Annotated in this window: 53 protein-coding genes and 3 pseudogenes (2 of these 56 only partly in view); 36 read left to right on the top strand and 20 right to left on the bottom strand. The window is 69.7% G+C overall.

The window, feature by feature from the left end; translation table 11 throughout:
- From ACFV2X_RS02370 to ACFV2X_RS02330, 9 genes are all read left to right on the top strand, one after another.
- Positions 1-1,209, top strand: the 3' portion of a protein-coding gene (locus ACFV2X_RS02370) for an ABC transporter substrate-binding protein (protein ID WP_385610242.1). The gene continues 309 nt to the left of window position 1, outside the view; the window shows 1,209 of its 1,518 coding nt (coding positions 310-1,518); its start codon lies off the left edge, out of view; it ends in the stop codon at positions 1,207-1,209.
- Between the two features lie 91 nt (positions 1,210-1,300).
- The gene (locus ACFV2X_RS02365; protein WP_385610239.1) at positions 1,301-1,969 is read left to right on the top strand and encodes a haloacid dehalogenase type II; all 669 of its coding nucleotides are present in this window, start codon (positions 1,301-1,303) and stop codon (positions 1,967-1,969) included.
- A complete protein-coding gene (locus tag ACFV2X_RS02360; RefSeq protein WP_385610236.1) occupies positions 1,966-3,252 on the top strand; it encodes an NAD(P)/FAD-dependent oxidoreductase in 1,287 nt (428 codons plus the stop codon). Before ACFV2X_RS02365 ends, ACFV2X_RS02360 begins: the two co-directional genes overlap by 4 nt.
- Before the next feature lie 45 nt (positions 3,253-3,297).
- The gene (locus tag ACFV2X_RS02355; protein WP_385610233.1) at positions 3,298-4,245 is read left to right on the top strand and encodes an ABC transporter permease; all 948 of its coding nucleotides are present in this window, start codon (positions 3,298-3,300) and stop codon (positions 4,243-4,245) included.
- A 19-nt stretch (positions 4,246-4,264) separates the two neighbouring features.
- Positions 4,265-5,137 carry an ABC transporter permease gene (locus ACFV2X_RS02350; RefSeq protein WP_385610230.1) on the top strand — a complete coding sequence of 291 codons (873 nt, stop codon included), beginning with the start codon at positions 4,265-4,267 and terminating at the stop codon, positions 5,135-5,137.
- Positions 5,127-5,840, top strand: a complete 714-nt coding sequence (locus tag ACFV2X_RS02345; protein ID WP_385610227.1) for a GntR family transcriptional regulator — start codon at positions 5,127-5,129, stop codon at positions 5,838-5,840. The genes ACFV2X_RS02350 and ACFV2X_RS02345 overlap by 11 nt, the downstream gene beginning before the upstream one ends.
- Positions 5,841-5,852: 12 nt before the next feature.
- Complete coding sequence (locus tag ACFV2X_RS02340; RefSeq protein ID WP_385610225.1) at positions 5,853-6,911, top strand: ABC transporter ATP-binding protein; 1,059 nt, start codon at positions 5,853-5,855, stop codon at positions 6,909-6,911.
- A complete protein-coding gene (locus ACFV2X_RS02335; RefSeq protein WP_385610222.1) occupies positions 6,908-7,918 on the top strand; it encodes an ABC transporter ATP-binding protein in 1,011 nt (336 codons plus the stop codon). Before ACFV2X_RS02340 ends, ACFV2X_RS02335 begins: the two co-directional genes overlap by 4 nt.
- Before the next feature lie 29 nt (positions 7,919-7,947).
- A complete protein-coding gene (locus ACFV2X_RS02330; RefSeq protein ID WP_385610219.1) occupies positions 7,948-9,417 on the top strand; it encodes an aldehyde dehydrogenase family protein in 1,470 nt (489 codons plus the stop codon).
- A 16-nt stretch (positions 9,418-9,433) separates the two neighbouring features.
- Here ACFV2X_RS02330 and ACFV2X_RS02325 read toward each other — a convergent pair whose 3' ends face one another.
- Together ACFV2X_RS02325 and ACFV2X_RS02320 are read right to left on the bottom strand one after the other, a co-directional pair.
- Positions 9,434-9,793: an ArsR/SmtB family transcription factor gene (locus ACFV2X_RS02325; protein WP_385610216.1), complete on the bottom strand. Its 360-nt coding sequence runs from the start codon at positions 9,791-9,793 to the stop codon at positions 9,434-9,436.
- A 98-nt stretch (positions 9,794-9,891) separates the two neighbouring features.
- Entirely contained in the window at positions 9,892-10,518 is a 627-nt protein-coding gene (locus ACFV2X_RS02320) for a hypothetical protein (protein ID WP_385610422.1), read from the bottom strand.
- A gap of 194 nt (positions 10,519-10,712) precedes the next feature.
- On the opposite strand from ACFV2X_RS02320, the gene ACFV2X_RS02315 reads away from it, so the two are divergent.
- From ACFV2X_RS02315 to ACFV2X_RS02305, 3 genes are read left to right on the top strand one after another with little or no spacing between them, the layout of a single operon-like run.
- Positions 10,713-11,885 carry an NAD(P)/FAD-dependent oxidoreductase gene (locus ACFV2X_RS02315; protein WP_385610213.1) on the top strand — a complete coding sequence of 391 codons (1,173 nt, stop codon included), beginning with the start codon at positions 10,713-10,715 and terminating at the stop codon, positions 11,883-11,885.
- 21 nt (positions 11,886-11,906) lie between these two features.
- Positions 11,907-13,304, top strand: coding sequence for a 2-oxoadipate dioxygenase/decarboxylase family protein (locus ACFV2X_RS02310; protein WP_385610210.1), 1,398 nt, complete (start codon positions 11,907-11,909; stop codon positions 13,302-13,304).
- A gap of 31 nt (positions 13,305-13,335) precedes the next feature.
- Complete coding sequence (locus ACFV2X_RS02305) at positions 13,336-14,865, top strand: aldehyde dehydrogenase family protein (protein ID WP_385610207.1); 1,530 nt, start codon at positions 13,336-13,338, stop codon at positions 14,863-14,865.
- Positions 14,866-14,921: 56 nt separating this feature from the next.
- Here ACFV2X_RS02305 and ACFV2X_RS02300 read toward each other — a convergent pair whose 3' ends face one another.
- From ACFV2X_RS02300 to ACFV2X_RS02290, 3 genes are all read right to left on the bottom strand, one after another.
- Positions 14,922-15,593, bottom strand: a complete 672-nt coding sequence (locus ACFV2X_RS02300; RefSeq protein ID WP_385610205.1) for a class I SAM-dependent methyltransferase — start codon at positions 15,591-15,593, stop codon at positions 14,922-14,924.
- Positions 15,594-15,605: 12 nt separating this feature from the next.
- A complete protein-coding gene (locus ACFV2X_RS02295; protein ID WP_385610203.1) occupies positions 15,606-17,108 on the bottom strand; it encodes an MFS transporter in 1,503 nt (500 codons plus the stop codon).
- Positions 17,109-17,274: 166 nt separating this feature from the next.
- Complete coding sequence (locus ACFV2X_RS02290) at positions 17,275-17,808, bottom strand: hypothetical protein (RefSeq protein WP_385610201.1); 534 nt, start codon at positions 17,806-17,808, stop codon at positions 17,275-17,277.
- Positions 17,809-18,081: 273 nt separating this feature from the next.
- Here ACFV2X_RS02290 and ACFV2X_RS02285 point away from each other — a divergent pair, with 273 nt between their 5' ends.
- Complete coding sequence (locus ACFV2X_RS02285; RefSeq protein ID WP_385610198.1) at positions 18,082-19,605, top strand: methionine--tRNA ligase; 1,524 nt, start codon at positions 18,082-18,084, stop codon at positions 19,603-19,605.
- A gap of 50 nt (positions 19,606-19,655) precedes the next feature.
- Here the strand turns inward: ACFV2X_RS02285 and ACFV2X_RS02280 are convergent, their stop codons facing one another.
- Positions 19,656-20,264, bottom strand: a complete 609-nt coding sequence (locus tag ACFV2X_RS02280; protein WP_385610196.1) for a TetR/AcrR family transcriptional regulator — start codon at positions 20,262-20,264, stop codon at positions 19,656-19,658.
- A gap of 45 nt (positions 20,265-20,309) precedes the next feature.
- Between ACFV2X_RS02280 and ACFV2X_RS02275 the strand changes: the two genes are divergently transcribed.
- Entirely contained in the window at positions 20,310-20,759 is a 450-nt protein-coding gene (locus ACFV2X_RS02275; protein ID WP_385610194.1) for an SRPBCC family protein, read from the top strand.
- A 164-nt stretch (positions 20,760-20,923) separates the two neighbouring features.
- Here the strand turns inward: ACFV2X_RS02275 and ACFV2X_RS02270 are convergent, their stop codons facing one another.
- On the bottom strand, positions 20,924-22,225 hold the full coding sequence (locus ACFV2X_RS02270; protein ID WP_385610191.1) for an MFS transporter: 1,302 nt from the start codon (positions 22,223-22,225) through the stop codon (positions 20,924-20,926).
- 152 nt (positions 22,226-22,377) lie between these two features.
- Here ACFV2X_RS02270 and ACFV2X_RS02265 point away from each other — a divergent pair, with 152 nt between their 5' ends.
- From ACFV2X_RS02265 to ACFV2X_RS02250, 4 genes are read left to right on the top strand one after another with little or no spacing between them, the layout of a single operon-like run.
- The gene (locus ACFV2X_RS02265; protein ID WP_385610188.1) at positions 22,378-24,162 is read left to right on the top strand and encodes an IlvD/Edd family dehydratase; all 1,785 of its coding nucleotides are present in this window, start codon (positions 22,378-22,380) and stop codon (positions 24,160-24,162) included.
- Between the two features lie 43 nt (positions 24,163-24,205).
- On the top strand, positions 24,206-25,231 hold the full coding sequence (locus tag ACFV2X_RS02260) for a sugar kinase (protein WP_385610185.1): 1,026 nt from the start codon (positions 24,206-24,208) through the stop codon (positions 25,229-25,231).
- Positions 25,232-25,275: 44 nt separating this feature from the next.
- Positions 25,276-25,896, top strand: a complete 621-nt coding sequence (locus tag ACFV2X_RS02255) for a bifunctional 4-hydroxy-2-oxoglutarate aldolase/2-dehydro-3-deoxy-phosphogluconate aldolase (protein WP_385610182.1) — start codon at positions 25,276-25,278, stop codon at positions 25,894-25,896.
- Between the two features lie 49 nt (positions 25,897-25,945).
- Positions 25,946-26,680: a FadR/GntR family transcriptional regulator gene (locus ACFV2X_RS02250; protein WP_385610179.1), complete on the top strand. Its 735-nt coding sequence runs from the start codon at positions 25,946-25,948 to the stop codon at positions 26,678-26,680.
- A 40-nt stretch (positions 26,681-26,720) separates the two neighbouring features.
- Here ACFV2X_RS02250 and ACFV2X_RS02245 read toward each other — a convergent pair whose 3' ends face one another.
- Positions 26,721-26,942: a hypothetical protein gene (locus ACFV2X_RS02245; protein ID WP_385610177.1), complete on the bottom strand. Its 222-nt coding sequence runs from the start codon at positions 26,940-26,942 to the stop codon at positions 26,721-26,723.
- A 25-nt stretch (positions 26,943-26,967) separates the two neighbouring features.
- On the opposite strand from ACFV2X_RS02245, the pseudogene ACFV2X_RS02240 reads away from it, so the two are divergent.
- A pseudogene (locus tag ACFV2X_RS02240) lies at positions 26,968-27,240 on the top strand (XRE family transcriptional regulator); the annotation flags it as partial.
- Between the two features lie 17 nt (positions 27,241-27,257).
- Here ACFV2X_RS02240 and ACFV2X_RS02235 read toward each other — a convergent pair.
- Positions 27,258-27,872 carry a TetR/AcrR family transcriptional regulator gene (locus tag ACFV2X_RS02235; protein ID WP_385610174.1) on the bottom strand — a complete coding sequence of 205 codons (615 nt, stop codon included), beginning with the start codon at positions 27,870-27,872 and terminating at the stop codon, positions 27,258-27,260.
- Between the two features lie 71 nt (positions 27,873-27,943).
- Between ACFV2X_RS02235 and ACFV2X_RS02230 the strand changes: the two genes are divergently transcribed.
- Together ACFV2X_RS02230 and ACFV2X_RS02225 are read left to right on the top strand one after the other, a co-directional pair.
- Positions 27,944-28,537 carry a peroxiredoxin-like family protein gene (locus tag ACFV2X_RS02230; protein ID WP_385610420.1) on the top strand — a complete coding sequence of 198 codons (594 nt, stop codon included), beginning with the start codon at positions 27,944-27,946 and terminating at the stop codon, positions 28,535-28,537.
- Between the two features lie 229 nt (positions 28,538-28,766).
- Positions 28,767-29,378, top strand: a complete 612-nt coding sequence (locus ACFV2X_RS02225) for an exonuclease domain-containing protein (protein ID WP_385610172.1) — start codon at positions 28,767-28,769, stop codon at positions 29,376-29,378.
- A gap of 9 nt (positions 29,379-29,387) precedes the next feature.
- Here the strand turns inward: ACFV2X_RS02225 and ACFV2X_RS02220 are convergent, their stop codons facing one another.
- The 3 genes from ACFV2X_RS02220 to ACFV2X_RS02210 form a co-directional block, all read right to left on the bottom strand.
- Positions 29,388-30,560: a MalY/PatB family protein gene (locus ACFV2X_RS02220; RefSeq protein WP_385610417.1), complete on the bottom strand. Its 1,173-nt coding sequence runs from the start codon at positions 30,558-30,560 to the stop codon at positions 29,388-29,390.
- A 272-nt stretch (positions 30,561-30,832) separates the two neighbouring features.
- Entirely contained in the window at positions 30,833-31,564 is a 732-nt protein-coding gene (locus ACFV2X_RS02215; RefSeq protein WP_385610169.1) for a 2OG-Fe(II) oxygenase, read from the bottom strand.
- Between the two features lie 56 nt (positions 31,565-31,620).
- Positions 31,621-32,412 (bottom strand): 2OG-Fe(II) oxygenase, encoded by a 792-nt coding sequence (locus ACFV2X_RS02210; protein WP_385610166.1) that lies wholly within the window; start codon positions 32,410-32,412, stop codon positions 31,621-31,623.
- A 211-nt stretch (positions 32,413-32,623) separates the two neighbouring features.
- Here ACFV2X_RS02210 and ACFV2X_RS02205 point away from each other — a divergent pair, with 211 nt between their 5' ends.
- Positions 32,624-33,559, top strand: coding sequence for a phosphotransferase family protein (locus ACFV2X_RS02205; protein WP_385610164.1), 936 nt, complete (start codon positions 32,624-32,626; stop codon positions 33,557-33,559).
- 3 nt (positions 33,560-33,562) lie between these two features.
- On the opposite strand, the gene ACFV2X_RS02200 is transcribed toward ACFV2X_RS02205, so the two are convergent.
- Positions 33,563-34,255: an SDR family NAD(P)-dependent oxidoreductase gene (locus ACFV2X_RS02200; protein ID WP_385610162.1), complete on the bottom strand. Its 693-nt coding sequence runs from the start codon at positions 34,253-34,255 to the stop codon at positions 33,563-33,565.
- A 132-nt stretch (positions 34,256-34,387) separates the two neighbouring features.
- Positions 34,388-35,404, bottom strand: a complete 1,017-nt coding sequence (locus ACFV2X_RS02195) for a zinc-dependent alcohol dehydrogenase family protein (protein WP_385610160.1) — start codon at positions 35,402-35,404, stop codon at positions 34,388-34,390.
- Positions 35,405-35,924: 520 nt separating this feature from the next.
- On the opposite strand from ACFV2X_RS02195, the gene ACFV2X_RS02190 reads away from it, so the two are divergent.
- On the top strand, positions 35,925-36,470 hold the full coding sequence (locus ACFV2X_RS02190) for an FAD-dependent oxidoreductase (RefSeq protein ID WP_385610415.1): 546 nt from the start codon (positions 35,925-35,927) through the stop codon (positions 36,468-36,470).
- Here the strand turns inward: ACFV2X_RS02190 and ACFV2X_RS02185 are convergent.
- The 4 genes and pseudogenes from ACFV2X_RS02185 to ACFV2X_RS02170 all read right to left on the bottom strand — a co-directional run bounded on the left by ACFV2X_RS02185 (position 36,406) and on the right by ACFV2X_RS02170 (position 39,782).
- Positions 36,406-37,376: pseudogene (locus ACFV2X_RS02185) on the bottom strand (aldo/keto reductase). The gene ACFV2X_RS02190 and the pseudogene ACFV2X_RS02185 sit on opposite strands and share 65 nt — an antisense overlap.
- Before the next feature lie 194 nt (positions 37,377-37,570).
- Positions 37,571-37,942, bottom strand: a complete 372-nt coding sequence (locus tag ACFV2X_RS02180) for a YybH family protein (protein ID WP_385610157.1) — start codon at positions 37,940-37,942, stop codon at positions 37,571-37,573.
- A 12-nt stretch (positions 37,943-37,954) separates the two neighbouring features.
- A complete protein-coding gene (locus tag ACFV2X_RS02175) occupies positions 37,955-38,662 on the bottom strand; it encodes an SDR family NAD(P)-dependent oxidoreductase (protein WP_385610154.1) in 708 nt (235 codons plus the stop codon).
- A gap of 193 nt (positions 38,663-38,855) precedes the next feature.
- Complete coding sequence (locus tag ACFV2X_RS02170) at positions 38,856-39,782, bottom strand: LysR family transcriptional regulator (protein ID WP_385610413.1); 927 nt, start codon at positions 39,780-39,782, stop codon at positions 38,856-38,858.
- A 285-nt stretch (positions 39,783-40,067) separates the two neighbouring features.
- Here ACFV2X_RS02170 and ACFV2X_RS02165 point away from each other — a divergent pair, with 285 nt between their 5' ends.
- A complete protein-coding gene (locus ACFV2X_RS02165; RefSeq protein ID WP_385610410.1) occupies positions 40,068-41,003 on the top strand; it encodes a YbfB/YjiJ family MFS transporter in 936 nt (311 codons plus the stop codon).
- Here ACFV2X_RS02165 and ACFV2X_RS02160 read toward each other — a convergent pair.
- On the bottom strand, positions 41,000-41,635 hold the full coding sequence (locus ACFV2X_RS02160) for a TetR/AcrR family transcriptional regulator (RefSeq protein WP_385610152.1): 636 nt from the start codon (positions 41,633-41,635) through the stop codon (positions 41,000-41,002). The two genes, ACFV2X_RS02165 and ACFV2X_RS02160, sit on opposite strands and share 4 nt — an antisense overlap.
- A 146-nt stretch (positions 41,636-41,781) precedes the next feature.
- On the opposite strand from ACFV2X_RS02160, the gene ACFV2X_RS02155 reads away from it, so the two are divergent.
- The 10 genes from ACFV2X_RS02155 to ACFV2X_RS02110 all read left to right on the top strand — a co-directional run bounded on the left by ACFV2X_RS02155 (position 41,782) and on the right by ACFV2X_RS02110 (position 53,982).
- Positions 41,782-43,047: an aspartate aminotransferase family protein gene (locus ACFV2X_RS02155; protein ID WP_385610149.1), complete on the top strand. Its 1,266-nt coding sequence runs from the start codon at positions 41,782-41,784 to the stop codon at positions 43,045-43,047.
- Positions 43,044-45,917 (top strand): FAD-binding and (Fe-S)-binding domain-containing protein, encoded by a 2,874-nt coding sequence (locus ACFV2X_RS02150; RefSeq protein ID WP_385610147.1) that lies wholly within the window; start codon positions 43,044-43,046, stop codon positions 45,915-45,917. The genes ACFV2X_RS02155 and ACFV2X_RS02150 overlap by 4 nt, the downstream gene beginning before the upstream one ends.
- A gap of 16 nt (positions 45,918-45,933) precedes the next feature.
- Positions 45,934-47,412, top strand: coding sequence for an NAD-dependent succinate-semialdehyde dehydrogenase (locus ACFV2X_RS02145; protein ID WP_385610144.1), 1,479 nt, complete (start codon positions 45,934-45,936; stop codon positions 47,410-47,412).
- 68 nt (positions 47,413-47,480) lie between these two features.
- Complete coding sequence (locus tag ACFV2X_RS02140) at positions 47,481-48,155, top strand: GntR family transcriptional regulator (protein ID WP_385610141.1); 675 nt, start codon at positions 47,481-47,483, stop codon at positions 48,153-48,155.
- A gap of 64 nt (positions 48,156-48,219) precedes the next feature.
- Positions 48,220-49,617 (top strand): aspartate aminotransferase family protein, encoded by a 1,398-nt coding sequence (locus tag ACFV2X_RS02135; RefSeq protein ID WP_385610138.1) that lies wholly within the window; start codon positions 48,220-48,222, stop codon positions 49,615-49,617.
- 109 nt (positions 49,618-49,726) lie between these two features.
- On the top strand, positions 49,727-50,338 hold the full coding sequence (locus ACFV2X_RS02130) for a hypothetical protein (protein WP_385610136.1): 612 nt from the start codon (positions 49,727-49,729) through the stop codon (positions 50,336-50,338).
- Between the two features lie 145 nt (positions 50,339-50,483).
- Entirely contained in the window at positions 50,484-52,064 is a 1,581-nt protein-coding gene (locus tag ACFV2X_RS02125; protein ID WP_385610133.1) for an FAD-dependent oxidoreductase, read from the top strand.
- A gap of 633 nt (positions 52,065-52,697) precedes the next feature.
- A complete protein-coding gene (locus tag ACFV2X_RS02120; RefSeq protein ID WP_385610131.1) occupies positions 52,698-53,024 on the top strand; it encodes a plasmid stabilization protein in 327 nt (108 codons plus the stop codon).
- A gap of 44 nt (positions 53,025-53,068) precedes the next feature.
- Positions 53,069-53,296 (top strand): DUF5133 domain-containing protein, encoded by a 228-nt coding sequence (locus ACFV2X_RS02115; protein ID WP_385610128.1) that lies wholly within the window; start codon positions 53,069-53,071, stop codon positions 53,294-53,296.
- 101 nt (positions 53,297-53,397) lie between these two features.
- A complete protein-coding gene (locus tag ACFV2X_RS02110; RefSeq protein ID WP_385610126.1) occupies positions 53,398-53,982 on the top strand; it encodes a hemerythrin domain-containing protein in 585 nt (194 codons plus the stop codon).
- A gap of 28 nt (positions 53,983-54,010) precedes the next feature.
- Here the strand turns inward: ACFV2X_RS02110 and ligD are convergent.
- A pseudogene (gene ligD / locus ACFV2X_RS02105) lies at positions 54,011-54,957 on the bottom strand (non-homologous end-joining DNA ligase).
- Positions 54,958-55,201: 244 nt separating this feature from the next.
- On the opposite strand from ligD, the gene ACFV2X_RS02100 reads away from it, so the two are divergent.
- The gene (locus ACFV2X_RS02100; RefSeq protein ID WP_385610124.1) at positions 55,202-55,645 is read left to right on the top strand and encodes a CBS domain-containing protein; all 444 of its coding nucleotides are present in this window, start codon (positions 55,202-55,204) and stop codon (positions 55,643-55,645) included.
- Between the two features lie 126 nt (positions 55,646-55,771).
- Positions 55,772-55,908, top strand: the start of a protein-coding gene (locus tag ACFV2X_RS02095; RefSeq protein WP_385610122.1) for a DUF6479 family protein. The gene runs 259 nt beyond the window's last position; 137 of the gene's 396 nt are visible here — the first part of the coding sequence; it begins with the start codon at positions 55,772-55,774; the stop codon falls past the right edge of the window.

Here is a 55,908-nt window from a genome sequence, read left to right as displayed (position 1 = left end):
CCGCTCGACGCCAAAGCGGTGACCGGAGCCCTGAAACACGCGCTCGCCGCGAAGACACCGGCCCCCGGCTTCTCGCCCGAGACGATCGCCGGAGTCACGGCGGTGGACGGTTCGACCGTACGGATCACCACCCCCGCCCCTGACGCCCTGCTGCCCTACCGCCTCGCGGCCCCCAACACCGGAATCCTCGCCCCGAAGGCGTACACCGGATCGTCGACCGATCCGCAAGGAACGTGCACCGGCCCATTCCGTATCACCAAGGAAATCCCCCAACAGGCAATCCAGCTCAAGCGCAACCCGAAGTACTGGAACGGCCCGGTGAAACTGGCCTCCGCCGAGGTGCGGTTCATCGCGGACGGCGCCAAGCGCGCCACCCAGATACAGACCGGGGAAGCCCAGATCGCCAGAAAGCTCTCCGTCCCGAGCGTCCAGGACCTCAAGGGGAACAACTCCGTCGAGGTGCTGACCGAACAGCTTCCGCGAACCACGGAACTCGTTCTCAACAACAAAAAAGCACCCTTCGACAATGAGAAGGTGCGGCAGGCGTTCCAGGCGGCGATCGACACCAAGGCGATCACCAACGCCGTCTACCAGGGAGCGGGGCAACAGGCCGTCGGCCCGTTCGGTCCCAAAGAACCCTGGACACCCGGCGGAGCAGCCCCCGTGCAGGCCGATCCCGCCAAGGCCAAGGCCCTGCTCTCCGCGGCCGGGGTGGAACCCGAGTCGATCAAGGTGTCCCTGATCGCCTACAACGAGGGATCGGGCTTCTCCGACCTCGCCGCCATCATCCAGCAGGAGCTCAAGGCCATCGGCGTGAAGGCGAGCATCCGCACCGGCGACTACGCCTCGGTGGAACCCGACCTGCTCTCCGGCGACTTCGATGCGGCCCTGCTCTCCCGCAACCACCTCGGCGACATGCCCGACCCGCTGGGCTATCTGACCGCGGACTACACCTGCAAGGGCAGCTACAACCTCTCCCACTACTGCGATCCGAGGACCGACGCCCTCATCAAGAAGGCCGCTTCCGCGAAGGACCCCGAAGCCCGCTACGCCGACTACGCCAAGGTCGCCGCGGAGCTCCAGTCCCGCGCCGTGGATGTCTTCCTCGTCCACGAGACCGAGTCCGTCGCCGTCGCCTCCGGCCTCAAGGGCTTCGCCGTCCACCCGTACTACACCCTCACCGCGAACCTCTCCCTCGGCACGAAGTGACTCGACGCCAAGTACTCGGCCCGAAGTGACTCGGCCCGAAGTGACCCCGCCACGCCTCGAAGTGACCCCGCCTCACCCCAAGGAGCTCGTTGTGATCGACTTCCGGCCCAAGTACATCACCTTCGACTGCTACGGCACCCTCACCGCCTTCGGGATGTCCGCCCTCACCCGTGAGCTGTTCGCCGACCGCGTCGCGGCCGACCGGATGGAGGACTTCCTCGACGACTTCGAGGCGTACCGGATCGACGAGGTGCTGGGCGCCTACCAGCTCTACCCCGACGTCATCAGGCACGCGCTTCAGCGAGCCTGCGCCCTGTGGAACATCGAATACCGCGACACGGACGGCGCGGCCATCGTCGCCGCCGTGCCCACCTGGGGTCCGCACCCCGATGTGCCGGACGCGCTGCGCACCCTCGCCGAGAGCTATCCGCTGGTCATCCTCTCCAACGCCGCGAACGACCAGATCGGCGGCAACGTCGAGAAGCTGGGCGCCCCGTTCCACGCCGTGTACACGGCCGAGCAGGCCCGTGCGTACAAGCCGCGCTTCCAGGCGTTCGAGTACATGCTGGAGGAGCTGGGCTGCGCCCCCGGTGAGATCCTGCACGTCTCCTCGAGCCTGCGCTACGACCTCATCCCGGCCCACGATCTGCGGATCGCCAACAAGGTGTACGTCAACCGGCGCTATGAGCCCAGCGTGCCGTACTACGGCTACCACGAGGTGTCGGCCCTGTCCGAACTGCCCGCGCTGCTCGGGCTGTGAGCGCCGTGAAAACCGTCCCGTACTGGCTGGACACGTCCCCGGCCGGCCCCGACCGCAGCGCGGTGGAGATCGGTGGCCGCACCGATGTGGCGATCGTGGGCGCCGGGCTGACCGGTCTGTCCGCCGCGCTGCACCTGGCCCGCAAGGGCGCCCAGGTCACCGTACTGGAGCAGGAGACCGTGGGCTGGGGAGCGTCGGGACGCAATGGCGGCATGTGCACCACGGGGCTGGCCATCGGCTTCCTCACCGCCGTGGAGCGCTATGGCATCCCGACCGCCAAGGCGGCCTACCTGGCCTACAACGAGGCCATCGACACGGTCGAGAAGCTGGTGGTGGAGGAGGAGATCGACTGCGACTTCTCCCGCACCGGAAAGCTCAACCTGGCCGCCAAGCCTGCGCACTACGAGCGGCTGGCCCGCACCCATGACGCACTCGCCGACCTGATCGGCTACCACACACAGCTGATCCCCAAGAAGGACATCAGGTCCGAGGTCGGATCGGACCACTACCACGGCGCGATGGCGGACCCGCAGGGTGCCGGTCTGCACGTGGGCAAGTTCGTCCGCGGTCTGGCCGAGGCTGCCGCCGCCCAGGGGGTGCGGATCCTGGAGAAGGCCCCGGTCACCAGGGCCCGCCGAGTCAGCGGTACGGCACACGATCTGACCACCCCGGTCGGCACCCTCCGCGCCGATCAGGTGCTGGTCGCCACGAGTGGCTACACCGGGTCCCCGTTCCGCTGGCTGCGCAACCGGATCATCCCCGTCGGCAGTTTCATCATCGTCACCGAACCGCTTCGGCAGGAGGTGGTCGACGAGCTGATGCCCACCCGCCGGATGGCCTCCGACTCCAAGAACATCCTCTACTACTTCCGCATCACCCCCGACAACCGCCTGCTCTTCGGCGGCCGGGCGCGGTTCGCCATGTCCAATCCCCAGTCCGACCGGAAGAGCGGACAGATTCTGCGCAAGGGGATGCTCTCGGTGTTCCCGCAGCTCGACGGCGTGCGCATCGACTATCTGTGGGGTGGTCTCGTCGACATCAGCCTCGACCAGATGGTGCACTCCGGGGAGCGGGACGGCCTGTTCTACTCCGTCGGCTACTCGGGCCACGGGGTCCAGATGGCCACCCACATGGGCCGGCAGATGGCCGATGTCATGGACGGCAGGCCCGAGGCGAACATCTGGCGCGGCATGAAGTTCCCGCGCGTCCCCGGACACTTCGGTCCGCCCTGGTTCCTGCCGTTCGCCGGGGCCTACTACCGGGCCCTCGACATCATCAAGTAGCCCGCCACCCACCTGCCGGAAGAGCCCGGAAAGGAGGAGTGAACGATGGTCAGATTCGTCGTGCGGCGGCTTATGGTGCTGCTGATCACCCTGCTCGCCGTATCAGCCGCCACCTTTGCCATCCCGTACGCCTCGGGCGGCGACCCCGTCCGAACGATCCTGCGGTCCAGAGTCTCCGATCAGGCCCTCGACCCCTCGGCGATCGCGGCCCTGCGCTCCGAGCTCGGGCTCGACCGGCCGATCCTCGTGCAGTATCTGAGCTGGCTCGGCCGTGCGGCGCGTGGGGACTTCGGGATGTCCTTCACCAGCCGCACCCCGGTCGACCAACTGCTGGGCACCGCCATCGGCGTGTCCGGCACCCTGGCCGTCATCGCCATCGGGCTGGCCTTCCTCGCGGCCCTGCCCCTGGGCACGCTCGCCGCGATGCGGCCGGGGAAACGGGTCGACAACGGAGTGACCCTGCTGACGCAGAGCTTCGTCGCCGTCCCCGAATACTGGCTGGCCCCCATCCTGGTGCTGGTCTTCTCCCGCTACCTCGGCTGGCTGCCGTCGGCCGGATGGCGGGATCCGACCTCCATCATCCTGCCCGCCCTCACTCTCGCGCTGCGGCCCATGGCCTACTTCACCCAGGTCACCAGAGCGGCGATGAGCGATGTCCTGGCATCGCCATATATGACCGCCGCCCGCAGCCGGGGACTGAGCGGAGGCCAGGCCCTGCTGCGGCACGGGCTGCGCAATGCCCTGCTGCCGGTGATGACGCTGTTCTCCCTGTGGTTCGCCGGGCTGCTGGGCGGATCGGTGGTCGTGGAGGTCATCTTCGCCATCCCCGGCATGGGCCGGCTCGTCTACAGCGCCGTGGTCAACCACGATGTCCCGCTGATCCAGGGCGGAATCCTGTGCACCGTGGCGCTGGCGGTCCTGATCACCACCGTGACCGACCTGCTGTACGCACTGATCAACCCGGCAGTGAGGGTACGCGATGGCGCTGTCTAGCTCTCTTTCCCATGACCCTGTGCCCTCCACCGCACCCCGGCGTCTCGCACACCTGACCGCCACCGGTCTGCGCGCGGTCACCGGCCGGCACTGGACGCTGCGCGTCGGCGCCGTCGTCCTGGCCCTGGTGCTGACCGTCCTGCTGCTCACCCCGTGGATCGCGCCGTACGACCCGGCCCACCAGGACCTCGGACAGCGGCTGGCCGGGCCCGGCGCCCACCATCTGCTCGGCACCGACCAGTTGGGCCGGGACATCCTCAGCAGGCTGATGTACGGCGGGCGCTTCTCGGTGTCCATCGCGGCGGTCACCCTGCTGCTCTCCGCCGTGATCGGCACGGTGATCGGAGCCTTCAGCGCGCGGCGCGGCGGGATCGTGGACGAGGTGGTCATGCGCACCACCGACCTGCTGATCTCCATCCCCGACGTGATCGTCGCCCTGTTCCTGATCGCCGCCTTCGGCACCGGATACGGCATGCTGATCGCGGCCCTGACCATCGTCGGGTGGACCCCCTTCGCCCGGCTGATGCGCGGCCTCGCCCTGGAGATCAACAGCCGGGAGTACATCGAGGCCGCCGAGGCGCTGGGCTGCTCCAAGGTGTTCATCGTCTTCCGCCATGTCATCCCCAACGCGCTGCGGCCCGTGCTCGCCCTGGGCTTTCTGCGGTTCGGCCACAAGCTGATCACCGTCGGCGGACTGTCGTACCTGGGTCTTGGCGTGCAGCCTCCCGACTCCGACTGGGGCGCCATGCTGCTGGACGCCCAGCCGTATATGCAACGCCTTCCCCTGCTGGTGATCGCCCCCGGCGCCGCGATCTTCGTGACGGCGCTGAGCGTCACCCTGATCGGCCATGGCATGGAACTGAAGCGCAAGAGGAGGACGGATGCCACATGACACCACGCCGTCGGCAGCCTCGGCTCCCTCGGTTCGCCGCGCGACCTCGGTCCACCGTACGACGCTCGCCTCACAGGTCGTGGAGCAGATCCGGTCCCGGCTGCTCACCGGCACCTTCCCGCCCGGCTCCCAGCTGGGCGAGGCCGAACTCGCCGAATCCCTGGGAGTCAGCCGCGGCCCGGTACGCGAAGCCCTCGCCCGCCTCGTCCACGAGGGACTGCTGCTGAGCGAGCCCCATCGCGGTGTTTTCGTACCGCTGCTCGGCGAGGCCGACGTCCTCGACATCTATTTCGCCAGGGAGGCCCTCGAGGCCGCCGCCTTCCGCCGGGTCATCACCTCGCCCAGACCGCCCGGCCTGCTCGCCGCCCTCGACGAGACGGTGGACGAACTCGCCCGCGCCACACGGAAGGGCGACTGGTCGAAGGTGGCCGACTTCGACGCGCGGTTCCACTCCCTGGTCATCGAGGCGGCCGGCAGCCCCCGACTGACGCGCATGTTCGACACCGTGATCGCCGAGACCCGGCTGTGCCTCAACCTCCAGGCCGACGCCGACCCCGCACGGCTCGACCTCCTCGACGAACACCGGGAACTGGCACGGCTCATCGCGGGCGACGACGTCGACGCCGCACTGGCCGCCCTCGCCCAGCACTTCGAAGAAGCCATCGTGACCGTGCGCAACCGCCTTCGCGCGGTACGACGCTGAAAGGACCCGGACATGCGCCTGCCGTACCGTCCCCCGCCGACCCCCGTGGCCACCGGCGACACCGCGCTGGAGATCCGGGGCCTGCGGGTGGAGTTCTCAGAGCCCGGTCACGCTTCCGCCACTCCCGCGGTCGACGGCCTCGACCTCACCGTCCGGCGCGGCGAGATCGTCGCGCTGGTCGGCGAGTCGGGCTCCGGCAAGACCATGACGGCGCTGAGCGCCATCGGACTGCTGCCGCCCGGCGCCCGGGTCACCGGCGGCCGGATCACCCTCGGCGAGGAGGACCTGGCCACCCTGCCGCCGAAGCGGATGAACCGCGTCCGCGGCCACCGGCTGGCCATGCTCTTCCAGCAGCCCAAGGCCATGCTCGACCCCACCTGCACGGTGGGGAGCCAGGTCGCCGAGCCGCTGCGACTGCACCGAGGGCTCAGCCGCCGCCAGGCCAAGGCACGGGTCGTGGAACTCCTGCGCGACGTCGGCATCCCGGAACCCGAGCGCAGAGCCTCGGCGTACGCACACCAGCTCTCCGGCGGCATGGCCCAGCGTGTGATGATCGCGGCGGCCCTCGCCGCCGACCCCGCCATGATGATCGCCGACGAGCCGACCACCGCCCTCGACGCCACCGTCCAGGCCCAGATCCTGCGGCTGCTCCGCCGTAAGCAGCGCGAGTCCGGTATGGCCGTGCTGCTCATCACGCACGACCTGACCATCGTCACCTCGATCGCCGACCGGGTGGCCGTCATGTACGCGGGGCGCGTGGTGGAGGAGGGATCGGTACGGGAAGTCTTCGACGCACCCGAACACCCCTACACCCGCGCCCTGTTGAAGGCATCACTGCTCCAGTCCGAGGAGGGAAAACTCTTCGCCATCCCGGGCAGCGCGACCCAGTCCCGGGCTCTGGACCACGGATGCCGGTTCCAGCCCCGATGTCCACTCTCCCAGGACCTGGGCATCGCCGGCCGGTGTTCGGGCGCGGAGCCGCCACTGCACACCTGCGGTGGGGAACACCGCTGCCGCTGCTGGGCCTCCCAGCCCGGCACCGAGCTCCGCGGCGAGGCGGTGGGCGTATGACCACGCCGGCGAAAGCGGACCGCGCCCCCGACTCCAGGGCGCGACAGCCGCTCGTCACCGTGGAGGACCTGGTCAAACACTTCCCGGTGCGGGGCGGGGTGTTCAGCGGCAAGAGCTCCGTCCACTCGGTCGACCATGTGTCGTTCACCATCGCCCCCGGAGAGGTCCTGGGCCTCGTGGGTGAGTCGGGCTGCGGCAAGAGCACTCTGGCCAGGGCCATGCTCGGGCTGACCCCGGTCGACTCCGGGCGCGTGCTCTTCGACGGTGTCCATGTCGCCAGGACCAGGGGCCGCGACCGCAAGGCGCTGCGCCGCTCGATACAACTGGTCTTCCAGGACCCGTTCGCCGCACTGGACCCGCGGATGCGACTGGGCACCAGCCTCGGCGCACCGCTCGCCCAGCACGGTCTGGGCACCAGAGAAGAGCGCCATCAGCGCATTCTCCAGGTCCTCGACCAGGTGGGGCTCGACGCCTCGTTCCTCGGACGGCGCCCCGGCGAATGCTCCGGCGGCCAGCTCCAGCGGCTCGTGGTGGCCCGCGCCCTGCTGCTCCGCCCGCGCCTGCTGATCTGTGACGAGCCGACCTCCGCGCTCGACGCCTCGGTCCGCGCCCAGATCCTCAACCTCCTCGTCGAGCTCAAGGACGAACTGGATCTGACCCTGCTGATGATCTCCCACGATCTGCGCGTCGTACGGCACATCTGCGACCGGGTGGCGGTCATGTACCTCGGCGAGATCGTCGAAGTGGCCTCCCGGGAGGAGCTGTTCGAACGTCCCGCCCACCCCTACACCCGGGCGCTGCTGACCGCCTCGCTGCCGGAGGCCGCCGACGGGGAGGGCGAGTTCGGCGCCCTGCGCGGTGAGCCGCCCAGCCCGCTCAGCCCGCCCTCCGGGTGCCGCTTCCACCCCCGCTGCCCGCTGGCCGACGAGCGATGTGGCACCCAGGCACCCACGCCGAACACGGGCCCCACCGGCCGCTCCGTCTCCTGCCACCACCCGAGCGCGTGACGCGCCGCCCGAACGAAGAGAGCGAGCCGATGACGACAGTCGAGACCGCGCCCGCCACCCCGCTGACCTGGCGGCCGCCCGCCGGGGCGCTGTGGTCCGGGAGATGGGTGGACGGCGCGTCCACCATGCCCGTACACGATCCGGAAGACGGCCGCCTCCTCGGCCATGTCACGGACACCAGCCCCACCGAGGTCGACCAGGCCGTCACCGACGTGGCCACTGCCGTCGCCTCCGGGGCGAGCTGGCCCGCCTGGAAACGGCGCGAGGCGCTGGAGGAGGCCGCCGCACTGGTCCTGCGCCACCGGGAGCGGCTGGCCGAAGTGATCTCCCGGGAGGGCTGCAAAACACTACGGGAGGCCAACGGCGAGGTGTCCCGCGCCGCCGAGACCCTGAGGCTCTCGGCCCGGCAGACCGACCGCCTCACCGGTGAGACCCTGCCGTTCTCCGACACCTCCCGTGGCGAGGGCCGACTGGGCTGGTACACCCGGGAACCGGTCGGGGTGGTCGCCGCCATCACCCCCTTCAACGACCCGCTCAACCTGGTCGCGCACAAGGTGGGCCCGGCCCTGGCCGGCGGGAACGGCGTCGTCCTCAAACCGGCCGAGGCCACACCGCTCACCGCGCTCGCGTTCGCCGAGATCCTGCTGGGTGCCGGGGTGCCCGCCGGACGACTCGCGGTCGTTCCCGGCACGGGCAGCGGCGCGGGCCACGCCCTGGTCAGCCACCCACTGGTGGACCTGGTGTCCTTCACCGGCGGCCACCGGACCGGAAACGCGGTGGCGAGCGCCGCCGGAGCCAAGAAAACCCTCATGGAGCTGGGCGGAAACAACGCCGTCCTCGTCCTCAACGACGCGGACACCCGGGCGGCCGCACAGGCGGTGGTGGCGGGCGCCTTCGGCGTGGCTGGGCAGAACTGCCTCTCGGTGCAGCGCGTCTTCGTCGCCGCGCGCATCGCCGCCCCGTTCCTCCGCTACGTGATCGCAGCCACCGAGAAGTTGCGGGTGGGCCGCAAGGCCGATCCCGGTACGGACATCGGCCCGCTCATCAGCGAAAGCGAGGCGCGGCGCGTGGAGGAGTGGGTACGGGAGGCGCGCGAGAGCGGCGCCGTGGTGCATACCGGAGGCCGCCGGGACGGTGCTTTCCACTGGCCGACCGTGCTCACGGACGTCCCGGCGGACGCGAAGGTGATGACCGAGGAGATCTTCGGTCCGGTGCTGGTGGTCGAGGTGATCGACACGGTGGACGAGGCCGTCGCCCGCGCCAACGACACCCGCTACGGCCTCCAGGCCGGTGTCTTCACCACCGCGCTGGACACCGCCCTGGACATCGCGGAACGGCTCCGGGTGGGCGCGGTGATGATCAACGACAGCAGCGACTTCCGGATCGACGCCATGCCCTTCGGCGGGCCCAAGCGGTCGGGCGTCGGCCGCGAGGGTGTGCGGTACGCCGTGGAGGCCATGACCGAGCCCAAGGTCGTCGCCGTACGCCGTAGCGCCTGAAGGACCCTCCCGGGGCTCAGTCGTGCGGCGGGGCCCCGGTGACCATGTGATCGGCGTGGTTGACGGCCTCGATGACCAGCCGGCGCAGATGGCCGTCGTGCAGCGAGTACACCGAGCGACGCCCCTCCTTGCGCACCTGGACCAGCCCGGCGAGCCGCAGCTTGGCCAGGTGCTGGCTCACCGCGGGGCGGGCCGCCCCGCTGGCCTCGGTGAGGGTGTTGACATCGGCCTCGCCCCGGGCGAGGGACCACACCAGATGCAGCCGGGTCGGATCGGAGAGCAGCGAGAAGACATGGGCGGCCGTGGAGAACTGCGCCGCGCCGCTGGGATGCGTATGCGACCTGGTCGGGGTCGCCTGCTCGTCATTCACCGGCATCCGCCGATTGATGCATGCGTGCGCTCATATGCACATAATGGTGCAGAGGCACGCGGCGTGTCCAATGTGGCACCCACCCGGAAGGGGGCCTCAGCTCCTCAGCCGCTGATGGTACGAAGGAAGTGGTCGGCGTCCTCAGGCTCGCCCAGCCGCCCCACCTCCAGCCAGGACCCGTCGGCGAAGCGGAGCCGGAAAGTGGCGAATCCGCGCGGCTGGCCCGCCTCGCCTTCGACACGGACCTGATCGAGGGGAAACTCCGCGACGGTCCGGAAGTCATCGGCCTTGGTGGGCGACAGCCGACGGCGAGGGGACGTGGCGATGCAGACACGCTCGTGGGCCAGCATGACCAGGCGTTTCGGGTTGGGGGAGTACCCGTACCAGCGCAACAGCAACTGGCCCGCGGTCAGGTTCCAGTCGCCGTCGAAGATGCCGTTGGTCGGATCCTGTTGACGATCGCGGGTACGGTCGCGGCGGGAGGCAGTGGGGCGGCCGAGTCCGTCACCCAGCTTGTCGATCAGCATCAGCGGGATGACGACGAAGAAGAACACCACGCCCCCGACGTACAGCAGCCAGTGATGGCCCGGCTTGAGCCGCTTCCTGCCTGCGGCGCGGTGCACGTCTTTCGGCGGTGTGGGGATGGGCTTGTGGATCTCGCACCAGACCACAGCCACGGGGTCCTCGCCCAGAATCTTCCGGGCCCGCCGATGTACCGCGCGCTTCGCCATGCCGAAGATCCTAGAACGAGCCTCGAACCGCCTGGCGGCGGCGTCGTCCAACCCTTGATGGACGTCAACGGTCGGGTTGCTGCACGATGACGCGGAGGTCGTGCTCGGCATCGCTCTGTACTGACAGCCCCGCCGCCCCCTGGAAGCGGACCCGTCTCCGTCCGACGGGGTGGCCTCTGGAAGGGAGTGGCCCGTTGTCCTTCTCCGCCTTCCGCACCGTTCCGACCTCCGCCGATGTTGTGATCATCGGTGCCGGCGTCATAGGTGCGAGCACCGCGTTTCACCTCGCCGAGGCCGGGGTGCGGAACATCGTCGTCGTCGAGCGCGGCGACCTCTGCTGCGGCAGTTCGGGCAAGCCGATCGGAGGCGTACGCGCCCAGTTCTCCGATCCGCTCAATATCGAGCTCGGCAGCCGCAGCCTACGTGCCTACCAGGCGTTTCCCCACCGCCCCGGCGCCGACATCGGGCTCGACACCGTCGGCTACCTCTTCCTGCTCGACAGCGAACAGCAGGTGAGCGACTTCGAGACCGGCGTCGAGCTCCAGAACAGCCTCGATGTGCCGAGCCGTATGATCAGCCCCTCCGAGGCCCGGCGCCTGTGTCCTTACATCCGTACCGACGGCCTCCTGGCCGCCGCGTACTCCCCGGCCGACGGGCACGCCCGCCCCGGACTGGTCGTCCAGGGGTATGCGCGGGCCGCGGCCCGGGCCGGCGTCGTCTTCGCCACCCACACCGCCGTCTCCGGTATCCACACGGCGGGGGACCGCGTCACCGGGGTGCACACCGGCCACGGCAGCATCGCCTGCGCCACCGTCATCTGCACGGCAGGAGCCTGGTCGGCGCAGATCGGTGAGATGGTCGGGATCAACCTCCCGATCCGGCCCGTGAGGCGGCAGTTGGCGTTCACCGCGCCACTCGAGCCGCCCGCCCCGCGGATCCCGTTCACCATCGACTTCGCCTCGTCCGGCTACTTCCACAACAGCGACGACGGGCTGCTGTTCGGGCTGGCCGACCCCGACCAGGAAGACGGCTTCGACACCACCTGGACCCCGGAGTGGCTGGAGCTGTTCCGCACCGTCGCCCGCCGCCGCGCCCCGGCCCTGGCCGATATGGAGACCGTCAGCGGATGGGCCGGCCTGTACGAGAACACGCCGGACCACAACGCGCTGATCGGCCGCTCCGCCGAACTGCCCAACTTCCTCTACGCCGCCGGGTTCTCCGGCCACGGCTTCCTTCAGGCGCCCGCGATCGGCGAGGTCATGCGCGACCTGTACCTGGAGCGCGAGCCGTTCACCGACATCTCCCCGCTCAGCGCCGACCGGTTCCGCGACGGTGCCGATATCCGCCCCGAAGCCCACGTGGTGTGAACCCGACCGAAAGGCCGAACCATGTCAACGATCACTCAGTGGCAGCTGCGGGCCGCATTCGCGGCGCGGCTGTCGGAGATGTACGGGCAGGAGGTTCCCGCCTACACCACGCTCGTGGACGTCTCGCGCGAGGTCAACGAGGACGTCCTGCGCGCGCAGGGAGCCGATGCCGAACGCCTGGGGTCCATCAGCCGGGTGACCGCCGAGCGGCACGGAGCCATCCGCGTCGGCACGCCGAAGGAACTGGGGCAGGTCGCCCGCGTATTCTCCGCCCTGGGCATGCACCCGGTCGGCTTCTACGATCTGCGGGAGGCCGCCGCCAGCGCCGTCCCCGTCATCTCCACCGCCTTCCGGCCGGTCGACGGCGAGGAGCTGGCCCGCAACCCCTTCCGGGTGTTCACCTCCATGCTCACCCCGGCCGACCCCCGCTTCTTCGACGCCGACCTGCGCTCACGCCTGGAAGCCTTCCTCGCGGACCGCGAACTCTTCCCCGCCGAACTGCTCGCGCTGGCCGACCGCGCCACGGCGGAACGGGAGCTGCCCGAGGCGGAGGCCGAGCGCTTTCTGCGACTCGCCGTGCACGCCTTCGAGCTGTCGCCCGACCCCGTCGACCAGGCATGGTACGAGACCCTGGAGCGGATCTCCGCCGTCGCCGCGGACATCGGCGGCGTCCGCAGCACCCACATCAACCACCTCACCCCGCGAGTCCTGGACATCGACGAGTTGTACCGGCGGATGACCGAGCGCGGCATCGAGATGATCGACACCATCCAGGGCCCGCCGAGGTGGCAGGGCCCCGACGTCCTGCTGCGGCAGACCTCCTTCCGGGCGCTGGCCGAACCCCGCGCGATGCGCACCCCGGACGGCAGCGTCGTCAGCGGCGCAATGCGAGTCCGCTTCGGTGAGGTCGAGGCCCGCGGCATCGCCCTCACCCGCAAGGGCCGCGCCCTCTACGACGAACTCCTGGGCCACATCGACGAGCGGGTGTCCCAGAACCCCTCGGCGGCGCGCGGCGATATCGCGCGCGCCGCATGGGAGCGGCACCTGCCCGGCAGTGAACGGGAGCTCGCCGCAGCGGGACTGGCCTACTTCACCTACCGGCTCGACCCGGACCGGCCACGCGACGGCAGCCGGCCCCCCACCAGCGTCAGCGAACTGGTGCAGCAGGGCTGGGTACGCGCCGAGCCCATCGTCTACGAGGACTTCCTGCCCCGCTCCGCCGCCGGCATCTTCCAGTCCAACCTCAGCGGCGAGGGCACCCGCGACAACGAGCACGAAGGCACCGCCTACGACGACGCCTGGCTCTCCGGCGCGATCGGCCACGACGTGCTGGACCCGTTCGCCCTCTACGAGCAGCAGCGGAACCGCTCCCTCGCACAGGTCGCCCGCGAGCTGGATCTGACGGGCGCCCTCGACTGACCCCCGATCCCTCCCACCCCCAAGGACCACCATGACCAGCTCAGCCCTGCCCACCACGGACGACCTGCGCGCCCGCGCCCGTACCAGCCTCCAGAACATCGGCGTCGACGTGCCCGAGGGCAACGACTTCCACGCCCGCACCCCCATCACCGGCGAGAACCTTCTCCGGCTGACGGCCGCCACCGACGCCGACACCGAAGAGGTCATCGCCGCCGCCCGTACGGCCTTCCTCACCTGGCGCACCACGCCCGCTCCGCGCCGCGGTGAACTCGTCCGCCGACTCGGTGAGTTGCTGCGCGAGCACAAGAGCGACCTGGCCGACCTCGTCACAATCGAGGCAGGCAAGATCCGCTCCGAGGCGCTCGGAGAGATCCAGGAAATGATCGACATCTGCGACTTCGCCGTCGGCCTGTCCCGCCAGCTCTACGGCCGTACGATCGCCTCCGAACGCCCCGGCCACCGCCTGGCGGAGACCTGGCACCCGCTCGGCGTGGTCGGTGTCATCTCCGCCTTCAACTTCCCCGCCGCCGTGTGGTCCTGGAACACCGCCATCGCCCTCGTCTGCGGCGACACCGTGATCTGGAAGCCCTCGGAACTCACCCCACTGATCTCCCTGGCCTGCGACCACCTGCTCGCCCGGGCCGCCGACGAGGTCGGCGCGCCCCGCGACGTACACCGCCTCGTGCTCGGCGACCGCGCCATCGGCGAGAAGCTGGTCGACGACCCGCGCGTGGCGCTCGTCAGCGCCACCGGCTCCACCCGCATGGGCCGCGAGGTCGGCCCCCGCGTCGCGGCCCGCTTCGGGCGCAGCCTGCTGGAACTCGGCGGCAACAACGCGGCGATCGTCGCCCCCTCCGCCGACCTGGACCTCGCCGTCCAGGGCATCGTCTTCGCCGCGGCCGGCACCGCGGGCCAGCGCTGTACGACGCTGCGCCGCCTCATCGTCCACCGCGATATCGCCGGCACCCTCATCGAGCGGCTGACCGCGGCCTACCACAAGCTCCCCATCGGCGATCCGTTCGACGACACCACGCTCGTCGGCCCGCTCATCTCCACCACGGCCCTCGATGCCATGCTGGGCGCCCTCACCCGCGTCCAGGCCCAGGGCGGCAAGATCCTGGCCGGCGGAAACCGGCGCCTGGCGGAGGCCGCGCCCTCGGCGGCCTACACCGAGCCGGTCCTCGTCCGCGTCGACGAACAGACCGATGTCGTACGGGAGGAGACCTTCGCACCGATCCTGTACGTACTCACCTACGACACCCTCGACGAGGCGATCGCGCTGCACAACGACGTCCCCCAGGGCCTGTCGTCCAGCATCTTCACCCGCGACCAGCAGGAAGCCGAGATCTTCCTGTCGGCCGCCGGCTCCGACTGTGGCATCGCCAACGTCAACATCGGCACCTCAGGAGCCGAAATCGGCGGCGCCTTCGGCGGCGAAAAGGACACCGGCGGCGGCCGGGAGTCCGGCTCCGACGCCTGGAAGTCCTATATGCGCGCGGCCACCAACACCATCAACTACTCCAGCGAACTCGCCCTCGCCCAGGGCGTCAGCTTCCTCTGACCGGGCTGGGGCGGGATACCGATCGCCGGTATTCCGCCCTGCCGGGACCGGGCACTTCAGTGCCGCGTGAGAACAGCCGTCCCCTTTTCATGATCGATGAATTCGGAGGACCAATCCGGGAACTCGCGGCACCAGCGCTCGACTATCTCCCGCTCGTCGGGACGACTCGCGTCGTCCATGATTATCCTTGCCTCGCGGCTCACCTTCGATTCCAGCAGGGGAAGTGCCGGGTACCTGGAAAGTGGATACATGAACCCCGGAGGTCCGTCGACCACCACCATGTCGCAGTTCCCGACATCGTCCAGCCGCTTCGGGTCGTACCAGTGCAGGCGCTCTCCCCTGATGTCCACCTCGACCAGTGGGGCGATACGCACCTGTGCGTACGCGTCCAGCCCCTGCTGCTGCAACGTGGCGGCTGTCCCGGCGCCGAAGTTTTCGTCGTGGTCGATCGAGACGATCTTCCCGGGGATTTCGAAATGGCGAAGCGCGTTTGCCATCCAGACCGTTGTGGCGCCGCTTCCTATATCCAGGATGGAGACCGGACGCCGCTTCTGAATCTGCGAGATCAGGAACAGCAGGAGGTCGGGCGAGGCCGTCCACTTTGTGGGCTGTGGCATCGCGTGCTTGACGGGAACGATCGCGTAGAGATTCGTCAGCGCCTCAACCTGCCTGAAACGGTTCGTCATAACCTCCCGAAGGTCGATGATTTCCCTCAGGATGTCGTCCATCGACGTCATTGTTCAACTCTCGTTCATGGCCGTAATTGCGTGAATCTTATCTTCTGCCGCGCCGCGGCGGGTTCGCAGCAGGATGACGGCCACCACACCGGCGGCCACGAACGCGCCGGTCGCCATCGCGATGTAACCGTGAACCCCCGCGGCCGAGTTCACCGTTTCGCCGTCGACGACCATGTTGGTGGACTTGAGCACGGCCGAACCCACGAACTTCAGAATCACCGCCCCGGTCGCGACCATGACCATCACCATGCTGGACACGACGCCCTGCCGCTCCGGGGGCGCGAGCGTCGCCGCCATGTTGAAGCCGGACGTCACGAGCGTTCCCGCGGTGAGGCTCAGCAGGAAGGAGCACACGACCGCGAGAGGCAGCAGGGAGTCCCCGAGGAACATCCCGACGGTGCCCACCGTCCCGAGCGCTACGCCGCCGGCGAGGGTCACGGCCGGCCCGAAGCGTGTTCCCAGCGCCCCGGCCAGGGTGCCGCCGAGCACGATTCCGATCGCCGGTACGCCGTACAGCAGACCCAGCGCTCCCGGGGCGGCGAGTCCGTACCCGAGGTGCTGATCCGCCGAGACCTTGGCGATGAGGCCGAAGAGCGTGAGCATGCTCTGGTACGCGCCGGTTCCGAAGACGACCACGAGGAGCGTGAGCACCAGTGGCCTGCCGAGGTTCCTGATGTCGATCACGGGCTCGGGAACCCGGCTCGCCACCAGGAACCACCTGGCCAGGGCCGCGGCGCCGGCCACGAGCAGGGCGAGCGGCCCCACGGCGAACCAGCCGAAGTCCGACCCGAGGCTGATATAGCTGAGCACCGCCGCCAGACCTCCGCCGAGAAGCAGGGCCCCGGCGATGTCGACCTTGCCCGGTGTCCTGAGCGTGGACGCGGGAAGGAGCCTGTGCACGAGAACGGCCGCGATGGCCGCGAACACCGCCGACGCGACGAACACACTCCGCCAGCCGAACTCCGCGGCCGTTGTCTCGAAGAGAACGGGCATCCCGATGCTGAGTAGCGCGGAGCCCGAGGTCACGATGCCGGTGGCGATCATCGCCATGTCCGGTGCGCATATGTCCCGGATGAGGGCGACCGTGAGGAAGACGGCCCCCACGGCCGCTCCCTGCAGCAGGCGCCCGAGGATGAGCACCCAGAGGCTGGGCGCGACAAGGCACACCAGGGCGCCCGCCAAGGCGGTGAGCAACGTCATGACCAGCACTTTGCGCTTGCCATGGATATCGGCGCTCTTTCCGAGCAGTGGCGCCCACATCGCTCCCGCGAGCAGTGAACTGGCGTCGATCCACGCCGACTGATCGGTGCCGAAGTGGTCGAGCATCTCGGGAAGGACGAGGAGCGGCGCCGTGACGACCGTGTCCACCATGGCGTTCACCAGAATCAGGATGGCCACCTGGCCGACGAGCCGCCTGTTCCAACTCGTGTGTTGTTCGCTGCCGGGCACTGTGGTGCTGGGCTGTTCGCTGCTGGTGTCGACGCTGCCCACGCTGCTGTCATGCATGAAGCGCTCTGCCTTCTCTCTGGACCCTTATGCGGTCGAGATCGCCTGAGCCTTCACAGTGATGCGCTGTTCTGGGACGGATCTGCACGAGTCGGGGTGCGTCATGCGAACCGGGAGCCCCGTCCGATGGAATACGGCAGGTCGTGGCAGTTGGTCAGCCGGTAGTTCACAGAAACTCACAGAGAACGGCCCCCGTGGCGCCCCCTCGAGATGTCCACCCCCGTTGAGGTGAGACGTGCCGGTGGAGGCAGCGGTGCGTTGTGCGGGCCGTACGCCGCGAACACTTCAGGGCCGCGGCGCGTGGCGCGTCGGGAGCAGGGCGCCCCCTTGACGACAGGCCTGACAGCCTGGTCCCGTGCGCCTCGGCGAGCAGCACCGCGTCGTACAGGTCCTTGCCCTGCGCCTGGCCCTCGGTCTCGCAGTCCGCGTGCAGCCGCGGCGGGACGGCGCGCTGTCCGCCGGTGTCGAACTCCTCGTCCCGCCATATCTCGTAGCGGGCCGCGCCGTCCGCGGCGTGCGGCCACTGCTGGACGACCTCGACTCCCGCCACGTACGGATACGGGTCGAGCGGGTCCACCCGGACCTCGTCCTCCAGAACCACCCAGTCGAGGTCGGCCGGTTCACGGGCCGCTTCCCCTGCCCAGGCCAACATGACCATGCTTCCGCGCAGCACGTGTGCCGCGCGCCGCTCGGGGCTCACGCGGGCCCTCCGTCACGTCCGTTCACGGGAGGCGACGCCGGCAACCGGCTCCGACAGCGCCTGACGTTCAGCGCCGCGTCACCGAGGGGCGTAAACGGCGTGCTGCGACGACGCTCCGTTGCTATCCTCGGGCGCATGATCACGCTTTCGCCTCAGCACCGGATGATGCCCCCTCGACGGGGCTGCTGAGCACGGACGCGTACTGAATCCGAGGCCCCGGGACGGGGCCTCGACTGTTGTGCGACCAGGCCTCGCTACCCGGTAGGAGGACCGATGACCGCACCACGTCGCTACATCACCACGACCATTCCGTACGTCAACGCGCGCCCGCACCTGGGTTTCGCCCTGGAACTCGTCCAAGCGGACACGTTGGCCCGTCACCACCGCCGGCGAGGTGAGCAGGTCCGGCTGCTCAGCGGAACCGACGACAACTCTCTGAAGAACGTCCTGGCCGCCGAAGCGGCCGGAGTCGATGTGCAGTCGTTCGTCGACCGTAACGCCGACGCGTTCGCCGCACTGCGCGGTCCACTGGCGCTCTCGTTCGACGACTTCATCCGCACCAGCAGCGATCCGCGCCACCGCGTCGGAGTCGAACGGCTGTGGCGCCGGTGCGCCGCGTCGGGCGACCTCTATCGCAAAGAGTACGAGGGCCTGTACTGCGTGGGCTGCGAGCAGTTCTACACCCCTGACGAACTGGTCGAGGGACGGTGTGGCGAACACGGCACCGAACCTCAGCTCGTCGCGGAGGAGAACTGGTTCTTCCGGTTGTCCCGCTACGCCGACCGCCTCCATCAGCTGATCTCCAGCGGCGGCCTGCGCATCGAGCCCGCCGCCCGCCGCAACGAGGTCCTGGCCCTCATCGAAGGCGGCCTGCACGACTTCTCCGTCTCCCGCTCCCACAGCCGCGCCCGGGGCTGGGGCATCCCCGTGCCCGAGGACCCGAGCCAGGTCGTCTATGTGTGGTGGGACGCCCTGGGCAACTACGTCACCAGCCTTGGATACGGCACCGATGACACCGCCTACGACCAGTGGTGGGCCACCAGCGAGCGCCGTGTCCACCTGGTCGGCAAGGGAGTGGTGCGCTTCCACGCCGTGTACTGGCCGGCCATGCTGCTGTCGGCCGGACTTCCGCTGCCCACCGACATCCTGGTCCACGACTACCTCACCGTCGACGGCCGCAAGATCAGCAAGTCCGCCGGAACCACCGTCGACCCGGCCGCACTGGCCGCGACCTATGGCACCGACGCGGTGCGCTGGTGGCTTCTGCGCGATGTGCCCCGGGTCGGGGACGCCGACTTCACTCCCGACCGTCTGACCGCCCTCGCGGATGCGGATTTCGCCGGGGGACTGGGCAATCTCGTCCATCGCATCGTGACCATGGTCCACCGCTTTCGCGGCGGAACCGTCCCCGTCTCCGCCCCCTCCAGTGGGTCGGCACTGGTGGACGTCTGCCGGAAGGTGCCCGGTCTCGTCGACGCCGCCTTGGCCGACTTCGACTTCCGGCGCGCCACTCGCGCTGTCTGGAACATCGTGGAGGAAGCCAACCGATGCATCGATGCCACCCGGCCATGGGAACTGGCCCGGGCGGAGCGGCAGGGCGACAGCGAAGCTGCGAAGCGGCTCGACACCGTCCTCGTCACACTGGTCACCGCATGTCGCGTACTGGCCGGTGAACTACGCCCCTTCATCCCCGATGCCGCCACGCGGATCACCGGACAGCTGACACCGGCCGAGGGGCGTCTGCCCGCCGCACGGCCGCTGTTCTCCCGCCTTCAGGAGGACACGCGGCCGGTGTGACATCCGGTGCTCCCTTGGCCCGGTCGGCTGCTCCGCGTGATCAGCGGCGTTCACTTCGAGCCGTAGAACAGCCGCAGGAACTCCTCCATCGCCGCGTCGACACCGGCGCGGTCACCGGTGGCGAGCAGGTCGAGCAGCAGACCACGGACGGTGGCGAGCCCCAGCCTGGCGCGGTTCCGGGCCACGGCGGGGTCCGCCCCCGCGCCGGTCTCGGCTGCCACCAGGGGCTCCAGCCAGTCCGTCACGAGCCCTTCGAGGACCGGGGCTGCCTCGGGGCGGCCCCGCAGCGCCTGACCGCAGACTTCGAAGAAGAGCCGTTCCTGACCGGCCAGCCGAGGGTCGGTCAGCTGCCGCCACAGCCGCCGCGCGACATCGGCGGGCGAGAGACCGGGCTCCAGGCGCAGCTGGGACAGCAGATCGCGCTGGCGCCGCTCCGACGTCCGGACGATCTCGATGAGCAGCTGTTCCTTGGAGCCGAAGTAGTGGATCAGCATGCGGTGACTGACGCCGATCGCGGCGCCCAGGCGGCGCAGGCTCAGGTCCGCGATGCCGTGCGCCGCGACGTGGTCGACCGCCGCCTCCACCAGTCGTGTACGCCGGTCCCCGTCCGTGCCCTGCCCGGCCTCGCCCTCGGAATGCGCGTCATTCGTATTCACCACGTCGCCAGTGTACCAATCGGTACATTGGCGTGTACCGTTTGGTACATGATCCCCGTCACCGCGTCGATCGACGTACCGCAGACGCCCGAGCAGGTCTACGACTTCCTCGATGTCATGGCTCACCACGAGCGGTTCACCAACCACTACCTGACCGACTACCGCTACAGCGGCCCCGACCGCGGCATCGGATCGTGCGCCACGGTCACCGCGGCGCTGGGCGGTACGAAGACCGATGTCGCCATCGAGGTCATCGAGGCCGAAGCGCCGCGGCGCATCGTCGAACGCAACGTCAGCGCGGGCGGCCGACGCGTGGCGCATGGCACCTACACCATCGAACCGCTGCCAACCGGCGGCAGCCACATCTCGTTCACGTACGCCTGGGAACGCGCCCCTCTCGCCGACCGGCTACTGTCCCCGGTCGTACGGCCCACGATGCGGCGCGCCAACCGCACGGTCATGCGACGCCTGGCCGACGAGTTGGCTCGCCATGTGTAGTGCTCGGCAGCGGTGGTCACACGGGTTCCTTTTCGCGAAGTGGGTCAACGCGGGTACGCCGGGGTGCCCCCTCCGCCACCGGCGCGTCGGCCGCGGTTGCTTCGGCGGCCTCGGCGCCGGGTGAGCCGGGAGGGTTCAGTTGGTGGCCGGGCGGCCAGGGTGGTTCAGACCGTGGAGCGCCCGGGTTCGGTGTCCCGCTGCTGCGTGTCCGCGATGACGGGCCGGCCCTCGATCAGCCGCTTGATGCCGAAGGTGGCGACGGTGGCCACGGCCATCGCGGCGACCAGGAACCACAGACCGGTGACAGGGGACGAGGTGCGGTCCACGATCACACCGATCCCCATGGGACCGAATCCGCCGCCCAGGTTGCCCACGGCGTTGATCATGGCGATGCCCGAGGCAGCCTGAACGCCCGTGAGGAACCGGGACGGCAGCGACCAGAGCACCGGCTGTCCGGCGAAGATGCCCACCGCGGCCACGCTGATGAGCGCCATCTGCAGCACGTGGTTGTCCACCAGCGCGGTGGCGGCCAGGCCCAGGGCGCCCACGGCCGTGGTGGCGGCGATCCACGGGTAGCGGGAGCCGCTGCGGTCGGCGAGCTTCGGCACGAGGTACAGGCCGAGGGCGACGAAGACATAGGGGATGGCGGTGATGAACCCGGTGGCCGTGGAGGACAGGCCACCGTAGCCGTCGACGATGGTCGGCAGCCAGAAGCTGAGGCCGTAGGCGCCGAGGGGGAAGCACAGGAAGTACAGCGCCATCCATACGACGCGCTTGTCGCGCAGTGCGCTCAGCGGGCTCTCGTGGGCCGCGCCCAGCGTGTCCGTCTCTCGGGCGAGTTCATCCGCGATCCAGCCCTTCTCGTCGGCGGTCAGCCAGCGCACCCCGTCCGGCCCGTCCGGGAGGATACGGAGAGTGACGGCGGCGAGCAGTATGGCGGGCAGCCCGGTGGCAACGAAGATCCACTGCCAGCCCTCCAGGCCGAGGGTGCCGTCCAGGTCGCCGAGCGCGCCCATGAGCGGATTGCCGATGATGAAGGCGAGCGGGGACGCCATCATGAACCAGCCGGTCATCCGCGCCCGGTAGCGGTACGGGTACCACTTGGTCAGGTAGTAGAGGATGCCGGGGTAGAACCCCGCTTCGGCCACGCCGAGCAGAAAACGGGCGGCGTAGAACTGCCAGGCGGTGGAGACCAGGGCCGTGAGGACGGTGACCAGGCCCCAGCTGACCATGATCCTGGTGAACCAGCGGCGTGCTCCGAACCGCTCGAGAAGGATGTTGCTGGGCACTTCGAAGATCGCGTACGCGACGAAGAACGCGACTTGGCCGAGGGTGAACGCGGCGCTGGACAGCCCCAGTTCGTCTTGGAGTGTCAGCTTGGCGAACCCGACGTTCTGCCGGTCGACATAGGCGACCAAATAGAGCAGCACCAGGAACGGCATCAGCCGCCCGGTGACCGTTTTCATCGCTTTCGCTTCCATGCGGCCCTCTCCCAGGAGTTTCGACATTGATCCTCTGGACGGTGACGGAAGGTATCGTGATTTGATAGCACCATTGAAGAGGTGGATGGGACACAGCTTGGTCACGGCCACCTCAGCGCACGGAAAGGACATCGCGCATGGCCGCGCTCAACCCCTCGCCCACCGCCACCGCCGACAGCGCCACAGTCGCCGCCAGTGCCGGCGGCGCCGCCCCCCTCCGCAGCCGCGCCTGGTTCGGCGACGGGGGGAAGAACGGCTTCATCTCACGGCACCATCTGCGCGCCATGGGCCGCGGCGGTCATAACTTCGACGGCCGCCCCGTCATCGGCATCTGCAACACCTACTCCGAACTGACGCCGTGCAACGGCCACTTGCAGATCCTCGCCGACGCCGTGAAACGCGGTGTGCTGCAGGCGGGCGGCTTCCCGCTGGAGTTTCCCGCGATGTCGCTGGGCGAGCCGTTCCTCCGCCCGACCTCGATGCTCTACCGCAATCTCGCCGCCATGGAGATCGAGGAGCAGATCCGGGCCAATCCGCTGGACGCCGTCGTCCTCCTGACCGGCTGCGACAAGACCACCCCCGCCGCGCTGATGGGTGCCGCCAGCGCCGGGGTGCCGGCGATCGTCTTCACCGGTGGCCCGATGCTCAACGGACGCTTTCGCGGCCGCGACGTCGGCTCGGGTACGGACATCTGGCGGATGACCGAGGAACTGCGGGCGGGCACGATCACCCAGGAGGAGTTCACCGAGTTCGAGTCCTCGCTGAACCGCTCGGCGGGCCACTGCATGACGATGGGCACCGCTTCGACGATGGCCTGTCTCGCCGAGGCGCTGGGCATGATGCTGCCGGGCGCCTCCGGTCTGCCCGCCGTGGACGCCCGCCGCGGCACACTCGCCGAGGCCACCGGCGCCCGCGCCGTCGAACTCGCGGGCAGCGCCCTCACCCCCGGCCGGATCATGACCCGCGAGGCGTTCGAGAACGCCATTCGGGTCAACGCGGCGATCGGCGGCTCCACCAACGCCGTCGTACACCTCCTCGCCGTGGCCGGCCGGCTCGGCGTACCGCTCGCGCTCGACGACTTCGACCGGCTCGGCGCCGAACTGCCCCTGCTGGTGGACCTGATGCCGTCCGGCCGCTTCCTGATGGAGGAGTTCGCGTATGCCGGCGGGCTGCCCGCGCTCATCAACGATCTGCGGGACCGGCTGCACCACGACATCGTCACCGTGACCGGCCGGAGCCTCGTCGACAACTGCGCGGGCGCCGAGGTGTACGACCGTGAGGTGATCCGCCCGCTCGGCAATCCGGTGCAGCCCGCCGGCACCGGCACGGCCGTGGTCCGTGGCAACCTGGCGCCCGACGGTGCGGTCGTCAAGCAGTCCGCGGCCGACCCGGCACTGCTCCGGCACACCGGCCCCGCCCTGGTCTTCGACTCCGTGGCGGAGTATCTGGCCGTCGCCGAGGACGACGACCTCGATGTCACCGCCGACACCGTCCTCGTCGTACGCAACCTCGGCCCGCGCGGCTACCCAGGGATGCCGGAGGTGGGCAACTTGCCGCTGCCCAAGAAACTCCTCGACGCCGGGGTCCGGGACATGGTGCGGATATCCGACGCGCGCATGTCCGGTACGGCCTTCGGCGCCTGTGTGCTGCACGTCGCCCCGGAGGCGGCGGTCGGCGGGCCGCTGGCGCTGATACGTACGGGGGACCGGGTCCGGCTCGACGTACCGGGGCGGCGCCTGGACATGCTGGTCGAGGACGCCGAACTGGACGAGCGGCGGGCCGAGTGGCAACCGCCGAAGCCGCCTGCCGACCGCGGCTGGACGTACCTCTACACCCGGCATGTCACCCAGGCCGACACTGGCGCCGATCTCGACTTCCTGGTCGGCTCCACCGATTCCGCCCCGCCACGGCAGGCGTTCTGAGACGTTCAGAGGAGTACGCATGTCCTACGAGGAACAGTCACGCATGAGCGAGCGTGTCCCGCCGGAACGCTGCCCACCCCCGCAGCCGGGAACCTCTCCGACGCCCGCTGCCCCCGGGCGGCCGGTGGCACCCGAGGTCGTGACGTGCGGCGAGGCGATGCTTCTGATGGTGGCGGAGCCCGGGGTGCCGCTGGAGCGGGCGACGGTGTTCCGGCGCTCCGTGGCGGGCGCGGAGTCCAACGTGGCGACCGGGCTCGCCAGGCTCGGACACCACACGCGCTGGCTCGGCCGCGTCGGCGACGACCCCTCCGGCCGGTCCGTGCTGGCTCAGCTGCGCGCGGACGCCATCGACACGTCGTACGCCGTCGTGGACCCATCGGCGCCCACCGGGCTGCTGCTGCGGGACAGCCATCCGGCGCGGGCGATCGATGTGCAGTACCACCGGGCCGGCTCGGCGGCGTCCCGGCTCACCGCCGACGAGCTGACCGCCGAGATGGTGGAGGGCGCCCGGCTGGTGCACATCACGGGGATCACCCCCATGCTCTCGGACTCCGCTCACACGGCGACGCTGCGGCTGCTCGAGCTGGCCCGCGCGGTCGGCGCGACGGTTTCCTTCGACCCGAACGTACGGCTGAAACTGGGCACCCCCGAGCGCTGGCGCACGGTGGTGGGGCCGCTGCTGGAACAGGCGGACGTAACTCTGGCCGGCGAGGACGAGCTGGAGTTGCTGGGCGCGACGGCCCACGGGCTGCTCGCCGCGGGTGTCACCACGGCCGTGGTGAAGCACCGCGACAAGTCGGCCACCTGCAGTACGGCGGACGGCACATGGCGACAGGACGCATTCCGGGTACCGGCCGCCGACCCGGTGGGGGCGGGCGACGCGTTCGCCGCCGGGTTTCTCTCCGGGGTCCTGAGTAACGCACCGTACGACCGCTGTCTGGCGGCGGCGGCCGCGGTCGCCGCGCTCGTGGTGCAGTGCACCACCGACACCGACGGCCTCCCCGATCGCCGGGGCCTGGTTCGCGCACTGTCTTCCTTCACGGGCGCCGCGGAGACCGTCCACCGCTGATGCCCGGCACTCACCTGACACAGAGCACCACACCAGGAGCACTCATGTATCGATGGGACATCGTCCGGGCCGTCACCGCTCAGCGGGTGTTCGGGATCGTCCGGGCGGCCGGGCCACGGGAGGCCCTGGCCGCGGCCGTGGCCGTGCTCGACGCCGGGCTGAACGCCGTGGAGGTGGCGCTGACCACGCCGCGCGCGCTGAGCGCCGTCGCCGAGTTGACCGCGGAACGGCCGGATGCCCTGGTCGGCGCCGGCACGGTCATCGACGCCTCCGCCGCGCGGGCCGCGGTGGAGGCGGGTGCCCGGTTCCTGGTGTCGCCGAGCCTGCACCCGGAGGTGATCCGTACCGGACACCGCTACGGCGTGCCGGTCTTCCCCGGCGTCGCCACCCCGACCGAAATGGTCCGCGCCCTGGAGGAGGGGGCGGACGCGCTCAAGCTCTTCCCGGCCTCCGGCGCATCGCCGACCTGGCTGCGCGACGTACGGGCCGCGCTACCCCAGGCCCCCGTGATCCCCACTGGTGGTGTGACAATGGACAACGCACCGGAGTGGATCGCGGCCGGGGCCATCGCCTGCGGCATGGGCTCGGCGCTCACCTCGGGCGGCGCCCAGGCGGCGGGCGAGCGGGTGACCACACTCCTCGGCCGCCTCGCACAGGCCCGCTGAAACCCCGGGACGGTCGAGGGCGGTAGAGCAGGACGGAAACGGGGAGCGCGTGGAACTGCAAGGGCTGCACGGACAGGTGGTGGACCAGATCGGCCTGTCCCTCGCCGCGGAGGAGACCCGCGCCGGCGAGGTGCTGCGCCTGGAGGACGTCCAGGAGCGCTATGGCGTCTCACGGACCGTCGCCCGGGAAGCGGTCCGAGTGCTGGAGTCCAAGCGGGTCGTCACCTCCCGGCCCCGTGTCGGCATCACCGTACGGCCGATGACCGAGTGGAACCTGTACGACCCCCAGGTCATCCGCTGGCGGCTGAACTCACCGCACCGCGGGGCCCAACTGCGCGAACTCGCGGAACTGCGCGCCGCCGTCGAGCCGTCCGCGGCCGCGCTCGCCGCGGCGTCGGGCGACGACGAAACCTGCAAGGCGCTCTTGGCGCACGCCCGGGCGATGGCTACCGCGGCCGCCAAGGCGGACACGGCCGGGTTCGTCGCGGCGGACGCCGCGTTCCACCGGGCGCTGCTCACCGCGTCGGGCAACGGGATGTTCGCCCAGCTCGCCGAGGTCACGGAGGAGTTGCTGACCGCCCGCCGCGAGCTGAGCCTGATGCCGGAGCGGGTCGACGAGGCGGCGGTCCGGCGCCACCAGGAAGTGGCGCAGGCCGTCGCCGAGGGGCGCCCGGCGGATGCCGCGGCCTGCGTACGGTCCATCGTGGACACTGCCCACAGCGAGGTCGAGGGCCTGCTGAGCGACACCGCCACGCCACCGGCCTCATGCGCGCTGGACGTCTGAGGAGAACACGGAAAGCTCGTACGTACTCGCGCGGACCTGCTCAGGTCACGGCGAGAAGGCTGACGGCGACGGCGGCGGTGCCCAGGGCGATGACCTGGCCGCGGTGGATGCGCTCGGGGAGCACACCGCGGGCCAGCAGGACGGTACGTGAGGGCGCGCCGAGCCCGCGCCGTGTCCGGCGCTGACCAGCACCACCGCCACCAGCGCGAGCGGCAGCCCCACCAGTGCGGCAGCGCTGAACGAGGCGCCGAGCAACGGCCACAGCAGCAGCCCGACGGCCGGACCGAGAACTCAGCCGACGCGCCCAGGTCAGCAAGGGAGCCCTGGTCGGGTTGGAGAAGGCCCGGGGCAACCCCAACCTGGCCACCCCGGTCGGACTCGCCGACACGCTCGGCATTTCGGTGTCCGCCCTGATGCAAGGGCCGGCCGAAGGCCGTGTCCGCGTCGTGGCCGCCGACGCCGTCGCACCGCCGTGGACCGGACCGCGGGGGAGCGAGGCCCGGCTCATGCTGACGGCCTCGGGCCCGGCCCCCGTCGAGGTGTGGCGGTGGCAGTTGGACGGCGTCGTACCCCGGCGTCATGCGTTCAGGCCGCGCATCAGCGCGGCCAGTCCACCGAAGAACTCCTGGTCGGCGCCGACGTTCCGCGCCTCGCGCGCGGTCTCGGCCATATGTGGAAACTCCGTCGGTCGCAGCGCGGAGATGGCGACCGTGCCGTCGCCGGACAGCGGCCCGAGGTGTGCCAGCTGGAGGGCCCCGATCACATAGGCGAGCAGGCTGCGCAGCGCGACAACCCGTCGTTCGCCTTCGAAGCCCGCCTCGATGAGGATGGCGAGCACCGTCTCCGACCAGCGGAGCACGCCCAGGGATCGGTGCCGATGGGCGACCGTCAGCGGGACGACCGCGGGATGGGTGCTCAAGGTGTCGCGCAGACGCCGCACCATGACCTCGATGCGTTCGCCCCAGGGTGCCTCCGGCGGTGGAGGTTCGGTGTCGACCGCGCCCAGCACGAACTCGACGACGAGTCGTTCGAGTTCGTCGCGCTCGTCCACGTACCGGTAGAGCCCCATCGTGCTCATGCCGAGTTCCTTGGCGACCGCGCGCATGGAGAGCCCGGCCAGCCCGTCGCGGTCGATGACGGCGAGGGCGGCCGAGGCCAACTGATCGTGTGTGAGTGAACGGGGACGTGGCATGGCGCTTGACAGCGTACGGCATACGCTTACGATCGTAGGCGTGTGCCGTACGCTTATGAGGGGAACCCTGAATACCCATGAACAGAGAGCCGTTGGGGCCTGGCTCGGCCGTCAGCCCCCGTGTCCTCGCTTCCGTCACCGGCCCGTCGGTCACCGTCCCTGCCCCCGGCTGGCTGGTCCATCTGCAGTTCCGGCGCTTCGCCGGCTGCCCGGTCTGCAATCTGCATCTGCGCTCCGTGGTGCGGCGGCACGATGAGATCGAGGCGGCCGGTGTTCGCGAGGTCGTGGTCTTCCACTCGCCCGCCGAGGAGCTGCTGGAACACACGGCCGACCTGCCGTTCGCCGTCATCGCCGATCCCGACAAGCGGCTGTACGCCGAGTTCGGCGTGGAGTCGGCGCCCCGCTCGCTGCTGAGCCCCCGTGCCTGGGGGCCGATCCTCCGGGCGATCCTGCGCAGCGCGTGGGCGATTGTCCGCAGGCGGGAGCGCGGACCGGCGGGCAGGCCGCACGGCGGCCGGCTCGGCCTGCCCGCCGACTTCCTGATCGCGAGCGATGGCCGCGTCATCGCCGCCAAGTACGGCGAGCACGTTTACGACCAGTGGTCGGTCGATGAGGTGCTTGAGCTGTCGGGGCGGGCACCACGACCGGATCTCACGACGCGGTGAGCGAGGGTGACGCCGTAATGCGAGAAACGTTACGTGCTGCTGACGCGTGCCGATGCATGTATTAACGTGAACGCCGCCCACGGAAAGCGGGTTGAACGGTCCATTGATGGACGACGTGGATTATGTAACGGCGGGCGGCGATGACTCTGGCGGGAAATCGCCTCCGTCGATGTAACGGTGCCGGAGCGGCGATAGCCTTGCATCGACTTGTACGAGAGGGAGACCCGTTGTGTCCACGTTCGTTGTGTTCGACCTTGAATTCACGACATGGCAGGGGGCGCTTGAGCGGGACTGGGGAGCGCCGGGACAGCTTCGTGAGATCGTGCAGATCGGTGCGTTGCGCCTGCGTGAGGACTTTTCCGTCGTCGAGGAGTACGAGGCACTGGTACGACCTGTGGTCAATCCGCGGCTGTCGTCCTACTTCACCGAGTTGACCGGAATCGACCAGGAGACGGTGGACCGGGAAGGTGGATCCGCGGCGGAAGCACTTGGTGACTTCCTCGGATTCTGCCGGGGGCAGTCGGTGCTTTCCTACGGTAACGACATGGTCGTTCTCGGGGAGAACGTGGGCTGGGCGCGAGCCCGAGGGGAAGACGTCAAGAACGGGTTCCTCGGTGCGCATTTCCTGAATATCCGCCCCTGGCTGAACACCGTCGCACCGGAGACGGAAAAAGCCAACGTCGGCCGCCTGTGGCAGGTGCTCGACCTTCCCAAGCCCGCGGAAGGGAAGGAGCATTCAGCGCTTTTCGACTGCTATTCCTTCGCCGCGGCCATCAAGCATCTGTGCGAGACCCGGTCGGTGGGCGTGATGACCGTCCTCGGCACGGCCATCACCGCCTGAGGCTCCCGGTCAGTCGAGCGCGGCCGCCATCCGCCGCACCGCCTCGGTGAGCAGTTCGGGTGAGGTGGCCAGGTTCAGCCGGACGAAGCCCGCGCCGCCGGTACCGAAGGGGATGCCGGAGCTCAGTGCGACGCGGCCGCGCTCCAGGAACACGGCGGCCGGGTCGTCGCGCAGGCCCAGGCCGCGGCAGTCCAGCCAGGCCAGGTAGGTGGCCTGACCCGGGGCGTAGCGCACGGCGGGCAGATGTTCGGCCAGCAGGTCGGCCAGCAGCCGACGGTTGTCGTCGACGCCGGCGAGCAGGGAGTCGAGCCAGTCGCCACCGTCCCGCAGTGCGGCGGTGTGGGCGATGATCCCGACATGGCTGGGGTGCCCGATCGCTTCGGGAAGGCGGTCGAGATCGTCGGCCGCATCGGGGCCGGCGATGGCCAGGGCGGCCTTGAGCCCGGCCAGGTTCCACGCCTTGGACGCCGACATCAGCGACAGCCCGCTCGCCGAGCCTGGCACGCTCAGGTACGGGACGAATCTCGTGCCCGCCGCCACGATCGGGGCGTGTATCTCGTCGACAACGACCCGCATGCCACCCGTCCGCGCCAGCGCCGCCACGCGCGCCAACTCGTCGGCGGTGTGCACGGTGCCGGTCGGATTGTGCGGGCTGCACAGCAGATACACGGGTCGGCCACCGCCCTCGCGGGCGTGGTCGAAGGCGCCCTCCAGTACGGCTGGGTCCAGCCGGTCGTCCGCACCGAGCGGAGCCTCGATGATCGGCCGGCCCAGGTTCTCGAGGAGCTGGTAGAACGGCGGGTACACCGGAGAGTTGACGATCACCGGATCACCCGGTCCGGAGACCAGTTTCAGCATCTCGACGATGCCCAGCATCACATCCGGAACGATGGCCGTACGCTCCAGCGCGAGCCCGTCCCAGTCCCACCGCTCGCCGGCGAACTTGGCCAGCGCCTCGGCGTACCCCCGCCCGGTCGGGTAGCCGGTGTCGCCCAGCGCCACCGCGTCCAGGATCGCCTGGGCGACGGGCTCGGCCAGGGGGACATCCATTTCGGCGACCCACAGCGGCAGCACGTCCTCCGGGTACGTCCGCCATTTCAGGCTCGTACGCCTCCGTAGCTGCTCCAAAGAGAGCTGACACAGCGGATTGGCAACACGAGGGGCAACGAGGTCGCGCGGCATGATCTCCATGGGCCAAAGATAGGCGAAGGGCCGCGCGAATCTTTCGTCTCTTTTACTTCCTCAAACCATCTTATGCCGCGCGGAGTTCAGCAGAACCCAGTGATCTCGATTTAGGTGGACTGCGGGACTTGTTCCTGGCTTCGCCAGAAGTCGCGTTTGTGCTCGACAGCCGGTAGGTAATTGAGTGCGGAGTGCAGGCGCTCTTCGCTGTGCCGCGTAATCCACTGGAAGATTGCTTTCGTTTTCGGTACCCGCTTGCGCTCGCCGTGGTCTCATGCCGCGTCGTGGAAGACGAGCCCGAGGGTGTGCCGATGGCCGGAGCGGACGGTGCTCACACCGTGCCGCATCGGCCCGTTGGCCCACCCGCGCTTGGTGGCGACCGGCCGGTCGCGGGTGGTGAACACCAGCCCGTGTCCCTGGAGCAGGGTGGTGGACGAACCTCTCGACTGGGCGCGGGGCCGCTGTTCGGTCATCAGAAACTCCCCGCCGGTGAAATCCGCTCCAGGCGCGTCCAGGCCGATGACCACCTGGAGCGGGAAGACCATCTCGCCGAAAACGTCCCGGTGCAGCGCGTTCCAGTCACCGGAGCCGTACCGCAGCAGGATCTGCGCGGACTTGGACTGCCCGGCCTCGTGACACATGGCCAGCCACTCCTGAAGCGTGTCCGGCCACGGGGCGGGACGGCCGAGCTTGGCCGCCCAGTCGCGGGCGATGGGGAGGAGACGGGGGTAGAACGCCTCGCGCAGCTCCCGTACGGCCTTGGGCAGGTCGTGGGTGAAATAGCGGTACTGGCCGGAGCCGAAGCGGTGACGCGCCATGTCGACGGTCGTACGGAAGTGGCCGGGCTCGTGGTACAGCGCGGCGATCTCACGGCATTCGGCGGCAGTGAGCAGCCGGTCGGTCAGGGCGCTGCCGTACTCGCCCAACTCGTCGGTCAGGGCAGCCCAGTCGCACTGGGCGATCCTGTCGGTGACCGGGCCCGCGGGTCGGGTGGTCTGGCTCATGGTGAGGTCCTTGCTGCGAGCGCGTGGCGTTCTGACGTTCCGATGCGGGCGGGGGATCAGCGGGCGTTGTGGAAGATGATGCCGAGGGTGTTGCGGTGTCCGGTCTCGACGGCGTTGGTGCCGTGGCGCATCGGGTGGCGGCGGAAGCCGTTCTTGCCGCGGACCGGGCGGTGCCGTACGGGGAAGATCATTCCCTGGCCGAGCCGGGGCTTGACGACGATCGCCCGGGACTGGAACCGGGGCCGTTGTTCGACGAAGACGTTCTCGCCGCCGGTGAAGTCCTCGCCGGGCTGGTTGAGCATGATGGCGATCTGCAGCGGGAAGACGATGTCGCCGTAGATGTCCTGGTGGAGGCAGGCGTAGTCGCCGGGGCCGTACCGCAGGAGCAGCGGGGTCGAGCGGTGCTGTCCGTTGTCCGCGCACTCGGCCAGCAGCTCTTCCAGCGTGGTGGGGAAGGTACGTTCGTTCAACTGCGGCGCCCACCGGTTGGCCATCCACGCCATCGGCGGATAAAGCCGCTCGCGCAGGGTCTGGATCAGCGGGACGGTGGCCGGGTCGGTGTAGTACTTGTAGACGCCGCGGCCGAACTGGTACCGCTGCATGACGACGGTGGAGCGGAACAGGCCGGGTTTGTCGAATGTGTCGATGATCTCCCGACACTGAGCGCGCGAGAGGAGTGGCGGGGTGACCGCCACGCCCTCCTCGTTCAGCTGCGCATACAGCTCTTCCCAGTTGAGCTTGGAGAGTGCCGCAAGCCCCGCGGTGGGAAGGATGCTCGGTGCCGCACCGCCCGCCTCGGCAGGGGAGAACAGGGTGGTGGTGTCGGCGGCGGGGGTGAGCTGGTTCATGAAGGGTCTTTCCTGGGACGGCGCGGGTGGACGTCGAACCCGGCAATCGCCTCGCTGCGGGCCACCCCTGGTTCGTATCCGAGCATCGCGTCCGTCCCGGCCGGATGCTGGCGGCATTCGGACATCACGCTCCGGCTCCGGCTCCGGTTCTGGCTCTTGCTCCGGAAAAGGGGCGGAGCGCACCCGCCCGGTCATGTCAGCATGCTCGACCATGGATGACTACGAGCCGAGTCGCGAGACACTGGCCGCCATCGCCACCCGGCATGGTGTCGATATCGGGGAGGTGCGGGTGGCCCCTCCGGGTGGGGCGAACCATGTTTTCCATCTCGGGGACGATCTGGTGTTGCGTATCCCGCGGGCCGAGCGTTTTGTGGCCGACCTGGTCAAGGAAGCGATGGTCATCCCTGCCGTACGGCGAGCCGGCGTGCGCACTCCCGATGTCGTCACGTTCGATGACACCCGGTCCATGGCCGATATGCCCTACATGCTCCTTGTCCGGGCACCGGGGACTGATCTCGCGCAGGCCCGACTGCCCCGCGCGGAGGTGGATGCCGTCTTCCAGCAGGCGGGGCGGGAACTGGCCACGCTCCATCGGCTGTCCGCGAGCGCGGCACCCGGTCTGTCGGCCGTCCCCGAAGACGATGGCGGCGGAGACCCCCGAGCCTTGGTGGACCGCCTCTTCGTAAACGGCTGGATCGACATCGAGGCTTCGCGCTGGCTGACTGACTGGTTCGACCGGCTCTCGGCGTACCTGCCCACGGACAAGCCCCTGGTCCTGGTGCACGGCGACATTGCCCCGCAGAACCTGCTCGTCTCCCGGAGCGCGCCTGCTCTCACCGGCATCGTGGACTGGGGGGACGCCCAGTGGGCCGATCCGGCGATCGAGTTCGCCAAGACCCCGTTGACCGGCATTCCGGCCATGCTCGAGGGATATCGGCAAGGAAGCGGCGAGGGAACTCCGGCGGAAGTCGGCTCGTGGGAGGCGCGTGTGCTGTGGTTCCACCTCACCTGGGCCCTCGGCCGTCTGGTGCATCCCGTCCCCACGCCCGGCGAGCGCCACTGGACCGCACCGCCGAGCAGTCGGCTTCTGGGGCTCCTGCGCTTCTTCGCCTCGACGCCGCCGGAGCCCTGGACGAACCTGGTCTGATGCTCAGGAGTCCAGGTCGTCGGCGAAGTGCCGGAAACCGTTCCGCTCCTGGTGCAGGGTCCACAGGGTGTTCGCCAGAACGGCCGGGTCCTTCTTGTCGTGACCGGGGATGATCGCGCCCGGGATGATCAGCTGCGCCACATGGATGCCCTCGGCCGCGAGCGTGTCGTGCAGCAGGCGGCCGTACGCGCTCTCCGCGGCGAACGCGATCGACGTGCCCGCGCGGTCGGGGTGGGGCACGACGGCGGTACCGCCGTTGACGAACAGGACGGTGCCGCGTCCCAGGGCACGCATGCCCGGCAGCACGTTCCGAACGGCGGTGACGGGGCCGTAGACGGAGAACTCGACCGGGCCGACGAGATCGTCGGAGGTCGTGTCGAGGACCGGACGCATGAAGTCCTTGTGCGGGACCGGGCTGTACTGCAGGACCTCGATGGGGCCGAGGGCCGTGGCCGCCGCGTCCAGGGCGGCGGTGAGGGCGTTCGGGTCGCGTACGTCGGCGGCGAAGCCCCGCGCGGTCACGCCCTCCTCGCCCTCCTCGCCCCCCTCGCGCTCCTCGCCGAGCTCGGCGGCCAGGGCGTCGAGCCGGTCCTGGTCGCGGGAGATGAGGGCGATGCCGTAGCCCTCGCGGCCAAAGCGGCGCGCGACGGCGGCGCCGAGACCGGGGCCGGCGCCGATGATGGCAATGGTGCTCATGATGTCTCCGAAACCTTGGGGCCTTACGGACCGGAGTGTCGCAGTCCGTGTGTTCAAGGATGAGGCCGTTCACCCGGGGGTGGTGCATCACCTCCACCGAACCGAGGTACCGCTGCGCCCTCTCGGGGAAGGTCAGGGACGCAGCAGAGCCTTGATGGCGCGGCGCTCGTCCATGGCCTTGTAGCCCTCGGCGGCCTCGCCCAGGGGCAGGGTGAGGTCGAAGACCTTGCCGGGATTGATACGGCCGTCGAAGACCCGCCGGATCAGATCGGGCAGATAGCCGCGTACCGGGGCCGGGCCGCCGCGCAGGCCGACGTGGGAGTAGAAGAGCTGCTCGCCGTCGATCGCCACGCCGTGCGGGACGCCGACGAAGCCCACGTTGCCGCCGGCGCGGGTGGAGAGCAGCGCCTGCTGCATCGACTCCGGGGTGCCCACGCACTCGAGGACCGAGTCGGCGCCGATGCCGCCGGTCAGTTCCTTCACGCGGGCGATGCCTGCCTCGCCGCGCTCGGTGACGATGTCGGTCGCGCCGAACTCCAGGGCCAGCTTCTGCCGGGACTCGTGTCGGCTCATGGCGATGATGCGCTCGGCACCGAGCTCCTTGGCGGCGATGACGCCGGACAGACCGACCGCGCCGTCGCCGACGACGACCGCGGTGGACCCGGGCCGGACCTCGGCCGCCTTGGCGGCGTACCAGCCGGTGCCCATCACGTCGGACAGGGCCAGCAGGCTCGGGATCAGGCCGTCCGCCGGCTGCTCGGGCGTGGCGACCAGGGTGCCGTCGGCCAGCGGGATGCGTACGTACTCGGCCTGGCAGCCGCCCACGAACTCCCGGTGCGGGCAGGAGGTGTGGTAGCCGGCCCGGCAGACCGGGCAGGTGTTGTCGGAGGCGAAGAAGGAGCCGATGACGAACTGGCCGGGCTTGACGGTCGATACGTCGCTGCCGACCTCCTCGACGATGCCGACGTACTCGTGGCCGATCGGGTGCGGCTCGGTGACCGGGTTGATGCCGCGGTAGTCCCACAGGTCCGAGCCGCAGACGCAGGCCGCGACGGTGCGTATGACGGCGTCGGTGGGGTTGACGATCTTGGGGTCGGGAAGGTTCTCCACCCGGATGTCACCGGGTGCGTAGATCATTGTTGCGCGCATGTTGGCTTCTCAGTAGAGGGGTTGAGGGGCGAGTGCGGGCGTGAACGCTGTCTTGCGTCCGCTGTGTGGAACACGGAATATCGATGACATTCGAAAAACAATTCCGATCGTTTTCGCTCCGACCACTTCATCGACCTTGCCACCGCCACGCGGGCTCGTAAAGGGGAGACTCTCATCCTGGGAGGGATTCATCCAGGGAGAAAACTCTCCCCCCTTCGGGAGCCGCGCGAGGGCGCGGCACCGTGAACCGGCGTGGTGGCCGCTTCGCGCCCTGGCGGCCACCGGCAGGAGCCGGGTGACGTCCTCTGTTGTGCCGAGTCGGCCGGCGGAATCACCGCCGTCGAGACTCCAGGACTCCGCATTCCGCAAGAGAAATTTTTATGCCACTTCAGTCCTCTTCCCGCCCGCCCCTGGAGGATCTTCCGTCTTCGCGAGGGAAAGCCGGGCAAGTCGAAATCGCGTCAAGCGGCGGAGTCGGTGTTTTTTGGACTTCAGCTGAGGGAGACCCGCCGAATCTACGATCGCAAGCTGTGACCGACACCTCGTCGGGCCGGACGACAAGGACCTCAAGCTTGAATATCTCCACACCCTGATCGACACGGGCCGCCTCGGCCCCACCCACCACCCGCGCAAGAAGATCCTCGTCATCGGCGCCGGTATCACCGGCCTTGTCGCCGGCCGCACGCTCAAGGACGCCGGCCACGACGTCACCGTCCTCGAGGCCAACGCCGGCCGTGTCGGCGAACGCATCAAGACCTTCCGCACCACCGAGCAACACCAGCCCTTCGCTGACTCGGCCCAGTACGCCGAGGCCGGTGCCATGCGGCTGCCCGACTTCCATCCGCTCGTACTCGCACTCGTCGACAAACTGGGGCTCGGCCGCCGCCAGTTCTACAACGTGGACGTGGACCCCATACCGGCAGCGGCCCCGACGTTCCCGTGCCCCGGTGACGTACACCTCCTTCACCGGTCGGACCTGGACCTGGCCGCCGCCGTGGTCATCACCGGGTGCCGACGGCGGCCGGGACGGCGTCGAGGTCGGCGAGGTCGGCCGGAGACAGCTTGAGGTCGGCGGCGCCTGCGTTGTCGACGAGGTATTTCGGGGTTTTGGTGCCGGGGATGGGGACGATGTGCGGGCCCTGGGCGATGAGCCAGGCGAGGGAGACCTGTGCAGGGTGGCTTCGATCCGGTCGGCGACTTCGCGAACCTTGGTCGCGATGGCGAGGTTGGCCCGCAGGTTGTCCTGCTGGAAGCGCGGTAGACGTCGCCGATGGTCGTTGCGCGGCAGTTGGTCGAAGGAGGCGAATCGGCCGACGAGGAAGCCGCGGCCCAGAGGTGAGTACGGCAGGAGGCCGATCCCGTGCTGCCGGCAGTACGGCAGGACCTCGGCCTGGACGTCGCGGGTCCACAGGGAGTACTCGGACTGCACGGTGGTGACCGGGTGCACGGTCTGAGCGCGCTGGATCTGCTCGACGGTGACCTCGGACAGGCCGAGGTAGCGGGCCTTGCCCGCGGCGATGGCTTCGGCCATGGCACCCCAGGTTTCCTCGATGGGGACCTGGGGGTCGGCGCGGTGGAGTTGGTAGAGGTCGACATGGTTGGTGCCCAAGCGGCGCAGGCTGGCGTCGATGGAGGCACGGATGTGCTCGGGACGGCCGTCGCCGGCGAGGACCGGGAGGTTGTCGGGGCCGCCGGTGGGGTCGACGACCACCCGGCCGACCTTCGTGGCCAGCACCGCACGGTCGCGTCGGCCGGTCAGGGCCCGGCCGACGAGTTCCTCGTTGGTGTAGGGACCGTAGACGTCAGCGGTGTCGATCAAAGTCACGCCCAGGTCGAGGGCTTGGTGTATGACGGAGATGGATGTTGCTTCGTCGCGTGGGGCGGCCATGTCGTAGAGGAAGCTCATTCCCATGGTGCCCAGGCCGATGACGCCGACCTGGGGTCCGTGGGTGCCCAGAGTGGTGTGACGCATGTTGTGTTCTGCCTTCGAACCGGATCAGAGGGCTGCTGGGGCACAGCCCGTGAACGGGAAAAGGGGTGCCGGGTCCGGGTGGACGCATCGCCACACCCGGAGCCGGATTTCGGCCTTGCCCAAACCCAACGGCGCTGTTCCCAAGGGGCGTTGGTGCGTGAAGTGGCCCGGAGCAGAGATCGGCGACCGCGGTGCTAGCCGAGGCGGGATACCTGGTAGTGGCTGATGAGCCAATCGGCGTCCGAGCGCTTCAGCAGTAGGAGCAGGTTGATGCTGACCGTGGGCCGGTCGGTGAACGAGAAGTCGACGGCCAGGTAGCCGAGCGCGATGTCCTCGGAGAGGCGCCTGCTCTCCAGGATGCGGTAGGTGGCTGACAAGCCCGGGGGCTGGGACGCGTAATAGTCGGCGACTCCCCGCCTTCCCACGCTGTACGGACGCAGCCCCTGGAAGATCGCGTCCTCGGTGAAGAGGGATGCGATCCGCTCCGGCTCGTGGTTGTCGACACCTGCCTTCCACCGGTCGAGGACGTCATGCAGGATCGCTTCGGTGTCTGTAGTGTCGGGCATCGGTGTTCTCCTTCAGTGACCCGCGCTCATGCCGCCGTCGACATGGAGGATTTCACCGGTGACGAACGGGGCGTTCTCCAAATAGACCACCGCGTCCACGATGTCGCTCTGCTCACCCATCCGGCCGACCGGGTGCAGGCCGGCGAGGACCTCATGGGCCTCCTCGGGGTGCATGGGCGTCTTGATGGTGCCGGGTGAGACGGCGTTGGTGCGGATGCCGCGGGTGGCGTATTCGATGGCGAGGGACTTGGTGGCGGACTGGAGGCCGCCCTTGGTCAGCGAGGCCAGTACGGAGGGGACGCGGGCGTCGGCGTTGTCGACCAGGCTGGTGGTGATGTTGACGATGTGCCCGCCGCCCTGGGTGAGCATCTGCTCGATGGCCAGTTGGGTGATGCGGAAGAAACCGGCGAGGTTCACACCGGTCACGGCGGCGTAGTCGTCCTGGGTGTAGTCGGTGAAGGGCTTGGATGCGAAGATGCCCGCGTTGTTGACCAGGGTGTCGATGCGGCCGAAGCGCTCGATGGCGGCGGCGATGACGCGTTCGGCGGTGGCGGGGTCGGCGATGTCGCCCGGGACGGTCAGGACGCCCGCGTCGTGGGAGGGGGCGATGGTGCGGGACGTGGCGACGACGGCGTAGCCGAGCTTGCGGTAGGCGTCGACGAGACCGGCGCCTATGCCCTGCGAACCGCCGGTGATGACTGCGACCTTCTGAGTGCTCATGATGACCTTCTCTGGGATGGAGCTGAATGAGGAATAGCCGACCGGTCGACTATTTGCGAACGTAGGCGGCTGAGCAGGGGAAGTCAAAGGTCAAGAGGGGGTGGGCCGGGACCTGCTTCCTCGTACCTGTTAGGCACAGGCTCCCAGTGCAGGTCGGTGCGGTCGCGGGCTGGGTGCGGGGGAGTGGTGGAGGTTACCGGCGCCGATACGGGTCGCCGTCGGGCAGCCAGCCGTCCGGGCCGTGGATCCCGAGGTCACCGACACCGTCACAGAGTGCGTCGACGACGGCGAGGACTGCGGTACGGACTTCGTCGCGGCGCCACACCAGGGACCAGGTCCAGTGGATCCGCGGCGTGACGACGGGGCGCTGGACGAGGTCGGGCGGGAGCGGAGTGGTCTGCCCCTTGGGCGAGTTGATGACCGGGCGGCCGCTGCGGCGGACGTGGTCGAAGAAGGCGGGGCCGGTGATGCCGCCGTCGGAGATGTGCAGCGTGCGGGCCCCGGTGTCCTTGGCCAGTTGTTCGGCGTAGACGTTCCAGGACGACCAGGAGGTGATGTCGTCGTCCAGGAGGACGACGGTGTCCTCGGCGGCCACCTCGCTGGTGTCAGTGCCGGTGGCGACGGCATGGAGCCGGTCCGCGCCGATGAGCCGGGCGCGCAGGTTGCGCTTCTCCAGGTCCTCGGTGCGTACCCAGCACACGGCCAGGTCCAGGCTCCCGTCGGCAACCCGGGCGGCCTGGCTGTGCGAGGGGGCGACCCACGCGTCGATGTGGACCTGGGCCACGGCTGATGTGCGGGCGATCAGGTCCGCGGGGAGCCAGTTGACGTAGCCGAGCCGAACCGGTTCGGAGCCCGATAGCCGACGCGCACGCCGCTGCAGGTCGTCGGCGCGTTCCAGCAGGGCGCGGGTGTGCGGGAGCAGGGCCGAGCCGGCCGGGGTGAGGGACACCGAACGGCGGTCGCGGTCGAACAGGCGCACCCCCAGGTCGCGTTCGAGCGCCTTGATCTGCTGAGACAGGGACGGTCCGGCGATCAGGAGTCGCTGGGCGGCCCGGCCGAAGTTCAGCTCCTCGGCCACGGCGACGAAGTAGCGAAGTTGGCGCAGCTCCACGCCCGCCATGGTGCGTCGGTGAGGGGCCATGCCTCCCAGGAGGGAGACGGCTGGTCGTGGCGTCGCGCCTGGTGGCGTACGGATGATGGCGGCATGGAGACCCGAGGTGAAGTGACCGCGGCGGCCGTGGACGAGCCCGGCGGGCGGCGGGCCGCCGGGGCGGTCCGCGCGAGGGAACTGGCCGCGACCGGCAAGAGCGTACGACCGCCGCGCGCTCCCTCGGCCCGAGGAAGCGCTCCGCGCTTCTCGCCCTGGGGTCACGTCGCCCAAGCCGCCGCGGCGCTCGCCGCGGGCATGGGGGTCGGCCGGTTCGTCTACACCCCGATCCTCCCCCTGATGCACGCCCAGGCGGGACTGTCCGCGGGCTCGGGAGCCGATCTGGCCACCGCCAATTACATCGGCTACCTCGTCGGCGCGCTCGTCGGCATCCTGGCCCCCGCACTGGTCCGCTCGCCCGTCCTGCTGCGCGCTTCCCTGATCGCGCTGACCGGCAGCCTGGCCGCGATGCCCGCCACCCACGGCACGGCGGTGTGGATCGTGCTGCGGCTGCTGGCCGGTGTCGCCAGCGCCCTGATCTTTGTCATCGCCGTCAGCTCCCTCCACAGCCATCTGCGCGAGCACCCCGCCCACCTGCCCGGATGGGCCTTCGGCGGCGTGGGTGCCGGCATCGCCCTGTCCGGCCTCCTCGCCCTCGCCCTGCGTTCCGTCGCCGACTGGCGGGCCGCCTGGTGGGCCTCGGCGGCCCTCGCCGCCGTCCTCACCCTCGCCTCATGGAACCTGCGCCCCGAACCGGCTCCCGCGGCCACCGCGGAACGGGGCAGGACGGCGGTCGATGGGCCAAGGATCCGTACGCACCGCTGGTTCGGTGTGCTGTTCGCCTCCTACAGCCTGGAAGGCATCGGCTATATCGTCGCCGTCGGCATCGCCCTGCCGGCACTTGTCGGTGGTGTGGCGGCGGCTCTCGGCTCCGCGGTCCTGTTCGGCGCCACCTTCATAGGCGTCAGCAACCTCGCCCTCGCCGCGGGGGCCCATCTGCGGTTTCCCCGCTCGGTCGCGCTGCTGACCGCCGGCTACTCGGTCGGTCAGATCCTCGGCCCGCTGGCCGTCGCGCCACTGCTCCGCCACGGCTGTCACCAGGCGCTGATCCTGGCCGCCGCCGTGGTCCTGGCCGCCGCCGCGGCCGCCGCCGTACTGCGGATCGGCTTTCCGAACCGCGTAGGCGAGCGTTAGACACCGGCCACGGTCTCGCGCGGCGCATGAGTGCCGAGCAGGGCAAGGCAGTTCGCCCACAAGGGGCCCAGCTGCTGGGTGCTGTTGTAGAGCTTGGCGAACAACACCTGACCCTCGAGCTGGGCAACCACCGCCCGCGCCGCTTCCCGGGTGTCGGCCACCTCGACCTCCTGCCGCTCAAGAGCCTCGGCGATGACCGAGTCGACCATCTCGACCTGCGCCTCGAAGATCTCCTGCAGCCGGGTGCGGATGGCCTCGGTCTGGTTGCTCATCTCCAGGGTGAGGTTCCCGAACAGACACCCCGAGACGGTGCCGCAACTCTGCTGGGCGGTACGGAGGCCGACCTCCGTCTCCTCGAACAGCCGGCGCAGCCGCAGCAGCGGTTGGGCGTCACCGCGTTGGGCGTCACCGCCGAGTGCGGTTGCCCAGGTGCGCTTCTGACCGGCCCAGTGCTCATCGATGACGGCCAGTGCCAGGGACTCCTTCGAATCGAAGAAGTAGTAGAAGCTCCCCTTGGGCACACCGGCCGTCCGGCAGATCTCGGCCACCCCCAGCGCCGAGTAACCGTGCGTCTCGATGAGCGACCGAGCGGCGCTCAGAATTCTCTCGCGAGCATCACTGGTCCGTCCCATGGACCCAGTTTACGACCGGTCGTCTATTACTCCCTGCGGCGAAATCGTCGACAATCCTACTGTTGACAGTTGCGCATAGGCGTGGCCATGCTGCGACTACCCCCGGAAACCTGGAGTCCCCACACCCGCACAGGAGTCGCCTCGCCATGACCAGCCTGTCCCCGCATCTGCGCCAAGCCACCCCCGTCACCGCCGAACGCGGCGAAGGCGTCTATCTCTACGGCACCGACGGCCGCCGCTACCTCGACTTCACCGCCGGTATCGGCGTCACCAGCACGGGGCACTGCCATCCGCGCGTCGTCGCCGCGGCCCAGGAGCAGGTGGGCAAGCTCATCCACGGCCAGTACACGACCGTGATGCACCAGCCGCTGCAGCGGCTCGTCGAACGGCTCGGGGATGTGCTGCCCGCCGGCCTGGACAGCCTGTTCTTCTCCAACTCCGGCAGTGAGGCCGTCGAAGCGGCGCTGCGGCTGGCCCGGCAGGCCACCGGCCGCCCCAACATCGTGGTCTTCCACGGCGGTTTCCACGGGCGCACCGTCGCGGCCGCCACCATGACCACGTCCGGCACCCGCTTCCGCACCGGGTTCTCCCCGCTGATGTCGGGCGTCGCCGTCGCCCCGTTCCCCACCGCCTTCCGCTACGGATGGGACCAGGAGACCGCGACCCGCTTCGCGCTCACCGAGCTCGACTACCTGCTGCAGACCGTCACCGCGCCCCAGGACACCGCGGCCTTCGTGGTCGAGCCCGTGCTCGGCGAAGGCGGCTACATCCCCGCCGACCCGGCCTTCCTGCGCGGGCTGCGCGAGCGCGCCGACCGCCACGGCATCGTGCTCGTGGTGGACGAGATCCAGACCGGTTTCGGCCGCACCGGCCACTACTGGGGCCACGATCACGCCGACGGCGTCCGCCCGGACATCATCACCATCGCCAAGGGGCTGGCCAGCGGATTCCCGCTGTCCGGCATCGCCGCCTCGCAGGAGCTGATGAGCAAGGCGTACCCCGGCTCGCAGGGCGGCACCTACGGTGGCAACGCCGTGGCGTGCGCGGCCGCGGTCGCCACCCTCGACGTGATCCGGGACGAGAAGCTGGTGGAGAACGCCGACGCCATGGGGCGGCGGCTGCGCGCCGGTCTGGAAGAGGTCGCCCGCACCACGCCGGGCATCGCCGACGTCCGCGGACTGGGCCTGATGCTCGCGAGCGAGTTCGTCACCGCCGACGGATCCCCCGACCCGGACACCGCCGCCCGGGTACAGCAGGCCGCCGCAGCCGAGGGGCTGCTGCTGTTGCTGTGCGGCCCCTGGAACAGCGTCGTACGCATGATTCCGGCGCTGGTCATCGACGAGACCGCCGTCGACGAGGGACTGCGCGCCTGGCGGGCCGCCGTCGAGGCGGGCACGGCCGCCACGTCATGACCGGCACCACCCCCTCTCCGGCCACCACTGCGGACCTGGCGGAGGCCCTGCGCCGGGAGGTGCCGTCCCTGCGGGTCGACACCTCCGGCGGCAGGCGCGCACAGTACGCGTACGACGCGTCGAATTACCGGGTGCCGCCGCTGGCCGTGGCGTTCCCCGCCGACGCCGACGAGGTCGTCGGCGCGCACAAGGTCTGCCACCGGCTCGGCGTGCCGGTCACCTCACGCGGCGCGGGCACCAGCATGGCCGGCAACGCCGTCGGCGCCGGTCTCGTCCTGGACCTGTCCCGCCATCTGCGGCGCGTCCTGGACATCGACGCGGACGGGCGGACCGCGCGTGTCGAGGCCGGGATCGTCCTCGACGACCTGCAGGACGCCGCCGCCCCGTACGGGCTGGTCTTCGGCCCCGATCCGTCCTCGCACAGCCGCTGCACCATCGGCGGCATGATCGGCAATGACGCGTGCGGCAACCACTCCGTGCGCTACGGCCGCACCGGCGAGCACCTGGTCGCCCTCGACCTGGTCCTGGCCGACGGCACCCGTGCCATCGCCGACCGGGACGGACTGCGCGCTGTGGACGAGGCGGGCCGGGAGCGGGTGGCGGAGCTGACGGCCGACCTGCGCGGCATCGTCGAGGCCAACCTGGCGGCGATCCGGCTGACGCTCGGCCGGATTCCGCGCCAGGTCTCCGGCTATCAGCTGCAACATCTGCTGCCGGAGCACGGTTTCGACGTCGTACGTGTCCTCGCCGGCACCGAGGGGACCTGCGCCACGGTGGTGTCCGCCACCGTACGGCTGATGCCGAAGCCACCGGCCGCGCTGCTGGTGGCGCTCGGCTACGACGATGTCGTCGACGCGGCCGAGGATGTGCCGCTCATCCTGAAGTTCTCCCCGGCCGCCGTCGAGGGTCTTGACGAGGCGATCGTGGCCACCATGCGCCACCGCCGGGGCGCCGCCTCGGTGACCGGACTGCCCGAAGGTCGCGCATGGCTGTACGTCGACCTCGACGGGGAGGAGTCACAGCAGGTCGCCGCAGAGGCCGAACACCTCCTGGACGAGCTGAAGGCGGCGGGCCGGATGGTGTCCGGCCGCCTGATCACCGACCGCTCCGAGCGGGCTTCCCTGTGGCGGGTGCGTGAGGACGGCGCGGGGCTGGCCGCCCGGCTGACCGACGGCAGTGCGTCGTGGCCCGGCTGGGAGGACGCGGCGGTCGCCCCCGACCGGCTGGCCGGCTATCTGCGCGACTTCCGCGCCCTCATGGCCGACCACCGGCTCACCGGTGTGCTGTACGGACACTTCGGCGCGGGCTGCGTCCACGTACGGATCGACTTCCGCCCCGACACCGACGACGGCCGGGCCGCCATGCGCGCCTTCCTCACCGACGCCGCCAACCTCGTCGTACGGCACGGAGGAACGCTCTCGGGTGAACACGGCGACGGCCGGGCGCGCGGCGAACTGCTGTCGGTGATGTACGACCGGCCGATGCTGGACGCCTTCGCGGCGTTCAAACACGCCTGGGACCCCCAGGGACTGCTCAACCCGGGCATCCTCGTCGACGCCCGCCCACTGGACGCGGACCTCGCCCTCGACACGGGCCGCACCACCACCCCCCAGGCGGTGTTCACCTTGCTGGAAGACCCGGACGGCATCGCGGGAGCCGTGGGCCGCTGTGTCGGAGTGGGCCGCTGCCGGAGCCACAGCGGCGGTGTCATGTGCCCCAGCTACCGGGCCACCGGCGACGAACAGCACTCCACCCGCGGACGGGCGCGGACCCTCCAGGAGATGCTGCGCGGCGCACTGCGCGGCGGGTGGCGCTCCCGCGAAACGCGCGAAGCGCTCGATCTGTGTCTGTCGTGCAAGGCATGCTCCAATGACTGCCCGGTCGGCGTCGACATGGCGACCTACAAGTCGGAGTTTCTGCACCACCACTACCGGTGGCGCCCGCGCCCCCTCTCGCACTACTCGCTCGGCTGGCTGCCGCTGTGGACGGCGCTCGCCGGACGTATGCCCAAGCCGGTCAACGCGGTGATGGGCAGCCGCCTCGGCCCCTGGATCGCCCGCCTGGGCGGAGTCACCACCAAGCGGAGCCTGCCCGCCTTCCACGGGCGGCGCGCATGGCGGCGCGGTCTGACCGCCGGGCCGGCCGAAGCCAAGTCCGCGGTGCTCGTGGTCGACTCCTTCACCCGGGCATTCCGCCCCGAGCTGGCGGGAGCGGCGTCCCGGGTCCTCGCCGAGGCCGGGCTGCCCACCCGGGCGCGCGGCGACATCTGCTGCGGCCTGACCTGGATCACCACCGGCCAGCTCGGCATCGCCCGCCGCGTACTGGCGCGCACCGCAGCGGCACTCGACACGCCAGAGGGTGGACCCATCGTGGTCACCGAACCCAGCTGCGCCGCCGCCCTCGCCAAGGACCTGCCGGAGCTGGTGGACAGCGACGCGGCACGCCGTGTCGCCGCCCGGGTGCGCACCTTCACCGGGGCGCTCGCCGAGCGCGTGGCCGCGGGGTGGCGCCCCGGTCACGTACCCGACGAGGTGGTTCTGCAGACCCACTGCCACCAGTACGCGGTGTTCGGCACCGGACAGCAACGCGATCTGCTGCGCGACCTGGGCATCGAGAAGATCACCGAGGCCACCGGCTGCTGCGGGGTGGCCGGCAACTTCGGCTTTGAACACGATCACTACGATGTGTCGCTCGCCGTGGCCGACCAGGCACTGCGCCCGCGGCTGGAAGCCGCCGACCCAGGCACACCGGTCCTGGCCGACGGATTCAGCTGCCAGATGCAGATCGAGCACCTGGTCGGAGACGACCACCCCGGCGGCACACATCTGGCGCAACTCCTGGACGACCCCCAATCCCCTTCGCGTTCCTGAGGTTTGGAGACACGACATGGCCGACATCAAGACGGACGTCATCGGACACGTTCCGCGGCAGCTGTTCATCGCGGGCCAGTGGGTGCCGGCGGCCGACGGCCGTACCTTCGGTGTGGAGAACCCCGCCACCGAGACACAGCTGTGCGAGGTCGCCGACGGTGGCGCCGCCGACAGCGCCCGCGCCGTCGAGGCCGCGGTGGCTGCCCAGACATCCTGGGCCCGCACCGCGCCGCGGGCGCGCAGCGAGATCCTGCGTCGCGCCTACGAACTGCTCATGGAGCGCACCGATGAGCTGGCGATGCTGATGACTCTGGAGATGGGCAAGCCGCTCGCCGAGGCGCGCGGTGAGGTGGCGTATGCCGCCGAGTTCTTCCGCTGGTTCTCCGAAGAGGCCGTGCGTATCGACGGCTCCATGACGACCACACCCGACGGCCGCAACCGCGTCCTGGTCATGCGGCAGCCGGTCGGCCCCTGCATGCTGATCACGCCGTGGAACTTCCCGCTGGCGATGGGCACCCGCAAGATCGGGCCCGCGGTGGCCGCCGGCTGCACGATGGTGCTCAAGCCGGCGCCCCAGACCCCGCTGTCCAGCCTCGCGCTGGCCGGGATCCTCCAGGAAGCCGGGCTGCCCGACGGTGTGCTCAACGTCGTCACCACCACCCGCGCCCAGGAAGTGGTCGAACCGGCCCTGCGCGGCGGCCGCATCCGCAAGCTGTCCTTCACCGGCTCCACCGCCGTGGGCCGGCTGTTGCTCGCCCAGTGCGCGGACACGGTGATCCGGACATCCATGGAGCTGGGCGGCAACGCCCCCTTCATCGTCTTCGAGGACGCCGATATCGACGTGGCCGTCGAAGGTGCCATGGTGGCGAAGATGCGCAACATGGGTGAGGCGTGTACGGCGGCCAACCGGCTGTTCGTCCACCATTCCGTCGCGGACGAGTTCGCCAAGCGCCTCGCCACGCGTATGGCCGCCCTCAGCGTGGGCCCGGGCACCCGTGACGGCGTCCAGGTCGGCCCCCTCATCGACGCCGCCGGCAAGCAGAAGGTCGTCTCGCTCGTCGAGGACGCGGTCGCCAAGGGCGCCAAGGTCGTCGCCGCCGGTGACGCGCCGCAGGACGTCGGCCATTTCTACCCGCCGACCGTACTGGCCCAGGTCAGCACGGACAGCGACATGCTGACCACCGAGATCTTCGGCCCCGTGGCCCCGGTCATCGCCTTCGACGACGAGAACGAGGCCGTACGCCTGGCCAACGACACCGAGTGGGGGCTCGTCGGCTATATCTTCACCCAGGACGTCGACCGTGCCCTGGACATCAGCGAGCGGCTGGAGGTGGGTATGGTCGGCCTCAACACGGGCCTGGTCTCCAACCCGGCCGCGCCCTTCGGCGGGGTCAAGCAGTCGGGCCTGGGCCGGGAAGGCGGGCGTGTGGGCATCGAGGAGTTCTTGGAGTACAAGTACATCGCCACACCCGTGCGGGACCGGTCCGGTTCATGAGTACCGTCATGCCGGTCAGAGGTGGCGGGACGCCGCAGCCGGCACAGCCGCGAAGGAGATCAGGGAACGTGTCGCAGCCGGGGCTCGAGGAGCTCACCCCCGTCAACCCGCGGACCACTTCCGAGATCATCGCCGACCGGCTGCGGGGTCAGATCGTCTCCGGCGCGTTCGCGCCGGGCAGCAGGATGATCGAGCCGCAGCTGGCGACCCGGCTGGGCGTCAGCCGCGGGCCCGTACGGGAAGCGCTCCAGCGCCTGGTGCAGGAGGGGCTGCTGACCAACATCCCCAACCGGGGGGTGTTCGTCGTCGAGCTGGACGCCGCCGACATCAGGGACATCTACACCGCCCGGCGTGCCATTGAGCGCGAAGCGGCCACCCAGCTGCACCGGAGCAGGTCCCAGGCCCACCTCGACCGGCTCGCGGCCGTCGTCGACGAGATGCGCTCCCTGGCCGGACAGGGCGACAGCCGCCTCGTCGCCGAGCAGGACCTGGCCTTCCACAGCGCTCTCGTCGACGCCGCCGAGAGCCCGAGACTCAGCAGGATGTTCACCACCCTCCTCGCCGAGACCCGAATCTGCCTGGGCAGCCTGATGGACTTCTACCCGGAGCAGGAACTGCTCGTCGCCGAACACCAGCAGCTGGTGGTCCTGCTCCAGGGCGAGGACGAACAGGCATTGCTGGACGCCGTCAACGCGCATCTGGACTCGGCGGTGCGTGACCTGACACGTGCCGACGAGACCTGAAGACACCGCCCTTTCTCGTCCCACGCCGTGGACGGTACGCCCGCCAACCTCTTGGGAGAGCCGTATGCCCGATCAGCCCGCCACCGCCCTCAGGGCCGCCCAGCTGCAGGCAGCCGCCCGCGACCATCTGCTCCTGCACTTCGGCCGGCACGCGAGCCTGCGCAACGGGCAGGGAGTGTTCCTGCCCGACCGGGCCGAAGGCGTCTACGTCCACGACGCGGCCGGGAAACGCTATATCGACGGCCTGTCCGCCCTGTTCTGTGCCCAGCTCGGCTACTCCTACGGACCCGAGTTCGCCAAGGCGGCCGAAGAGCAGCTGAACCGCCTGCCGTTCAGCACCCTGTGGAACATCGCGCACCCCGCCGCCATCGAGCTGTCCGAACGACTCGCCGCGCTGGCCCCCGACGGCATCAACCGCGTGTTCTTCACCTCCGGCGGTTCGGAGTCCGTGGAGTCCGCGTGGAAGCTCGCCCGCATGTACCACGTGGCGCAGGGCCAACCGCAGCGCACCAAAGCCATCGCCCGTCACACCGCATACCACGGCCAGACCATGGGCGCCCTCGCGCTGACGGGCATTCCGGCGCTCAAGGAACCCTTCGGCACACCGGCCTTCGAAGTCACCCATGTGCCCAACACCAACCGCTACCGCACCACCGACGCCGACGAGGACGCCTTCACCCAGCGGCTGCTGGCCGAAACCGAGGCGGCGGTGCTGGAGGCCGGCCCGGAGAACGTGGCCATGCTGATCGCCGAACCCGTGCAGAACGCCGGTGGCTGCTTCACACCCCCGGCGGGCTACTGGGCAGGGCTGCGGGCGATGGCGGACCGGTACGGATTCCTCCTGGTCGCCGACGAGGTCATCACCGGCTTCGGCCGTATCGGCGAGTACTTCGCGGTGTCCAAGTACGGCGCTGTCCCCGACATGATCACCACAGCCAAGGGGCTCACCTCGTCCTACGCCACGCTCGGCGCCGTCCTGGTGTCCGACAAGGTGTCCGAGCCCTTCTACGACGACGGCGTGACACTCCTGCACGGGCTGACCTTCGCCGGCCATCCGGTCGCCGCCGCCACCGCCCTGACCAACCTCGACATCTTCGAACGAGACGGTGTCCTGAACAACGTCCGGTCCCTGACCGGGCACCTCCACAAGCGGCTCATCGAACTGACCGAACTGAGCATCGTCGGCGATGTCCGTGGTGACGGCTTCTTCTGGGCCCTCGAACTCGTCGCCGGACCGGACGGCGAGCGCTTCGACGCCGAGCGCAAGGACGAACTGATCAAGCAGTTCCTCCCTGCCCGCATGCGCGACCTCGGACTCCTGGCCCGCGCGGACGACCGTGGCGACCCGGTCGTACAGATCGCTCCGCCCCTGATCGCCACCCAGGAAGAACTCGACCACATCGTCGATCTGCTGGGCCAGGCCCTGACCGACGCGGACCGCCACTTCCGCCACGGCCGCTGAGCCGCCGCTTGTCAGCTCGATCTGGTAGACACGTGCCACGCCCCAATCCGCCTCATCGGAGGTTGGGGCGTCGGCCCAGGGGCGGGCTACGACGATACGGGGAGACGGCGTGTACAGCTTCTACGTGTTCGAAGGATCATTTCACCAGGGCGGCGGTGGATGGGAGGACATCGAGGTCAGCCACAGCCTTCCCGCGATCCAGCAGGCCGCGGTCGAGTACATCCGGCTCGGTAACTGGGCCGGGGCGAGGGACAACTTCCTCGTCAGGGTTTACCAGGCAGGGCAGTTGGCGATGGAGGTGGACCTCTACCCATTCCTCCAGGTCAAGGTCCCCGAACTCACCATGATCAGCTTCGGGAGCGGCGGGCAGCCGCACGGGGGAGAGCCCGAACCCGGAAGCGAGTACGAAGAGGAGATGGACGAGTACGAGCCCGGTGAATGGATCGAGTTCTACCTCCATAACGTCTTCCAGGCGATCGTGGAAGAGGAAGCCGACGACATCGAGGTGACGATCGACTGGGCACGCCTTGCGCTCCCCGAGTTGAAGCAGCCGGTACTTCCTGACGGGAAAGGCGTCTATGTCCGGCAGATCCAGGGGAACAAATCGACATGGCGAGAGGCCATTACGGTCGACGACGAAGTCGACCCGGATGACGACCTCGAGGAACGGTTCGGGTACGGCCGATACCTCACCTGTGGCTACAACTCCATCGACCTCTGATCAGGTTTTTCGAAGAACCGGCGGTCCGCGGGCCAGGACGTCCACCACACACTCCCCTCCGGAGCGGTAATCAGCCCGTGTGTGGGCACTCGGGACCGAATCAAGACTGGCAACAGCCCGGGAGAGGACGGGAGAGGAGCCGGCGATGACGATTCCTCCCACCGCGTACGCGCCCTCGTCGTACTGGATGTCGTCGGCACCCGGACCGTCCTTCCCGGCGCTTGAGCCCGGCTGGGAGGGCACCGCTCCGGATGTCGAGGTCGCCGTGGTCGGCGGCGGTATCGCGGGTATCTGCACGGCCTGGGAGCTGGCGCGCGCCGGACGCCGGGTGGCGCTGGTGGAGGCGGGCCGGCTGGCCGCCGGTGCCACGGGCCACACCACGGCCAAGCTCTCCGCCCTCCAGGGGCTGGCGTACCAGGACATCCGCACCGCACGAGGGGAGGAGGCGGCCCGGCGCTACGCCACGTCGCAGACCGACGCCGTGGACTGGGTGCGGCAGGTGGCCGCCGAGCTCGGGATCGACTGCGATCTTGAGGAGCGCCCCGCCGTCACGTACGCCGAGGGCGAGGAGACCGTGGAGAAGGTGCGGGCCGAGGCGGAGGCCGCCTCGGCAGCCGGGCTGAAAGCCTCGTTCACGACCGGGACCGACCTGCCCTTCCCGGTCACGGGGGCGGTGGAGGTCGCGGGGCAGGCGCAGTTCCACCCGCGCAAGTACCTGCTGGCACTGGTGGAGGATCTGGTCGCGCGAGGCGGTCTGGTCTTCGAGCACTCACGTGTGACGGGTCTCAGCGAGGGCCATCCGTGCCGTCTGACCACCGATCGCGGAGCGCGGTTGCGGGCCCGCGACGTGGTGGTGGCCACGGCCTATCCCATCTTCGACCGAGCCCTGCTCTTCCCCCGTCTGGAAGTGAAACGGGAACTGGTCATCGCCGCGGTGCTCCCCTCCGACCGCGCCCCGCACGGCATGTATCTCACCCCCGAGGACGGCACCCGCTCGGTGCGCACCGCGCCGTACCGGCCGGGCCGGCGGTTGCTCATTGTCACCGGGGAGAAGTTCACCCCCGGCGCCGGTGACGTCGAACGACGCTACGCGCGGCTGATCGACTGGACGCATGATCGTTTCCCCGACGCCGAACCCGCCTTCCGCTGGGCTGCGCAGGACAACTGGACCACCGATCATGTGCCCTACGTGGGCCCCCTGCACCCCGCCTCCCGTCATGCCTTCGTGGCCACGGGCTTCGCCGGGTGGGGCCTGACCGGCGGCGTACTGACCGGTCGGCTGCTGGCCGCGCGACTCGCGGGACGGCCCTTGCCGTGGGAGGGCCTGTACGATCCGCGGCGGCTGCATCCGGTACGGGAGGCCCCCGCGCTGCTCAGGTTCCAGGCCACCGCCGCGCGCCACTTCATCGGTGACCGGCTGTCTGCCGACGGCACCGGCGCGGTACGGGACATCCCACCCGGTGGCGGGGCGGTCGTCCGCCTCGGCGGGCGGCAACGGGCCGTCCACCGCGATGAGCGCGGCGAGTTGCACGCGCTGTCCGCCCGCTGCACCCACCTGGGCTGTCTGGTGCGGTTCAACGACGCCGAGCGGACCTGGGAGTGCCCCTGTCACGGCTCGCGGTTCGCGGTCGACGGCCATGTGCTGCAGGGCCCGGCGGTACACCCGCTGAAGCGGATCGAGGATCCGCGTCCTGGATGTAGGTCTCCATCGCGATTGCCCTTCTGAACGGGCCGGCGGGGCTCCGCCTGCCCACCGCACTTCGCCGGGCTCCCCTGATCGCCATGGTGATTCCTGACGAATCCGTCGGCCCTGCTCGGTTCTCCACACAGCGGAACCCCTCCCGTCGCCCCTCTTCGGTCGCCCGGTGGGCCGTTTGTCCCCCGGCCGGCGGGGGCACCCGTGGCTCATGGACCAAACGGAGGCTCCCGTTCTGGAGGCCCTTGCCCGGTGTCACGAGCGTGGGGCCTTCCCGTTCACCCTGCCCGGACACAAGCAGGGAGTCTCCGGTGTCCTTCGAGAGGGCGTTCGCGGAACGGCTCGGTGTTTCCTTTGCAAGGCGACCTTATCGACCCCGCCCTGCTGAAGTCCCGCGCCGATCTCCTCGGCACCACCAGCCCGAGTGTTCTTCTCTGCGCGGGCAAGGACGCGTGGCGCCGGCAGAGGACCGTATCGCCCGGCGGGGTGCTGAAGCAGTCGGCCCTGGAGTCCCGGACCGGGAATGCGTCCGGCAGGGTCGGCGTCAGGCGCGCGACACCACCCGCGCGCGATTGGCGGACTTCGTCGCATCCGGTTATGGACCGGAAATCACGGGGACACGGGACACGGAACTCGGGGAAATCTGGACGGGAGGGACGAATCATGCCCGCAGGATCCGACCGCAAGCGTGAGCGACAGTACGAGCACATCAAGGAAGACGCCCAGAAGCGCGGCGCATCCACCGGCCGTGCCAAGGAAATCGCCGCTCGAACGGTCAACAAGGAACGCGCCCGTTCCGGGGAGTCGAAGTCCGTCGGCCGGACCTCGACACAGGACAGGAAGTCCGCACCCCAGCGGGGCGGCCAGCATTCGCACGGTGGCCCCCAAGGCCCGACCCGCGACCAGCTGTACAACGAGGCCAGGCAGCGAGGCATCGAGGGCCGCTCCCACATGAACAAGGAACAGCTGGCCAAGGCCCTGGGCCGCTGACCGCCCAGGGCCGTCGCGCACTCAGTCTGAAAGGTCGGACCGCCATGCTGATGGCACACCCTGTGGTGTTGCGCAATCTCCTCCAGCAGTACGAAACCCTCCAGGCACTGCATGCGGAAGCGGGTGGGCCCGAAATTCGGCAGCGCATGGACGACGTGGCTTACACCCTGTGCATCTCGACCGGGACTCGGGATGTGGACACTGCTCTGGTCGCCGCCCGGTACCAGCTCCCCGGCGCTCGTGTGTATGACGATTCCGTCGTGGACTGCTGAGAAATCCACGTGGGAGGAAGACGATGTTGATCTGTTTCCGACCCTGGCGGTCGGGTGACTCGCCGGGCTGAGACAGAAGCCCCACGAGGAGGGAAGCCGCCATGAGCGACGCGAAGACGGAACGCAGGCTCGCAGCCCAGATGCCGGAGGGGGACGTGGTCGGGATCTTGTTGGAACAGCACGCCCGGATACGGGATCTCTTCGCGGATGTGAAGGGCGCGGAGGGCGACCACAAGCAGCAGGCGTTCGATGAGTTGAGGGCCCTGCTGGCGGTGCACGAGACGGCCGAGGAAATGATCGTACGGCCGGTCGCGCGGGAGACCGCCGGGAAAAAGGAGGCCGATGCCCGCAACCATGAGGAGCAAGAGGCGAACAAGGTGCTCGCCGCACTGGAGAAGATGGATGTCGCGAGCGCCGAGTTCGACACCCGCCTGGCGGAGTTCGAACGAGCCGTGGTGGACCACGCCGAACACGAGGAGAACGAGGAGTTCCCCGCGGTGCACGAAGGGCGTACGGAGAACCAGCTCCGGCGCATGGGCACCATGCTGCGCGCGGCCGAGAAGATCGCACCGACCCACCCGCACCCCTTGGCGGCGGGGTCCCCCGCGGCCCAGTGGAGCGTGGGCCCGTTCGCGTCCCTCGTGGACCGCACACGTGACGCGATCAAAGCCGCCATGCCGAGCTGAGGACTGCTGAGGACTTCTGACCGAACCGTCATGAGCCGCGCAGGGCGCCGAGCCGACGCCGGGCCGGGCCCGGGGCCCGGCCCGGCCGGTGATCCCGGACCAGGGGCGGGCGCGGGCCCGGTCGGCGGCGTTGGCGATGGTCCAGCGGCGGGGGCCCAGGTCCGGGTCGTCGAGCTGCTCCCAGGTGATCGGCACGGCGACGGGGGCGCCGGGCCGGGCGCGCACCGTGAAAGGGGCGACGGCGGTCTGCGCGTAGGCGTTGCGCTGTATGTCGAGGTAGAGCCGGTCTCCGCGGTCCTGCTTGCGGGCGGCTGTGGTCAGCCGGTCGGGGTGCTCGGCGACGAGCAGCTCTGCGGTGTCCCGGGCGAAGGCGCGCACCTCGTCGAAGCCGTGACGTCCGTTGAGGGGCACGACGACGTGCAGTCCGCGCGAACCCGTGGTCATCAGGACCGACGGCAGCCGCAACTCGCCGAGCAGTTCGCCCAGCCATCGGGCGGCCTCGCGAACCGCGCCGAAACCGTCCCCGGAAGTGTCGGCGGGATCGAGGTCGAAGACCATCAGGTCCGGACGGTCGAACTGCTCGCGCCGCGCCAGCCAGCGGTGCAGGGTCAGGCACGCCTGGTCGGCGAGGAAGGCGAGGGTGGCGGAGTCGTCGCAGACGGTGTGGCAGACGGTGCCGTCCTCCTTCGGCACCTCGACCCGGGTGATCCACTCCGGATAGTGCGCGGGGGTGTTCTTCTGCATGAACAAAGGCCCGTCTACGCCGTCCGGATGCCGCTCCAGCATCAGCGGGCGGCCACGCAGGTGCGGCAGCATGAAGGCGGCGACGGACCGGTAGTACGAGACGAGGTCTGCCTTCGTGTACTCCTTGCCGTCACCGTCGTCGTCCGGGGGGAACAGTACTTTGTCCGGCCGGTGGACCTCGATGGTGCGGCGTCCGGCGCGGACGGTACGCACGTCGCGGCTGCCGCTCATGGCGCGGCCGCCGTCTCCACCGGAGTCACCACCGAGTGTTCCGGGCGATCCGTGTGCTCCATGGCCGCCGGGTACCCGCCTCACTGACCCATAACGCCACGGGCCACCCGAGCCAGGCTCGCGACATGGACATCCCTTCCCCGGCCCGAACGCCGCGTGCGCTCAGCGGATGAGGTGGTTGGTGGCGGGGTACCCGGCAGGCGAGCGTGGTGACCGGCGCCGCCCGATCGTGAAGGGGTTCATCATGGCCCAGCGCGTACGCGACCTCATGGCCGATGTTCCCATGATGGTCGAATCACAGGAGTCAGTGGCATCCGTGGCCCGGCTGATGCGCGATCAGGGCGTCAGTGCGGTCCTGGTGAAGGACTGCGACCGTCTGAGGGGATTGGTCACCGACCGCGACTTGGTGGTCAGCGCACTCGCTGACGGGGCGGACCCTGAGCAGACGGCTGTGATTCGGACAGTGAATGAGGACCTGATGACCGTCGGCGCGGACGACGACGTCGACCAGGTCATCGAGGTGATGCGGGAATATTCGGTCCGGCGCGTCCCGGTCGTCGACGGAGACGGGAAGCCCATCGGCAGCGTCTGCTTCAGCGATCTGGCAATCGAGGAGAACTCGGAATCGAGGCGTGCGCGCACCGTGGCACCGACCCCTGACCTCCACGGCGGGCCCGGACGGAGCTGAACGGATCCGGCTGAACGGATCCGGCTGAACGGATCCGATGCCGCGGGTCTCCGGTCCGCGGGGATCACCGGAAACGCGCTCGCCGCTGCCGGGCATTCGATGCCGACGGGCGGGTACTCAGGACCGATGGACACGACACAAGAGCAAACGGCCGCTGCGGGGGCGGCGGCAGGGATGGTCGCCATCGTCTTCTGCGGTCTGCTCATCACGGCCGCGCTGGTGTGGACCGTGCAACTCGGCATTCGGGTGCGACGAGAAGAGCC

The sequence above is a fragment of the Streptomyces sp. NPDC059679 genome, from assembly GCF_042734105.1.
Lineage (GTDB): Bacteria > Actinomycetota > Actinomycetes > Streptomycetales > Streptomycetaceae > Streptomyces.
Note: the sequence above shows the minus strand (reverse complement) of the source record. Positions and strands in the feature narration are given on the sequence as shown.

What these genes read in the sequence shown, in the direction of transcription:
- ACFV2X_RS02355 (WP_385610233.1), top strand. Translation starts at nt 3,298, where the DNA reads ATGGTCAGATTCGTCGTGCGGCGGCTTATGGTGCTGCTGATCACCCTG.
- ACFV2X_RS02345 (WP_385610227.1), top strand. Translation starts at nt 5,127, where the DNA reads ATGCCACATGACACCACGCCGTCGGCAGCCTCGGCTCCCTCGGTTCGC.
- ACFV2X_RS02340 (WP_385610225.1), top strand. Translation starts at nt 5,853, where the DNA reads ATGCGCCTGCCGTACCGTCCCCCGCCGACCCCCGTGGCCACCGGCGAC.
- ACFV2X_RS02335 (WP_385610222.1), top strand. Translation starts at nt 6,908, where the DNA reads ATGACCACGCCGGCGAAAGCGGACCGCGCCCCCGACTCCAGGGCGCGA.
- ACFV2X_RS02330 (WP_385610219.1), top strand. Translation starts at nt 7,948, where the DNA reads ATGACGACAGTCGAGACCGCGCCCGCCACCCCGCTGACCTGGCGGCCG.
- ACFV2X_RS02325 (WP_385610216.1), bottom strand. Translation starts at nt 9,793, where the DNA reads ATGCCGGTGAATGACGAGCAGGCGACCCCGACCAGGTCGCATACGCAT.
- ACFV2X_RS02320 (WP_385610422.1), bottom strand. Translation starts at nt 10,518, where the DNA reads ATGGCGAAGCGCGCGGTACATCGGCGGGCCCGGAAGATTCTGGGCGAG.
- ACFV2X_RS02310 (WP_385610210.1), top strand. Translation starts at nt 11,907, where the DNA reads ATGTCAACGATCACTCAGTGGCAGCTGCGGGCCGCATTCGCGGCGCGG.
- ACFV2X_RS02305 (WP_385610207.1), top strand. Translation starts at nt 13,336, where the DNA reads ATGACCAGCTCAGCCCTGCCCACCACGGACGACCTGCGCGCCCGCGCC.
- ACFV2X_RS02300 (WP_385610205.1), bottom strand. Translation starts at nt 15,593, where the DNA reads ATGGACGACATCCTGAGGGAAATCATCGACCTTCGGGAGGTTATGACG.
- ACFV2X_RS02295 (WP_385610203.1), bottom strand. Translation starts at nt 17,108, where the DNA reads ATGCATGACAGCAGCGTGGGCAGCGTCGACACCAGCAGCGAACAGCCC.
- ACFV2X_RS02285 (WP_385610198.1), top strand. Translation starts at nt 18,082, where the DNA reads ATGACCGCACCACGTCGCTACATCACCACGACCATTCCGTACGTCAAC.
- ACFV2X_RS02275 (WP_385610194.1), top strand. Translation starts at nt 20,310, where the DNA reads ATGATCCCCGTCACCGCGTCGATCGACGTACCGCAGACGCCCGAGCAG.
- ACFV2X_RS02270 (WP_385610191.1), bottom strand. Translation starts at nt 22,225, where the DNA reads ATGAAAACGGTCACCGGGCGGCTGATGCCGTTCCTGGTGCTGCTCTAT.
- ACFV2X_RS02265 (WP_385610188.1), top strand. Translation starts at nt 22,378, where the DNA reads ATGGCCGCGCTCAACCCCTCGCCCACCGCCACCGCCGACAGCGCCACA.
- ACFV2X_RS02260 (WP_385610185.1), top strand. Translation starts at nt 24,206, where the DNA reads ATGAGCGAGCGTGTCCCGCCGGAACGCTGCCCACCCCCGCAGCCGGGA.
- ACFV2X_RS02255 (WP_385610182.1), top strand. Translation starts at nt 25,276, where the DNA reads ATGTATCGATGGGACATCGTCCGGGCCGTCACCGCTCAGCGGGTGTTC.
- ACFV2X_RS02235 (WP_385610174.1), bottom strand. Translation starts at nt 27,872, where the DNA reads ATGCCACGTCCCCGTTCACTCACACACGATCAGTTGGCCTCGGCCGCC.
- ACFV2X_RS02220 (WP_385610417.1), bottom strand. Translation starts at nt 30,560, where the DNA reads ATGCCGCGCGACCTCGTTGCCCCTCGTGTTGCCAATCCGCTGTGTCAG.
- ACFV2X_RS02215 (WP_385610169.1), bottom strand. Translation starts at nt 31,564, where the DNA reads ATGAGCCAGACCACCCGACCCGCGGGCCCGGTCACCGACAGGATCGCC.
- ACFV2X_RS02210 (WP_385610166.1), bottom strand. Translation starts at nt 32,412, where the DNA reads ATGAACCAGCTCACCCCCGCCGCCGACACCACCACCCTGTTCTCCCCT.
- ACFV2X_RS02205 (WP_385610164.1), top strand. Translation starts at nt 32,624, where the DNA reads ATGGATGACTACGAGCCGAGTCGCGAGACACTGGCCGCCATCGCCACC.
- ACFV2X_RS02200 (WP_385610162.1), bottom strand. Translation starts at nt 34,255, where the DNA reads ATGAGCACCATTGCCATCATCGGCGCCGGCCCCGGTCTCGGCGCCGCC.
- ACFV2X_RS02195 (WP_385610160.1), bottom strand. Translation starts at nt 35,404, where the DNA reads ATGCGCGCAACAATGATCTACGCACCCGGTGACATCCGGGTGGAGAAC.
- ACFV2X_RS02180 (WP_385610157.1), bottom strand. Translation starts at nt 37,942, where the DNA reads ATGCCCGACACTACAGACACCGAAGCGATCCTGCATGACGTCCTCGAC.
- ACFV2X_RS02175 (WP_385610154.1), bottom strand. Translation starts at nt 38,662, where the DNA reads ATGAGCACTCAGAAGGTCGCAGTCATCACCGGCGGTTCGCAGGGCATA.
- ACFV2X_RS02170 (WP_385610413.1), bottom strand. Translation starts at nt 39,782, where the DNA reads ATGGCGGGCGTGGAGCTGCGCCAACTTCGCTACTTCGTCGCCGTGGCC.
- ACFV2X_RS02165 (WP_385610410.1), top strand. Translation starts at nt 40,068, where the DNA reads ATGGGGGTCGGCCGGTTCGTCTACACCCCGATCCTCCCCCTGATGCAC.
- ACFV2X_RS02160 (WP_385610152.1), bottom strand. Translation starts at nt 41,635, where the DNA reads ATGGGACGGACCAGTGATGCTCGCGAGAGAATTCTGAGCGCCGCTCGG.
- ACFV2X_RS02155 (WP_385610149.1), top strand. Translation starts at nt 41,782, where the DNA reads ATGACCAGCCTGTCCCCGCATCTGCGCCAAGCCACCCCCGTCACCGCC.
- ACFV2X_RS02150 (WP_385610147.1), top strand. Translation starts at nt 43,044, where the DNA reads ATGACCGGCACCACCCCCTCTCCGGCCACCACTGCGGACCTGGCGGAG.
- ACFV2X_RS02145 (WP_385610144.1), top strand. Translation starts at nt 45,934, where the DNA reads ATGGCCGACATCAAGACGGACGTCATCGGACACGTTCCGCGGCAGCTG.
- ACFV2X_RS02135 (WP_385610138.1), top strand. Translation starts at nt 48,220, where the DNA reads ATGCCCGATCAGCCCGCCACCGCCCTCAGGGCCGCCCAGCTGCAGGCA.
- ACFV2X_RS02125 (WP_385610133.1), top strand. Translation starts at nt 50,484, where the DNA reads ATGACGATTCCTCCCACCGCGTACGCGCCCTCGTCGTACTGGATGTCG.
- ACFV2X_RS02120 (WP_385610131.1), top strand. Translation starts at nt 52,698, where the DNA reads ATGCCCGCAGGATCCGACCGCAAGCGTGAGCGACAGTACGAGCACATC.
- ACFV2X_RS02115 (WP_385610128.1), top strand. Translation starts at nt 53,069, where the DNA reads ATGCTGATGGCACACCCTGTGGTGTTGCGCAATCTCCTCCAGCAGTAC.
- ACFV2X_RS02110 (WP_385610126.1), top strand. Translation starts at nt 53,398, where the DNA reads ATGAGCGACGCGAAGACGGAACGCAGGCTCGCAGCCCAGATGCCGGAG.
- ACFV2X_RS02100 (WP_385610124.1), top strand. Translation starts at nt 55,202, where the DNA reads ATGGCCCAGCGCGTACGCGACCTCATGGCCGATGTTCCCATGATGGTC.